This is a genomic window from Xanthomonas sp. 3793, from assembly GCF_024806835.1.
Classification (GTDB): domain Bacteria; phylum Pseudomonadota; class Gammaproteobacteria; order Xanthomonadales; family Xanthomonadaceae; genus Xanthomonas; species Xanthomonas arboricola_F.
In genome coordinates this window covers 215,095-272,765 of record NZ_JANTYU010000005.1, presented here as the reverse complement: position 1 = coordinate 272,765, position 57,671 = coordinate 215,095, and the positions used below count along the sequence as shown (strand labels likewise).

At 67.0% G+C, this 57,671-nt stretch carries 40 protein-coding genes and 2 pseudogenes (1 of these 42 running past the window's edge); 33 read left to right on the top strand and 9 right to left on the bottom strand.

Going from position 1 to position 57,671, the window contains the following annotated elements; genetic code table 11:
* The 3 genes from tssH to FHY18_RS17795 form a co-directional block, all read left to right on the top strand.
* Nucleotides 1-311: the final stretch of a type VI secretion system ATPase TssH gene (gene tssH / locus FHY18_RS17805; RefSeq protein ID WP_259157423.1), read on the top strand. It extends 2,440 nt beyond the left edge of the window; the window shows 311 of its 2,751 coding nt (coding positions 2,441-2,751); its start codon lies beyond the left edge, outside the window; its stop codon occupies nt 309-311.
* 20 nt (nt 312-331) lie between these two features.
* Nucleotides 332-1,270, top strand: a complete 939-nt coding sequence (locus FHY18_RS17800) for a T3SS effector HopA1 family protein (protein ID WP_259157422.1) — start codon at nt 332-334, stop codon at nt 1,268-1,270.
* Nucleotides 1,271-2,309: 1,039 nt separating this feature from the next.
* A complete protein-coding gene (locus FHY18_RS17795; protein WP_259157420.1) occupies nt 2,310-2,735 on the top strand; it encodes a hypothetical protein in 426 nt (141 codons plus the stop codon).
* Here FHY18_RS17795 and FHY18_RS17790 read toward each other — a convergent pair.
* Nucleotides 2,732-3,139: pseudogene (locus FHY18_RS17790) on the bottom strand (hypothetical protein); the annotation flags it as partial. The gene FHY18_RS17795 and the pseudogene FHY18_RS17790 sit on opposite strands and share 4 nt — an antisense overlap.
* 143 nt (nt 3,140-3,282) lie before the next feature.
* Between FHY18_RS17790 and FHY18_RS22080 the strand changes: the two are divergent.
* From FHY18_RS22080 to tssA, 22 genes and pseudogenes are all read left to right on the top strand, one after another.
* Nucleotides 3,283-3,786: a DUF4124 domain-containing protein gene (locus FHY18_RS22080; protein ID WP_326521222.1), complete on the top strand. Its 504-nt coding sequence runs from the start codon at nt 3,283-3,285 to the stop codon at nt 3,784-3,786.
* A gap of 195 nt (nt 3,787-3,981) precedes the next feature.
* Nucleotides 3,982-4,641: a CPBP family intramembrane glutamic endopeptidase gene (locus tag FHY18_RS17785; RefSeq protein WP_259157418.1), complete on the top strand. Its 660-nt coding sequence runs from the start codon at nt 3,982-3,984 to the stop codon at nt 4,639-4,641.
* Between the two features lie 70 nt (nt 4,642-4,711).
* Entirely contained in the window at nt 4,712-5,446 is a 735-nt protein-coding gene (locus tag FHY18_RS17780; RefSeq protein ID WP_259157417.1) for a hypothetical protein, read from the top strand.
* A 547-nt stretch (nt 5,447-5,993) separates the two neighbouring features.
* A complete protein-coding gene (locus tag FHY18_RS17775; RefSeq protein WP_259157416.1) occupies nt 5,994-6,716 on the top strand; it encodes a ThuA domain-containing protein in 723 nt (240 codons plus the stop codon).
* A gap of 309 nt (nt 6,717-7,025) precedes the next feature.
* Nucleotides 7,026-7,448 (top strand): DUF2147 domain-containing protein, encoded by a 423-nt coding sequence (locus FHY18_RS17770; protein WP_259157415.1) that lies wholly within the window; start codon nt 7,026-7,028, stop codon nt 7,446-7,448.
* Between the two features lie 228 nt (nt 7,449-7,676).
* Complete coding sequence (gene ecfK / locus FHY18_RS17765; protein ID WP_259157414.1) at nt 7,677-8,216, top strand: ECF-type sigma factor EcfK; 540 nt, start codon at nt 7,677-7,679, stop codon at nt 8,214-8,216.
* The gene (locus FHY18_RS17760; RefSeq protein WP_259157413.1) at nt 8,195-10,708 is read left to right on the top strand and encodes a serine/threonine-protein kinase; all 2,514 of its coding nucleotides are present in this window, start codon (nt 8,195-8,197) and stop codon (nt 10,706-10,708) included. The genes ecfK and FHY18_RS17760 overlap by 22 nt, the downstream gene beginning before the upstream one ends.
* 111 nt (nt 10,709-10,819) lie before the next feature.
* Nucleotides 10,820-11,065, top strand: coding sequence for a PAAR domain-containing protein (locus tag FHY18_RS17755; RefSeq protein ID WP_259158431.1), 246 nt, complete (start codon nt 10,820-10,822; stop codon nt 11,063-11,065).
* 382 nt (nt 11,066-11,447) lie between these two features.
* Nucleotides 11,448-12,734 carry a tetratricopeptide repeat protein gene (locus tag FHY18_RS17750; protein WP_259158430.1) on the top strand — a complete coding sequence of 429 codons (1,287 nt, stop codon included), beginning with the start codon at nt 11,448-11,450 and terminating at the stop codon, nt 12,732-12,734.
* Nucleotides 12,735-12,873: 139 nt separating this feature from the next.
* Nucleotides 12,874-14,838, top strand: coding sequence for a type VI secretion system tip protein VgrG (tssI, locus tag FHY18_RS17745; RefSeq protein ID WP_259157412.1), 1,965 nt, complete (start codon nt 12,874-12,876; stop codon nt 14,836-14,838).
* On the top strand, nt 14,835-15,383 hold the full coding sequence (locus FHY18_RS17740) for a hypothetical protein (RefSeq protein WP_259157411.1): 549 nt from the start codon (nt 14,835-14,837) through the stop codon (nt 15,381-15,383). Before tssI ends, FHY18_RS17740 begins: the two co-directional genes overlap by 4 nt.
* Nucleotides 15,384-15,705: 322 nt before the next feature.
* On the top strand, nt 15,706-17,007 hold the full coding sequence (tagH, locus tag FHY18_RS17735; protein ID WP_259157410.1) for a type VI secretion system-associated FHA domain protein TagH: 1,302 nt from the start codon (nt 15,706-15,708) through the stop codon (nt 17,005-17,007).
* 366 nt (nt 17,008-17,373) lie between these two features.
* Complete coding sequence (tssK, locus tag FHY18_RS17730; RefSeq protein WP_259157408.1) at nt 17,374-18,708, top strand: type VI secretion system baseplate subunit TssK; 1,335 nt, start codon at nt 17,374-17,376, stop codon at nt 18,706-18,708.
* A pseudogene (gene icmH, locus FHY18_RS17725) lies at nt 18,690-19,963 on the top strand (type IVB secretion system protein IcmH/DotU). The gene tssK and the pseudogene icmH overlap by 19 nt, the downstream one beginning before the upstream one ends.
* Nucleotides 19,960-23,490: a type VI secretion system membrane subunit TssM gene (gene tssM, locus FHY18_RS17720; RefSeq protein WP_259157406.1), complete on the top strand. Its 3,531-nt coding sequence runs from the start codon at nt 19,960-19,962 to the stop codon at nt 23,488-23,490. The pseudogene icmH and the gene tssM overlap by 4 nt, the downstream one beginning before the upstream one ends.
* Nucleotides 23,487-24,062 (top strand): type VI secretion system-associated protein TagF, encoded by a 576-nt coding sequence (gene tagF / locus FHY18_RS17715; RefSeq protein ID WP_259157405.1) that lies wholly within the window; start codon nt 23,487-23,489, stop codon nt 24,060-24,062. Before tssM ends, tagF begins: the two co-directional genes overlap by 4 nt.
* Nucleotides 24,059-24,775, top strand: coding sequence for a PP2C family serine/threonine-protein phosphatase (locus FHY18_RS17710; protein ID WP_259157402.1), 717 nt, complete (start codon nt 24,059-24,061; stop codon nt 24,773-24,775). The genes tagF and FHY18_RS17710 overlap by 4 nt, the downstream gene beginning before the upstream one ends.
* A gap of 4 nt (nt 24,776-24,779) precedes the next feature.
* Nucleotides 24,780-28,475 carry a bifunctional serine/threonine-protein kinase/formylglycine-generating enzyme family protein gene (locus FHY18_RS17705; protein WP_259157400.1) on the top strand — a complete coding sequence of 1,232 codons (3,696 nt, stop codon included), beginning with the start codon at nt 24,780-24,782 and terminating at the stop codon, nt 28,473-28,475.
* Nucleotides 28,472-28,909 carry a hypothetical protein gene (locus FHY18_RS17700; RefSeq protein ID WP_259157398.1) on the top strand — a complete coding sequence of 146 codons (438 nt, stop codon included), beginning with the start codon at nt 28,472-28,474 and terminating at the stop codon, nt 28,907-28,909. Before FHY18_RS17705 ends, FHY18_RS17700 begins: the two co-directional genes overlap by 4 nt.
* Complete coding sequence (locus FHY18_RS17695; protein WP_259157396.1) at nt 28,906-30,585, top strand: ShlB/FhaC/HecB family hemolysin secretion/activation protein; 1,680 nt, start codon at nt 28,906-28,908, stop codon at nt 30,583-30,585. Before FHY18_RS17700 ends, FHY18_RS17695 begins: the two co-directional genes overlap by 4 nt.
* 11 nt (nt 30,586-30,596) lie before the next feature.
* Nucleotides 30,597-38,192 carry a filamentous hemagglutinin N-terminal domain-containing protein gene (locus FHY18_RS17690; RefSeq protein ID WP_259157395.1) on the top strand — a complete coding sequence of 2,532 codons (7,596 nt, stop codon included), beginning with the start codon at nt 30,597-30,599 and terminating at the stop codon, nt 38,190-38,192.
* Nucleotides 38,193-38,239: 47 nt separating this feature from the next.
* The gene (gene tssA / locus FHY18_RS17685) at nt 38,240-39,283 is read left to right on the top strand and encodes a type VI secretion system protein TssA (RefSeq protein ID WP_259157391.1); all 1,044 of its coding nucleotides are present in this window, start codon (nt 38,240-38,242) and stop codon (nt 39,281-39,283) included.
* Between the two features lie 292 nt (nt 39,284-39,575).
* Here tssA and FHY18_RS17680 read toward each other — a convergent pair whose 3' ends face one another.
* Entirely contained in the window at nt 39,576-39,866 is a 291-nt protein-coding gene (locus tag FHY18_RS17680; RefSeq protein ID WP_046962397.1) for a DUF2782 domain-containing protein, read from the bottom strand.
* Nucleotides 39,867-39,942: 76 nt separating this feature from the next.
* Here FHY18_RS17680 and polA point away from each other — a divergent pair, with 76 nt between their 5' ends.
* Entirely contained in the window at nt 39,943-42,723 is a 2,781-nt protein-coding gene (gene polA, locus FHY18_RS17675; protein ID WP_259157388.1) for a DNA polymerase I, read from the top strand.
* 552 nt (nt 42,724-43,275) lie between these two features.
* Here the strand turns inward: polA and hemF are convergent.
* The 4 genes from hemF to FHY18_RS17655 all read right to left on the bottom strand — a co-directional run bounded on the left by hemF (nt 43,276) and on the right by FHY18_RS17655 (nt 48,863).
* Nucleotides 43,276-44,175: an oxygen-dependent coproporphyrinogen oxidase gene (gene hemF / locus FHY18_RS17670; RefSeq protein ID WP_259157385.1), complete on the bottom strand. Its 900-nt coding sequence runs from the start codon at nt 44,173-44,175 to the stop codon at nt 43,276-43,278.
* A gap of 642 nt (nt 44,176-44,817) precedes the next feature.
* Nucleotides 44,818-45,393, bottom strand: coding sequence for a hypothetical protein (locus FHY18_RS17665; RefSeq protein ID WP_259157384.1), 576 nt, complete (start codon nt 45,391-45,393; stop codon nt 44,818-44,820).
* Nucleotides 45,390-46,106 (bottom strand): hypothetical protein, encoded by a 717-nt coding sequence (locus FHY18_RS17660; protein WP_259157382.1) that lies wholly within the window; start codon nt 46,104-46,106, stop codon nt 45,390-45,392. The genes FHY18_RS17665 and FHY18_RS17660 overlap by 4 nt, the downstream gene beginning before the upstream one ends.
* A gap of 390 nt (nt 46,107-46,496) precedes the next feature.
* On the bottom strand, nt 46,497-48,863 hold the full coding sequence (locus tag FHY18_RS17655; RefSeq protein ID WP_259158423.1) for a prolyl oligopeptidase family serine peptidase: 2,367 nt from the start codon (nt 48,861-48,863) through the stop codon (nt 46,497-46,499).
* Between the two features lie 367 nt (nt 48,864-49,230).
* Between FHY18_RS17655 and FHY18_RS17650 the strand changes: the two genes are divergently transcribed.
* Nucleotides 49,231-50,574, top strand: coding sequence for an AMP-binding protein (locus FHY18_RS17650; RefSeq protein ID WP_259157381.1), 1,344 nt, complete (start codon nt 49,231-49,233; stop codon nt 50,572-50,574).
* A 57-nt stretch (nt 50,575-50,631) separates the two neighbouring features.
* On the opposite strand, the gene FHY18_RS17645 is transcribed toward FHY18_RS17650, so the two are convergent.
* The 3 genes from FHY18_RS17645 to FHY18_RS17635 form a co-directional block, all read right to left on the bottom strand.
* On the bottom strand, nt 50,632-50,982 hold the full coding sequence (locus FHY18_RS17645; protein ID WP_259157379.1) for a hypothetical protein: 351 nt from the start codon (nt 50,980-50,982) through the stop codon (nt 50,632-50,634).
* 212 nt (nt 50,983-51,194) lie between these two features.
* Nucleotides 51,195-52,202: a pteridine-dependent deoxygenase gene (locus FHY18_RS17640; protein WP_259157378.1), complete on the bottom strand. Its 1,008-nt coding sequence runs from the start codon at nt 52,200-52,202 to the stop codon at nt 51,195-51,197.
* The gene (locus FHY18_RS17635) at nt 52,199-53,581 is read right to left on the bottom strand and encodes an FAD-dependent oxidoreductase (protein ID WP_259157374.1); all 1,383 of its coding nucleotides are present in this window, start codon (nt 53,579-53,581) and stop codon (nt 52,199-52,201) included. The genes FHY18_RS17640 and FHY18_RS17635 overlap by 4 nt, the downstream gene beginning before the upstream one ends.
* 293 nt (nt 53,582-53,874) lie before the next feature.
* Here FHY18_RS17635 and xanC point away from each other — a divergent pair, with 293 nt between their 5' ends.
* From xanC to FHY18_RS17605, 6 genes are all read left to right on the top strand, one after another.
* Entirely contained in the window at nt 53,875-54,144 is a 270-nt protein-coding gene (xanC, locus tag FHY18_RS17630) for a xanthomonadin biosynthesis acyl carrier protein XanC (protein ID WP_011260626.1), read from the top strand.
* Between the two features lie 37 nt (nt 54,145-54,181).
* Nucleotides 54,182-54,865: a ketosynthase gene (locus FHY18_RS17625; RefSeq protein ID WP_259158327.1), complete on the top strand. Its 684-nt coding sequence runs from the start codon at nt 54,182-54,184 to the stop codon at nt 54,863-54,865.
* 52 nt (nt 54,866-54,917) lie between these two features.
* Entirely contained in the window at nt 54,918-55,667 is a 750-nt protein-coding gene (locus tag FHY18_RS17620; protein WP_046962408.1) for a lysophospholipid acyltransferase family protein, read from the top strand.
* Nucleotides 55,668-55,738: 71 nt separating this feature from the next.
* Nucleotides 55,739-55,966, top strand: coding sequence for a hypothetical protein (locus FHY18_RS17615; RefSeq protein WP_245879430.1), 228 nt, complete (start codon nt 55,739-55,741; stop codon nt 55,964-55,966).
* The gene (locus FHY18_RS17610; RefSeq protein WP_259157368.1) at nt 55,963-56,937 is read left to right on the top strand and encodes an acyltransferase; all 975 of its coding nucleotides are present in this window, start codon (nt 55,963-55,965) and stop codon (nt 56,935-56,937) included. Before FHY18_RS17615 ends, FHY18_RS17610 begins: the two co-directional genes overlap by 4 nt.
* A complete protein-coding gene (locus FHY18_RS17605; protein WP_326521221.1) occupies nt 56,861-57,508 on the top strand; it encodes a LolA-related protein in 648 nt (215 codons plus the stop codon). The genes FHY18_RS17610 and FHY18_RS17605 overlap by 77 nt, the downstream gene beginning before the upstream one ends.
* Nucleotides 57,509-57,671: the final 163 nt, after the last annotated feature.

The window sequence follows — 57,671 nt, the reverse complement described above, 5'->3', positions numbered from 1 at the left end:
TAGCGATTCCGTATTACCCGCTGAGCAACGCCATGCTCGGGCAGATCGTGCGACTGCAGTTGAACCGCATCAAGAAGCGCATCGAGGAGCGCTACAGGATTCCGTTCGAGTACGACGACTCGGTGGTGGAGCTGGTGGTGAGCCGGTGTACCGAGAGCGAGTCGGGGGGGCGGATGATTGATGCGATTTTGACGAATTCGATGTTGCCGAAGATTTCCCGCGAATTCCTCGGGCGCATATTGGCGGGTCGCGCTGTCACACAGGTGAACATGAGCGTCGACGCCGATAATTTTTACTACAGCTACGTCTAGTCTGGCCCAGGAGCCCTATCATGAATCGACCTCGATCGAATGCTCTTTCCGGGCCACGCGATCCTCGCTATCTGAACCCGGCGCAGCAATTGGGCATGGCGATGCGCGCGCCAATAACGGTCGCCGATGAGTTGGAGCAATTTCTAATCAAAATCTTTGCGCGTAAAGATTTGATGGAAACCGAAGCTATCCCCCACAATATTTCCATAGGGGTCTACAAAGCCTATGCCAATATTGTTGACGGTGTGGTTCCGGCCCCAGAAATGGACGTGCTGCGAACGGCCCGTGGCGTTTGGGAGCTGATTCGACACAAGGTGTCGCCCACACATCTGAGCCGTGCACTTTTCCAGAAGGCAGGTTGTCCATTTCTGGATGAAAAAGTGTTCGGCGACGATGACTACGCGCTAACCCTGTTGGGCGACTTTCTCTACTTTCAATTGCATCCCGGGGCGGCAACATGCCGGGTCTATCTAAATGTGATATTCGAGTCAATGCCCAATGTGGTGCAAACGGTATTGGATCTGCCCCCTGTCTTGTATGCCGAGATAACCGGCTTCAAGACCGATGGCCCCGGTGCCAGCCGGGCCGACTCGGTAGTGATTTACTGCAAAACACGCGCGACTGCGGAGCAGGTTGCCGCGATCATGCTAGCACGGATCGCGGAAGGTACCGTGCGTTCCAGTGACCAAACCGTACCGGCCATGACCACGCGGTTGGGCGCCGGTGTGGCCTTGGGCGCCGAACCCAGGCAACAAGAAACCGCCTTGATGGCGCCGGTCCCGGGCCGGCCCCGCACGGCGCAGAGCTTTGGCACCATCCGCAGTCAGGCGATTGCCGCCGCTATCCTCAGTTACCGCGCCAACCGCCATTTACTGGGCGGCGACTACGAGGTCTTCCGAAAATTTGCCGCGATCGCCTTCAAAGGCTTCGGGCTCGACCCAGACGCGCCCGGAAACTAGCAATTGGGCAAGAACAGGGTCAGGTTCACTGTAGAAGTCAGCCTGACTCTGTTTTCGCGGATGCGATCCTGACCAACTCTATGCTCCCCGAGATTTCCCGTTAGTTTATTACTCTAATGATTGAGGGTATCCCTTTAGAGGGACGTGGCTTGGGAAAAAAGCTGGGGGCTGTCGTACAAATATCTTAAGAATTACTGATAGATAAGGAATAAGGCATGCCAACAATCTCTGCAGATTTCAATCATGGCCACAACCACGGGCCGATCTATGCCCACGGAGAAAACGCTGTTGACAGACCGCGTAGAGATCGACGTCCCCCATCCAACAACGTGAGAGCCTATGCGCCAGCCCTTTATGCGCACATTAACGCAGTTAACGGACTCAGGCGTTCACCGTGGGCATGCGCAGAAGCTCAGGCCCTTTCAAAACTGCTTTGGTACATACGTAATGCTGGCTACGTTATCGACCTCAGTCGTATAACTTTTAGCCGTCCGACTGGCTACAACGGTAGGGAGCTATGGAATCCCTGTAAAAACTGCGAAGCCTGGCTAGAAAAATCCGGTGGCTGGGGGCCGGATGTTACCTACAAAATCCGGGGTGAGCTGCAGTGAAAATTTTTAATCAGTAGTAGATAGGTAAATCATTATTTAAGCAGCATTTGACTATAGCAACCTGTAGATGGCTTTGCGACGTCGCCTGACCGAAAACAGGATCAGGGTTATCTGGAAGTCAACCTGACTCCGTTTGCCCGACCCCGTTTGCCCGCTCCGAACAATCTCGATGGCGAGTTCGCGCTGAGCCAGTATCGGTTGCGGATGACGGGCTACACGGTTAGTGAGTTCGTCGAGGAGGCCGACTAACGCGTTGGTCGTCGCCGGTAACGGGGCGGTAACGGGGTTCGGTTCACTTCGTAAGTACACATTGACCCCGTCTCCTCGCCGTTTCCCCTGCTGAAGAACGAATATGCAGTGATTTCTGTGAAAAAAGCGATGTATGAAATATTTCTTTAGGCCAATTTGTGGCAACAAGCGAGATAAAAATGCCTGATCTTACCGATATAAACACTTATCGTGGTTCAATCTACGCAATATATGAATCGTCAGTAAGTTCAATTGTTTATGTCGGCCTTACCGACTACCAAAGAGATGGATCTAGATTTATTGAGCATGTAAATAATGACAAGGCTTATCCATGGCATAAGACCAAGTTTAATGATGCAGCCTATCAAAACAAAAACGATGAAAAATGGCCGTACTACCCGCGGAAATTATACGACTGTAAGGACTACACCTGGCTAGAGATTGTTGCGGCGGAGCAGTACTACTGGGAGCATTATGGTGGGCTTTCAAGTAAGTTGCTTAATAGCAATCAGCCATTAAAGAAGCAAACTTTTTTAAAATATAAGAGTTCTGGCACTTGGTCAAACACGAAAGGTTTTCCGCCTGGCTGGACGCCTAAAATTTAAGGAAAATTAAAAAAGGATCGAAAGGCAAGAGAAAAAAGGAGCCGAGCAAATGGTGAGCAAGTGGGGGGCAGGTTTTTAGGTATCCCACGGTTTTGAAGTACCGACGTCATTTGTTCGCGCACTGCGTCGGGAAGTGTGCGCAAGCGTTCTAGCCAGCGTGAGACCGGTTTCATCGGCCAGCGCTTGACCAGCGCCTCGCGGCCGACGCGCAGTGTCGAGTAGAGCTTGCGTGTGCTGTTGCGCTGCGATAGCCACTGGGCGATACCGGTGGCTTCGCAGCCCAGTCTCGCTAGCCAACTGGCGAAGGTGGCCAGCGTATTGAGCAACAACAGGATCCGCAGCCGCTCACCGTGACGGGTCAGGCTGTCTTCCATCGCTTGGCCGTAGCGATGCGACTTCAGATCGGTAACGGGGTTACGGTAACGGGGTCCGGTAACGGGGTCAGGTTAACTTATCGATCGACAGCAGCGACTTGCGGTGCCGACGAGCCGCTTAATGCCCGCAAAAAGATGCGTCGACGGCCGCTTTGCTTGCGCGCCGGCGGTCAATGCAGTTCGTCTGCGCTTCCATCGCCGGCTGGATTGGTCTCCGCCGAAAAAAAAAGTGCATGCGACATCGGTCAGCGAGCGCTGTGCGTCCGCTTGGCGCTGTCATCGGCAATGTGCCGGTTTTTCGACGATCCAAGCCGCTCGGTAACAAGCCGCCAGGCGCGCTTTACCCGTCTTCGCCACCGAAGAACAGAACGCGTGCTCCAAGAGACACCGCTTTGCTCCCTGCTATCGGTAAGCTATGCCGTTTAGGAGGGGGGATAATGAAAAGAAGTCTTGCGATAGCGATGTACATGCTGACATTGCCGGCAGCGGCGCAGTCGGCCTACAAGTGCAGCGATGCAAAGCTGGGGACCGTTTACCAGTCCACGCCGTGCGCCGACGGCGCCGAGCAGAAGCGTTGGACCAAGCAAGCCGTGCCGGCCCCGACGGCAACGGCGGCGCAGGCAGGCCCACAAACCGCGTCTACCACGGCCAGGAGTCAAACCTGGGCTTACGCCTGATCAGTTACGAGCGCCAGCCGAGCGCGGAGGCGTGTACGCGCGCCACCCATGTGCGCGACAGCGCCCGCGCCGATACTAAGATGCGTGGCGATCCGGATTTCATGCAGGCTGTCGAGCGAGCGGTCGTGCAGGCCTGCCGCTAGACAGCGCGTTTCAAGTTGCGTATCTGCAATCAAGGCATGCCAAGGAAGATCGATGCAACAACGTGAAGGAGCGTCTGCCAGATGGGGCGAGTTGTTGCTCGTGGTGACGATTGCGTTTGGGCTTTCGATCTGGTCCAGCGTTTCGGCAGTCGCGCGCGATGCCGTCGAGCCGGTCTTCTCCGACGCGAGCCTGTGGGGCATGGTGTTCTACGAACTGCTCGTTCTGGCGATCTTGTTGCCAATGCTGTGGTTCCGTGGATGGAGGCCGCAGTCGCTGGGGCTGCAGTGGCAGCGGCGCGACTTGGCGGCGGGGCTCGGCTTGCTGGCGGTGTGCCTGTTGGTCACCTATCCACTGACGCTGTTGAACTGGAGCTCGGGGAGCAACACGAATCCATTCGATGCGATGGTCGTCGGGCGGCTATCGATCACGGCTGTGCTGGCCATCTCGCTGATCAATCCGATCTTCGAAGAAGTATTCGTGTGCGGTTACGTGATCCGCGCCCTGGAGCCGCGGCATGGCCGGGCGTTCGCGGTGAATGTAAGCGTGGCGATCCGCACCTCGTATCACCTGTATCAGGGTCCGATCGGCGCCATCAGCATCCTGATGATCGGGTTGATCCTGGGTTGGTGGGTGGCCCGACGCGGGCGGTTATGGCCGGCGATCCTGGCGCATGGCGCGCTGGATCTGCTGGGCTTGATGGTCTATACCTGACTGGACTGGCCTGGCCTGGCGTCGCCGCCATGCCGCACACTTGCCGCTTGGTCGAACACAGGACGCGGCGATGGCACGGCGATATGGATGGAGTGGGATACTGCTGTGGTTGGCGGCATTCGGCGCGGTGGCGGCTGGTCCGACGCCCGGCCAATACGGCACCAAGCAAGGCTGGGGCAGCCTGCAGGTCGGCGACAAGGATGGGGCGCGCCACTTCGAGATTCTCGCCGTGGGTGCCAACGGCCACAGCTGTTCGCTGGAGGGCACGCTGCAGGGCGACAAGGCCGAGGTGAGCGATGCCAGCGACGCGCCTTGCAAGCTGTCGTTCAAGCCAGTGGCGGGTGGCTTCAGCATTGCCGCACTCACCCAGGATAGCTGCCGCGATTACTGCGGCATGCGCGCCAGCTTCGAAGGCGACTACCTGCAGTTGCCGGCCGGCTGCACGTCCGCTGCCAGCAGCCGACGACGTGAGGCGTATCTGCGGGACTATCGCGGCAAGCGCTATGCCGAAGCACTTACCGGCATGCAGGCATTTGCGGGCGAGTGCGGCGAGTTTTTCACCTGGCTCGATCGCGACCGTTTCTCCAACGACCGCGCCCTCACCCTGCTGCGCCTGAATCGCCCGCAGGAGTGCCTGGCGGCGCTGGACGGCACCATGGCTGGTCGCAGTCGCGACGAGGCCTCGTTCCAGGCGGAGCTGGATCAACACAGCACGATGCTTCCGCCCAGCGACTGGGACGCCTACCTGCCCATCGCCCGGTCCACCTGGTTCAATCGCAAGCTGTGCGAGGCGGCCAAGCGCTAAGCGTGAGATGGCCTGCCTTGCTGCGCGCAGGTTAGCGCGGGCAGACGGGGTCGCGCCGATGGGCGGTTTCAGTAGGTAGGCGCCGCCTCGACACCGCGTGGCAAATTGCGTAGGCCCCCTGTCTGTCATGTCATTCCCCGGGTGTTGGTGTCCATCGCGCCGGACAAACACGCGCAGCTAGCCAAGAGCGCTCACGAGCGACTTCGAACGCTTCGTGTGCCGGGTCGCGTCAGTAATCTGCGCACGGGACACAACGGCTGCAATGCAGGCGGTGCGCAGGTGACGGCAACTTCAACACAAAAGTCGCAGGCCTCGATGCCCGTCTCGGCTTGCGCCACGACAGTGAAGGCCTGTACGGATCCAGATTCGAGACCTCATCGCGGGGTTGCGCGCGGATGGCAACACACAGCGCGGCACCTGCGAAACCTCAAGCGGTGAGGATGAAAGGAGCGCGCGGTCGGTCACTTTGGTCATCAGCCTCGCATGCGATCAGCGCAGGCAACAGCGAAGACGCGCGTTGGAACCGATATCGCGCAACAATGCACGCATGCACAGACTCCTGCTCGCCCTGATCTGCATGCTTGCCTCCCTCACCGCCACTGCCGGGTCCGCTCCGGAGCGGGTGCTGATCTTCACCAAGACGGCCGGGTTCCGCCACGAGTCGATTCCAACGGCGGTGGAGACGCTGCGGCAACTCGCGCAAGCGCAGGGCATGGTGGCCGACCACAGCGAGGACGCGGACGTCTTCACTGCCGACAACCTCGCGCGTTACCGCGTGGTGGCGTTCGCCAGCACGACCGGCGAGATCCTCGCGCCGGCGCAGCAGCAGGCCTTCGAGGGGTTCATCCGCCAGGGCGGTGGATTCCTGGGTGTACATTCGGCCGCCGATACCGGCTACCAGTGGCCTTGGTATGGGCGATTGGTCGGGGCATGGTTCAAGAAACATCCGCCGGGGCTGCAGTCCACCCGCGTGCAGCGCGAGCGCGATGGCCATTCGGTGGGCGATGCCTGGCCGATCACCGACGAGATCTACAACTACCGGCACAATCCGCGCGGCCAGGTGCAGGTGGTGGCCACGGTAGACGAGCGCCTCTATGCCGGCGGTACGATGGGCGCGGACCATCCCATTGCCTGGTGCCACGCCTTCGACGGCGGCCGGGCTTGGTACACCGGCCTGGGCCATGATGCGGCGGTGTATGAAAATGCGGATTTTCTGGGCCAATTGCAGCAGGGGCTGCGCTATGCGGCCGGGCACGTGCCCGACTGCTGAGCGCGTCAGGCACGCCAGACGCGTGCGCTGCAACGCACCGGGGTGAGCTCTCTCAAACGAGCAGGCACTGCAGGTTTCCGACAAAGCCACGCAGGCGTCGTTAGATGGCTGGGCATCCAGGGCACCTCACGCCTTCCGGAAGTCCCACATCTTGAGAACCTTGCTGGGCTGCAAGCAGCCAATCATCTTCCAACAGTGCATCGATAGCATCCGCTTGCCATTGAATCCAGCGACGCGGCCGTGCGGCCTGGGTCGTTGCATCAATCGGCAATGCGCAAGTCACTCCCCTATCGATGGTTGGAAACTCCGATGAACCCGATCGCTGTCACAAGCTATCTCGCACTTGCACTCGTCGCTTCCAGCGCAACCGCATTCGCTGCCGAACCGATCACCGGAAAGTGGTTCACCGATAACCAGCAGGCACTGGTCGATATCCAGCCATGCGGTGCGTCGTTATGCGGCACCATCGTCAAGGTATTGCGGGCCAAGCCCGGTAGCCGGACAACCGATGCGCTCAATCCGGATCCGGCCAAGCGCCACACCCCCATGGAAGGAACAGTGATCCTCAGCGAGCTGGTGGACGCAGGGGATCTGTGGAAAGGCAAGATCTACAACCCCGAATCCGGCAAGACCTATGCCGCCAAGATCAAGCGCGAGGTGGACGGCTCCCTGAAGGTGGAAGGCTGCGTGGCCTTCATCTGTCAGGGTCCGACCTGGCAGCGCGCTCCTTGATGGTCGCCTGACCCCAAATGGCGACCGCGCAACCGCGAGGGCACATGGCCGGTGCCTAGCCGCTGCCGGCATCCACCGCAGCAATGTGCGCCACGTGCTGGCCGCTCCAAGCCGAGCGGGCCGGTTGCCCAGCCTTCGCCCCGGGCGAGCTAAACCGTTATGGATTGAACGATCCACCCAGCCGCCAATGCGGGATACTGCGCTCCCACGCAGGCGAGATGGGCCCCGATGTCCGAGCTGCCGATCACCGAGTTGTTGCAGGCCTGGCAGCAGGACGCGCCCGGGGCGGGCGATGCGTTGGCGCGGCAGGTCTACGAGGTGCTGCGCGCCACCGCAATGCGCGAGCTGCGTCGCGATGCGCGCGCCGGGCTGCAGGCGACCGAGCTGGTGCACGAGGCGTGGATGCGGCTGCAGCAAGGCCAGCAGGCGTTCCGTTCGCGGACGCACTTCTATGCGGTGGCGGCGTTGCAGATGCGCCACCTGCTGGTGGATCTGGCGCGGCAGCAGGCCAGCGCCAAGCGGCTCGGGCAGGCAGTGACCTTGACGATCAGCTTGTCCGACGGCGCGGCGCGGCCGGAGGCGCTGATGGTGGTGGCCGATGCCTTCGACAAGCTGGCGCGGGTGGATGAGCGCAAGGCCCGTGCCTTTGCGTTGACCGAGCTGGTGGGCTTCAGCGTGGCCGAGGCGGCCGAGCAGCTGGAGGTGTCGGTGCCCACGCTGGAACGCGATTTGCGTTTTGCGCGGGTGTGGCTGGCGGCGCAGCTGTGAGCGTGGCGGCCACTGCCTGGCAGCGGCTGGAAGCGCTGTTCCATCAGGCCTGCCAGCTGCCAGCGCACGAGCGCGAGGCCTTTGCGCGTGCGCAGGCCGGTGACGATGCGGTGTTGCGCGATGAATTGCTGGCGATGCTGGCGGTGGAATCGCAGGCCACGCTGCGCGTGCGTGCGCCGCTGAGACAGGCCGCCGCCGCATTGCGCGCGCCCTTGCCGGAACTGCCGGCCGGTACGCGTTTTGGTGCATGGGCGATCGACCGCCTGATCGGTGCCGGCGGCATGGGCCAGGTGTATCTGGGCCATCGCGCCGACGGTGCTTACGAGCGCGAAGTGGCGATCAAGCTGGTGGCCGCCGATGCGCTGGATGTGCAGGGCCGTGCGTTGTTCGAGTTCGAATGCCGGCTGCTCGCGCAGATGGTGCACCCGGCCATCGCGCAGATCCACGATGTGGGCACCGACGCCCAGGGCCGGCCCTACCTGGTGATGGAGTACCTGCGCGGCGAGCCGATCACTTGGTGGTGCGATGCGCAGCGGTTGTCGTTGCATGCGCGCGTGTTGCTGATGCTGCGGGTGAGCGAGGCGGTGCAGCACGCGCATCAGAAAGGCGTGATCCATCGCGACCTCAAGCCCAGCAACGTGCTGGTCAGCGAGATCGATGGGCGGCCGATGCCGGGGGTGATCGACTTCGGCATCGCCGTCGATGCCGCCAACCCCGGCGTGACCTCGGCGCATGGGCGCGGCACGCCCGGCTACATGAGCCCGGAGCAGGCGCGCGGCGTGCAGCAGGTGGACGCGCGCAGCGACATCTACGCACTGGGGGCGATGTTCTATGAACTGAGCTGCGGGCTGGTACCGGTGGCCGGACGCGACGGGCTGCCGCAGCCGCCATCGCAGCGCGTGGCATCGGTGCCGGCGCAGGCGCAGGCGCGCATCTGCGCGGCGCGCGCGACCACCCATGCGCGTCTGCAGCAGCAACTGCGCGATGGCCTGGATGCGATCGTGTTGCGCGCCCTGGCGCCGGAGCCGGTGGCGCGCTACGCCTCGGTGTCGGCGCTGCTGGACGACCTGCACCGCTGGCTCGATGGCTACCCGCCGCGGGCGCTGCGCGCTGGCCGGCTATTGCGGCTGCGCAAGTTCACCCAGCGCCATCGCAGTGGCGTGCTGGCCGGTGGGTTGGTGGCGATGGCCGTGGTCGCCGGCCTGGGCGCCACGCTGTGGTCGCTGCAGCAGGCCGCACGCGATGCGCAACGTGCGCGCGTCACCGGCGATTTCATGACCTCGGTGCTGTCCAGCGTGGACCCGGCGATCGCCAGGGATCTGGACAAGACCCTGATGCTGCGTGTGCTGGAGCAGGCCTCGCAGCGCGCCGCGCACGAACTGGCCAGCCAGCCCGATGCGCGCACCGATGTGGAAAAGACATTGGGCGGTACCTTGATCGCGCTGGCCGATTTTCCGCAGGCGGTGCAGCATCTGCGCACCGCCCATGCACTGGCACAGCAGAGCATGGGCGCGGGCAGCGAACCGGCGTTGAAGACGGCTTCCATGCTCGGCCAGGCACTGCGCGGTGCAGGCCAGCGCGACGAAGCGGCGCAGGTGCTGCGTCGGGGCATTGCGCAGGCCGAGCGCGGCGATCTGCAACATCAGGCCATCGGCAATGAAATGCGCGCCTGGCTGGGCTGGACGCTGCGCGAGCAGGGCCGCATGGGCGAGGCGATGACCGAGAGCCGGCGCGCCTATGTGGCGGCGCTGGCCAACCCTGCGACCAGCGCGGATCAGCGCATCAATGCGGGCACCGTCTATGCCGCCCTGCTGGCCGATGTCGGCCAGCTGCTCCCGGCCATCGCCTTGCAGCGCAGCCTGCTGCGCGAGCGCATCGCCCTGCACGGGGCCGAGCATCCGCTGGTGCTGTCAATGCGCAACAGCCTGTCGGTGTATCTGTTGATGCAACGCGATTTTGCCGGCGCCCAGGCCGAACTTGCGCCGCTGCTGCAGATCACCCGCAAGCTCTATGGCGACAACGCCATGGATACCCTGATGGTGGAAGGCAACCTGGCCGGCGCGCTGCGTCAGCAGGGCAAGCTGGCCGAGGCCGGCCCGCATTATCGTGCCGCGTTCGAGCGCGCGCGCGCCGCGCTCGGCGAGGACGCACCCACCACCATCACCATGCGCAGCAATCACGCGTTCTGGCTGCTGGATGCCGGGCAGGCTGCGGCATCGCTGGCCGAACAGCGTGCCGCATTGGCCACCAGCTTGCGCGTGCTGGGCCGCGCGCATCCGCAGACCGCCGAGATCCTGCGCGGCATGTCCGAGGCCGAGCGCACGCTCGGCCAGACCGCCGCCGCGCGCGCGCATGCGCAGCAGGCGGTGCAGGTGCTCACCGGCATCTTTGGCGATGCCCAAGAGCCGTTGCGCGCGGCACGGCAGACCCTGGCGCTGGCGGAGCCAGCCGCATCCAGCGTGGAGACGACAACGTCGGTGGCGCGGCGCTGAGACGAATTGCCGGGTCAGCGGCGTCACGCGGCGGGATAGTGCCCGTACTGCCAGCGCCGGAGCGCCCTCTTGCAACCTGCCGCACGCCTGACCGATCTGCATGTCTGCCCGATGGTCACCGGGGTGGTGCCGCATGTGGGCGGGCCGATCATCGGGCCTGGCGCACCGACGGTGTTGATCGGTGGCCTGCCGGCCGCGCGCATCGGCGATTCGGCGGTGTGCGTGGGCCCGCCGGACAGCATCGTGGTGGGCGCGCCGACCGTGATCATCAGCGGCCAACCGGCGGCCCGTCTGGGCGACAGCACCGCGCATGGCGGGGTGATCAGCCTGGGCTGCTTTACGGTGTTGATCGGCTGATGGCCTGGCCGGGGTGCGCACTGCGCTGGGCTTGCATGGTTGACACATGGCGCCGCGGCGCGCGAGACGTCGGCGATCGTCGCTGCATCCGCAGCGGCGCCATCGCAGCGACCGGTTGCGTGCGCATGCAACCGAGCGGTCGTCATGGTCGGCCTCTGCGCGTCTTCAGAAGAGTTCAAAACGCTGCGAAAAACAGCTGAGCGTTGCGACCGCAGTGTCCACGCGCAGATGCATCGCCAGCAACGGCATGCCAGCGTTGCCTGATCCGCCGTCATTCGACGCATCGCCTGCGTCCTAGCCACCAAGGAGATGCCGCATGCAGCCTGCCCGCCACGCGATCGCCCACACACACACCGACCTGGACGCCGTGCTGCACAGCGCGATGCAGGCCCATCGCGCCGGCAGGCTCGACCAGGCCGCGCAGGCGTATGCCCAACTGCTGAACGTGCAGCCCGGCCATGCGCAGGCGTTGCATTACCAGGGCGTGTTGCTGCATCAGCAAGGCAAGAGCGCAGCGGCGGTGGAGGCCATCAGCCAGGCCTTGCGGCTGGCGCCTGCGCAGCCGGATGCCTGCAACAACCTGGGCAACGTGCATCGCGAATGCGGCCGGCTGGGCGATGCCGAACAGTGCTATCGCCGTGCGCTTGCGCTGGAACCGGCGCATGCCGATGCGCTGGCCAATCTGGCCGCCGTGCTCGAAGCGCAGCGCCGCCCGGAGGAAGCCTTCCTGACCTACGCTGCGTTGCTGCACACCTATCCCCAATCGGCGCACGGGCACTACCTGCTCGGCTTGTTCCTGCGCAACAACGCGCAAGCCGCCGAGCACCTGCAGCAATCGGTGGAATGCCTGCAGCAGGCCTGCAGCCTGGCGCCGGAGCACCTGCATGCGCGCGAGGCCCTGGGCACCGGTCTGTACTTGCTGGGCGAACACATCCAGGCGCAGGCGGTCTACCGTGCATGGCTGGCGCATGACCCGGGCAATGCCGTGGCCACGCACATGCTGGCAGCCTGCGGTGGCGCCGCACCGCCGCCGCGTGCAGGCGACACCTATGTGCGCGAGCTGTTCGACGGCTTCGCCGACAGCTTCGACGAGCAATTGCTGCACAACCTGGACTACCGCGCGCCGCAGCGGCTGGGCGAGGCGCTGGCCGCGTGTCTGCCCGCGCCGCAGGCTGCGCTCGGCATCCTGGATGCAGGCTGCGGTACCGGGCTGTGCGCAGCGTTGCTGCGCCCGTATGCGCAGCAGTTGGTCGGGGTGGACCTGTCGCCGGGCATGGTGGCCAAGGCACGGCAGCGCGGCGGCTACGACATGCTGGAAGTTGCCGAACTCACCGCCTACCTGCAAGGCCGGCCGACGCACTGGGACGTCATCGCCTCGGCAGACACGCTGGTGTACTTCGGTGCGCTGCACCCGGTGCTTGCCGCCGCAGCCGCAGCGCTGCGGCCGGGCGGCGTGCTGGGCTTTACCGTCGAAGCCCTGGAGACCGCCGCCGATGCGGTGGAACTGGATGCCAGCGGCCGCTACCGGCATAGCCATGCGCATGTGCTGGCCGCGCTGCACAGCGCCGGCCTGCAGCCGATTGCCATCGCGCTGGATGTGCTGCGCAGCGAGCGCGGCCAGCCGGTGCATGGCTGGGTCGTGACCGCACGCACAGCTGCAAAGCCCTGAGACGAAATGTCGGCTTTGCCGGCCGCACGCGTGTGAGCATGACCCCGGCAGCAATGGCATGCGGTGGTCCTTGCAGGCCGTCACTCCGGGGCTGCCGGTCAGCGCGTCGTGCGTTGCTCACTCACCTGTGGATGCTTCGATGCCGCGCACCATCACGCTGCACTCCGACCTTGGCGAGCGTCTGCTGCTGCACCGCATGCAGGCCAGCGAAGCGCTGGGGCAGCTGTTCGAGTTCCGCATCGACGCCTTGTGCACGGACGCACAGCCCGACCTGCGCGCGCTGCTGGCCACACCGGTCGCCGTGGAGCTGGCCGACGACAACGGCACGCAGCGCTGGTACCACGGCATCGTGGCAACTTGCGCACAGGCCGGCTTCACCGTGATCGACGCGCTTTCCTACACCGTGCTCGAGCTGCATGTGGTCCCGCGGCCATGGTTGCTGACCCAGCGCCGCGATTGCCGCATCTATCAGGACCTGAGCGTTCCGGAGATCGTCACCAGCGTGCTGGGCGAGAGCGGCTACAGCGACATCCAGCAGCAGCTGAGCGCGCAATACCCCAAGCGGGTGTATTGCGTGCAATACCGCGAAGACGACTTCAGCTTCATCAGCCGGCTGCTGGAGCAGGAAGGCATCTATTACTACTTCACGCATGCGCGCAACGCGCACACGCTGGTGCTCTGCGACGCGCTTGGCGCGCATGCGGTACGCAACGGAGTGGACACCCTGCCGTACGTGCCGCCTGAAATGCAGCAACGGCGCATCCTGCGCTCGGTGGTGAGCCAGTGGCGTAGCGCCCGCGCGCTGCATTCCACGCGTCACGCGCTCGCCGACTACGACCCGCAGCAGCCGCGTGCCTCACTGGCAGCAGAGGCCGACGCCAGCGGGGACGAGCTGCATCAGGTGGACGCGCTGAACGCATTCGATTATCCGGGTCCGCATGCACTGCAAGCCGACGGCAGCCGCTACGCGCAAGTGCGTACCGAGGCGCTCAACGTGCAGCGTGCCAGCCACCACGCAACCACCAATGCCTGCGGCCTGATGGTCGGTGCGCTGTTCACCCTGCGCGGGCATCCATGCGCTCCGATCAACCAGCAATATCTGGTGTTGTCGGCACAGACCACGCTGGCCGCGCCGGAGCATGGCGACGAAGCGCCGTTTTCCAGCACCGTGCAGGTGATGGAAAGCCGGCTGCCCTTCCGTAGCCTGCGGCGCACGCCAACCCCCAGCATTGCCGGCCTGCAGACGGCGGTGGTGACCGGCGATACCGACGAAGACATCGTGGTGGATGCGCATGGCCGTGTGCAGGTGACCTTTCACTGGGCCACATCCGCGCGCCCACACGGTGCACCGTCCTGCTGGGTGCGCGTGGCCTCGATGTGGGCGGGCAAGGGCTGGGGCGCGATGAGCCTGCCGCGGGTCGGGCAGGAAGTGGTGGTGAGCTTCCTGGAAGGCGATCCGGACCGCCCGTTGATCGTAGGCAGCGTCTACAACGCCGATCATGCAGTGCCGTTCGCCTTGCCGGACAACAAGACCCAGAGCGGTATGCGTAGCCGCAGCCTGCTCGGCGGCAGCGCGGACTTCAACGAGCTGCGCTTCGACGACAAGGCCGGCCACGAAGAAGTCTATCTGCGCGCGCAACGCGATCTGCGCGAAGAGGTGCTGAACGACCACACCGCTACCGTGACCAACGACCAGGTCCTCACGGTCAGGCACGATCGCAGTGCCCGCATCGAGAACAACGACAGCGTGGATGTGGGCAAGAAGCTGTTGCTCAAGGCCGGCGAAGAGATCGAGCTGGTCACCGGCAGTTCGCGTCTGCTGATGAAGCGCAACGGCGACATCGTGCTCAGCGGCATCAAGATCCTGGTCGATGCGACCTCCGAAGCCAAGACCACCTCGCTGGCGATCAAGTTGATTGCCGATGCGCAGCTGCAGGCCACCTCGCCAGCGACCGAAGTGGTGGGCGACGGTACGCTCAAGCTGTCTTCGGGCGGCATGCTCAGCGCCGAAGCCGGCGCGTCTGCCACGGTCAAGGGCCCGCTGGTGAACATCAAGGCCGATGCGCTGGTGCAGGTTGGCGGCGGCCTGATCATGATCGGATGAGCGCGCCCGATCTCTCGCTGGCGCAGGCGTGTGCGGACATGCAGGTGTCCGCGGCTGCACGTGCGCAGCTGGGCGCGACGATGGCGCCGCAGGCAGCGGTGCGTGCGTTGCTGGCGCATGGGCATGGCGAGGATGCGATCAAGCTGCTCGCGCGCCTGCTGCCCAAGCGCTATGCGGTGGCCTGGCTGTGCCAATGCGTGCGCGGCGAAACGCTGGACGAGGAAGACCGCGTCGGCGCCGCGCTGGCCGAAAAGTGGGTGCGCGATCCCAGCGAAGCGCACCGCCGTGCCGCGCAGGCGTTTGCGCATGCAGGCGGTTACGTCTCGTTGGGCGCCTGGTTGGCGGCGGCAGTGGCCTGGTCCGGCGGCAGCCTGGCGCCACCGCAGCAGGCCACGCCGGTACCACCGCCCGAGCACCTGACCGCACGCGCGGTGGCCGCCGCAATCACCTTGCTTGCCGCGCGTGAGCCGGCGCAGCTGCAGACGCGCCGCACGGGGTATGCCGCACACGCGCTGGAGTTGCTGGCCAATGCGCAGGTGCAGTGATGACCAGGCATGGGAAGCAGGCTCAAACCTACCTAGCGGACAGGTTGGCATGCCTGGCGTGGAGTCGGGATGTGCCGCTCGCATCCAGGGCCTGGCCCCGTGCGCCGTGCGTCGGCCTGACATCAACGGTCTGCAGGGTGTCTTGCCGTGTTCGCCATCGAAGCGGCGCTGCAGTCGCCGCGGCGCAGACGTCCTCAGCCAGCCGTCGGGTTGTCGCCGGGCCGTGCTGGGTGCGCGGTGCGGTGTGTGGCGTCCAGCAAGGGATCTTGAATTGCAGCGCATCGCTGTCTGACGCCCACCATCGTTTGCAGGAGTCCGTGTCGTGTCCAGTTCGCAGTTGATTCTCACCGTCGGCGGCGTGCACGCCGCGCAATTCGGGGCCAGCGCGCAAAAGCGCTTTGCCGGCAGCGGTGGAAGCATTGGCCGTTCCGATGAAAGCGATTGGGTGCTGGCGGCGCCAGGCGTCTCGCGCACGCATGCGGTGGTGCGCTTCCTCAATGGCATGTACTTCATCGAAGACCGCAGCACCAATGGCATGTCGCTCAACGGCGTGGCGCTCACGCGTGCCGATCCTTGCGCGTTGAGCGATGGCGATCGCCTGCAACTGGACAGTTTTGAAATCCAGGTGCAGGTGCACTCCCCGGGCGCCGCGCCGGACCTCGCAGCTGCGTTGGATCCGCTGCCGGACGCCATGGACGACCGCACCCAGGTCGCGCCACCGCCATCGCCGATGCGCACCGCCACGCCTGCGCACGCGTGCGACCTGCTGGACTTCGGTGCGCCGCTTGCTGCGCATCCTGTCACCGACGACCCGCTGGAAGGCCTGCTGCTCGGCAGCACGCCACGCGAGCTCGATCCATTGCGGCTGCTCGACCCGTTACCGGCTCCAGCACCGAGCGTGGGGTCCAGCGCATGGAATCACAGCAACGCCAGTCACGATCACTTCCGTCCGCCTGGCAACGGTGAGGCGCGCGCCACGCTACCGGAGAACTGGGACCTGACGATGGGCGACTTTGCGCCGCCCGCGTCGACGGTCCCTGCGCCACCCGTGGCAGCGTTGGCCTTGCAGAGATCAGGCAGCGCGCCGGCATCGACGCTGGCCGTGCCACCGGAGCTGGAGCGCATCTTCACCATCGTGGTGGATGGCGTCATGGACGTGCTGCGCGCACGCGCCGAGATCAAGAACACCTTTCGCTTGCCGGTGACGGTGATACAGCGCTCGGAGAACAACCCGCTCAAGTTCGCGGCCACCGCCGAAGACGCGCTGCAGAAACTGCTGGCCCCGCCAAGCGCTTCGTTCCTGTCCGGTGTGCCTGCCTTCGAGGACGCCTTCGACGACATCCGCTGCCACCAGATGGCGATGCTGGCGGGCATGCGCGCCGCCTTCGACGCGATGCTGTTCCACTTCAGCCCCGACCGTCTGGAACAGGAGGCCGACGCCGGCGGCAAGCGCCTGAGCTTCGGCGGCAAGGGCCGTTACTGGGAGCGCTACCGCGACAACTTCGAACAACTGCGCGGCGATCCGGACGACTGCTTCCGCCGCCTGTTCGGCGACGAGTTCGCCCGCGCCTACGAAGCCCAGCTGGCGCGCCTGAAGTCGGCACGGCGGCAGCCGCAGCGCTGACGACAACCCGATCCCGCTTTTGTAGGAGCGCGCTTGCGCGCGATGGGGCTGTCGCGACAAGGCCTCATCGCGCGCAAGCGCGCTCCTACGAAATCACCCGTGGCGCTGGTTTTTTGTGGCAGGACGTGCATGCCAATCCGCTGAGACGTTTTGACGGGTGAGTGCGCCGGGCACGCCGCAGAATCGATCCACCGACACGCATCGGCGGTGCGTGGACTGCCCCAGCAGATGCCGTCGGAAACGCATTGCACAACGCGCGCCAACGTAGCTAACGACGCATCGCCAATACCCGCGCCGTCAGGTCGCACGCGATGTAGTGGCCGCGTGCGCTCCAGCTGCGACCGGCTTCTCTCCAGCGAGTGGATCATGCACAACAACAAGGTCGTGTGGAGCGAAGGGCTGTTTCTGCGCCCGCAGCATCTGCAGCAGCAGGAACGCTACCTGGAGCGCTATGTGGATCTGCGTGCGGCGCGGCTGCGGCCGTACGCCTGGGGCCTGAGCGAGCTGGAATGGGAGACCGATCTGCTGGCGGTGGGCAAGCTGGGGTTGCGGCGTGCGCGTGGCGTGTTTGCCGACGGCACGCCGTTCGCGATGCCGGGTGACGATCCGCTACCGGTGGCGCTGGAGGTGGACCCCAACTGCCGCGATCAGATCGTGTATCTCACGCTGCCCTTGCGGGTACCGGCGCAGCCGGAACTGGGGCGTCCGGAATCGCCGGTCGATCAGTTGTTCCGCTACCGCGTGCGTGAGACCGAAAGCGGCGATGCGTCGGGCAGCACCAGCGAGGCGGTGCTGATGGAAGTCGGTGGGCTGAGCACGCGGCTGCTGCCGCAATCGCAGCCACTGGACGGCTTGGACTGTATCGCGGTGGCGCGCATCATCGAATCGCGCTCGGACCGTCAGGTGATCCTCGACCCGCACTTCATTCCCAGTGCGATGGTCTGCCAAGCCGCCTCACGGTTGACCACGTTCCTGACCGAACTGCTTGGCTTGTTGCATCAGCGCGGCGAGGCGCTGGCGGCGCGGGTGACGCTGACCGACCGCGGCGGCGCTGCCGACATCGCCGATTTCCTGCTGTTGCAGGTGATCAACCGCTGGCAACCGCAGATTGCGCACTGGGCCGCCGCACCGTTGGCGCATCCTGAAGAGCTGTTCCGTGCCCTGGTGGGGCTGGCCGGCGAGCTCAGCACCTTTACCGCGCCAGGCAAGCGCCCGCCGGCATGGCCGGCCTATCGGCACGAGGCGCAGCAGGACAGCTTCGAACCGGTGATCGGCGCCTTGCGCTCCAGCCTGAGCGCGGTGCTCGAACAGACCGCCACCCCGTTGCCGATGCAGGCACGCAAGTTCGGCGTGTGGGTGGCGATGGTGCCCGACCCGAGCTTGCTGGACAGCGCCGCGTTCGTCCTCGCCGCAAAGGCCGACATGCCCAGCGAGGAATTGCGCCGGCAGCTGCCCGCGCACGCCAAGATCGGGCCGGTGGAGCAGATCCGCGATCTGGTCAATCTGCAGTTGCCCGGCATCGTGGCAACGCCGATGGCGGTGGCGCCGCGGCAGATTCCGTACCACGCCGGTTACCTGTACTTCGAGTTCGACAAGAGCGCCGCGTTGTGGCGAACCTTGAAGACCTCCGGCGGCATCGCATTCCACTTCGGCAGCGAATTCGCCGGGCTGGACCTGCAGCTGTGGGCGATCCGGAGTTGAGCGCATGAGCCGTTCCATGACCGACATCGATGCCGGCCTGGTTGCGCCGCTTGCGGCCAGCGTGGTGGCTGCCGAAGACACCGACATCAGCGAGTTGCTGGGCCGCAGCGTCAACCCGTTGGTGCAGGCGGCCACGCCGTTGTTGCTGCTGGCGGTGCAATTGCGTCACAGCGCGCAGCTTCCCGACGTGGTCCGTCTGCGCGAGCAGGTGATGGCGCAGATCCGCCGCTTCGAGCAACGCGCCCGCGATGGCGGCGCGCCGGTGGAAGCGGTCACCGCCGCGCGTTACGTGTTGTGCGCCTTGCTCGACGAGGCGGTGCTCAATGCGCCGTGGGGCGAGCGCAGTGGCTGGTCGCAAAAGACCTTGCTGGTGGTCTTTCATGGCGAATCGTACGGCGGCGCCAAGTTCTTCCAGATCCTGGAGCGTCTGTGCGCGGATGTGTCGCGGCATCTGGAATTGATCGAGCTGATGTATCTGTGCCTGGCGCTGGGATTCGTGGGCCGGTATCAGATCGAAGCGGGCGGGCTGGCCAAGCTCGGCGAGATTCAGGACGACCTGTTCCGCCGTATCCGTGCGGCGCGCGGCGCCGCACCCGACAGCCTGGCGCCGCATTGGCGCGGGGTGGAAGACCGCCGCCGGCTGGGCCGCTTCCTGCCGCTGTGGGCCGCTGCGCTGTTGGGGCTGAGCGTGTTGGTGGTGGCCTTCGCGTGGATGCAGACGCGCCTGAACGCATTGTCGGCGCCGATCAGCGCGCAGGTTGCGCAGTGGGGGCTGGCGCCGGCCACACCACCGCAGGCAACGCCGTTGCCGCCGCCGCAGGTGCGTCTGAAACAGTTGCTTGCCACGCAGGAGCGCGCCAGCCTGTTGCGCGTGGATGAGCAGTCCGATGGACAGACGCGCGTGCGCCTGAGCAGCGCGGCGATGTTCGCCTCCGGCGGCGTCGAGGTGGAGCCGGAGCAACGTGGCCTGATCGCACAGATCGCGGCGGCAATCGATCAATTGCCGGGACGGGTGATCGTGGTCGGGCATACCGACGACGTGCCGGTGCGCTCGCTGCGTTTTCAGGACAACTACGCCTTGTCGGGGGCGCGTGCCGAGGCGGTTGCGCAGCTGTTGCGCACGCATCTTGCCACGCCGGGGCGGGTGGAAGCGCTGGGCGCCGGCGACTCGCAACCGGTGGCGCAGCCGGCGCAGCTGCCTGCCAATCGCGCGCGCAATCGCCGCGTCGAGATTCTGTTCCAGCCTGGGGAATGACGATGAAGACGCGGTTGTCCAAGCTGAGTGCCACGTTGGTGGTGAGCGTATTGGCGCTGTGCCTGCTGTCGCTGCTGCTGTGGGTGGGCGGGCCGTATGTCGCCATCGATGGCTGGAGCCCGCTGACCGGCATGGCGGCGCGGCTGTTGGCAATCGTGCTGTTGATCGGGGTGTGGCTGGGGGTGCTGGGATGGCGACGTTGGCGGGCGCAGCGGCGCGCGGCCGGGCTATCCAGCGCATTGGCCGCACCCGGTCGCGACGATGACCGCGAACTGCGCAGCGGGCAGGAGCGCGCGCAATTGCAGGCGCGCTTCCAGCAGGCCATTCAACTGCTGCGCAAGCGCCGCGGTGGCGGCGATCTGTACACGCTGCCGTGGTACGCGTTGATCGGCCCGCCCGGCTCGGGCAAGAGCACCTTGCTGCAGCATTCGGGCCTGCAGTTTCCGCTGGCAGCGCGCATGGGCGATGCGGCGTTGCGCGGGGTGGGCGGCACCCGCGATTGCGAATGGTGGTTTACCGACGAAGCGGTGTTTCTGGATACCGCCGGGCGCTACACCACGCAGGACTCCGACCAGGCCGTCGATGCCGGCGCCTGGCGCGACTTCCTGCGCCTGCTGCGGCGCCATCGCCCGCGCCGGCCGCTCAACGGGGTGCTGGTGACCATGAGCATGTCCGACCTGTTGCTGCTCGACGATGGCGAACGCGACACGCACATGCAGGCGATCCGTCGCCGCCTGGACGAGCTGGCCGAGCAGTTGCAGGCCAGCGTGCCGGTGTACCTGATCTTTACCAAGTGCGATCTGATCGGTGGCTTTGGCGAATTCTTCGACGATCTCACGCCCGGCCAGCGCAGCCAGGTCTGGGGCATGACATTTGCGCTCGCGCACACCCTCGACGGCCGCGCCGCGCGCGGTTTTGCAGAGGAATTCAATCTGCTGCAGCAGCAGTTGAGCGCACGCCTGTTCGAGCGGCTGAATCTGGAGCGCGACCGTTTGCGGCGTGCGACGATCCTGTCGTTTCCGCAGCAGGTGGCCGCGCTTGGCGAACGTGCGCGGCAGTTTGTCGAAGGCACCTTTGCCGGCACCGCCTACGGGCCGGCGCCGCTGCTGCGCGGGGTGTACTTCACTTCCGGCACCCAGGAAGGTACGCCGATCGACCGCATGATGGGCGCGGTGGCACGCACCTTCGGTGTGGACGATGCGCGCGTGCACGCCCCCGGCGCGCAACGCCGCACGTTCTTTGTCGAGCGCTTGCTGCGCGAGGTGGTGCTGCGCGAATCCGGGCTGGCCAACACGCCGCCCACGCAGCAACGCCGCATGGCATGGCTGCAGGCGGCCGCCTATGCCGGCGTTGCGTTGCTGAGCGGCGCGCTGCTGGCCGGGTTGAGCGTCAGTTACCTGGGCAATCGCGCCTATCTCCAACACGTGCGTCAGGCACTGCAGGCACGCCCGGCAGTGCCCGATCCCAACGCCGCCACCAGCATGCCCGAGTACATGGCACGCACGCTGCAGCAGGCTGCGGCCACGCAGGCCGTGGTGCAGGTGGCACGCCAGTATCGCCAGCGCACGCCGTGGTCGCTGCGGATGGGGTTGTTCCAGGGAGCCACGCTGGGCGACGAACTGCAGGCCGGGTATCTGCGCCAGCTCAACGCCACGTTGCTGCCGGCGCTGGCGGTGCGCTTTCGCGATGGTCTGGTCGACAACGCGCAGGCACCGCAGGCCCTTTACTACACGCTCAAGGGGTACCTGATGCTCGGCCAGCCGCAGCATCTGGATCCTGCGCAACTCAGCGCGCTGGCGGCCATCGAGGCCGGCAAACTGTTTCCGCGCGATGTGGCGCAGCAGCAGGCAGTGAGCGCGCACCTGCAGGCCTTGCTGGAGGCTCCCGGGCGCGTGCGTGCGCTGTCGCTGGATGGCGAACGCATCGCACAGGCGCGTGCGAGCCTGCGTGCGGCCGATCTGTCCACGTTGATCTACGGCAACCTGCTGCTGACACCGCCGGCCGGCACGCCGCTGCGCTTGGACAAGGCGCTGGGCTTGCTGGCCGATACCTTCGTGCGGCGCAGCGGCACTGCGCTGTCCACACCGGTGGCGGCGCTGTACACCCAGCCGGTCTTCGCCGGCCTGCAGCGCGATGGCATCGGCCAGGCGGTGGAACGCTTCGGGTGCGACGATTGGGTGTTCGGCGGTGCGCCGCTGGACGCGGCCGCCAAGGCCGCGTTGGTGCGCGAGGTCGGCCAGCGTTACGAGGCCGACTACATCCGCTACTGGGACGCGCTGCTGGCCGATCTGCAATTGCGCCCGGCGGCCGATCTGGCCGGCGCCAGCGCCAGCGCCGCCAGACTGGCCGGCCCCGGCTCGCCGCTACGGTTGTTGCTGGGCGTGGTGGCCGAGCACACCCAGGCGATGGACCGCGCACCGCCGGCAGACCCGGCGCAGCGCGCCGTGGCTGCGGCGGCCGGCAAGGCGGCGGCCAAGGCCAATGCGGCAGCGGCAACGCTGCCTGGCGGCGCTGCGATGAGCGCCGCGCTGGCCACCGCTGCCGATCCTGCCGCCGCCAACGCAGCGCTGCCGGGCGCGGCGATCAGCGAGCACTTCCTGGCGCTCAATGCATTGACTGCCGGTGCACCCGGCAGCACACCGCTGGATCATCTGCTGGGCGTGCTCGATCAACTCGGCAAGCAGTTGCTGGTGGTCTCGCAAGGCGGTGGCGATGCGGCAGCCGCCAACGCGCAACTGGCCCTGGCCCGGCAGGAAATGGCGCAGCTGCCGCCGCCGTTGACCGACTGGCTGCAGACTCTGGCCGGCAGCAGCGCGACCTTGATGACCCAGGGCGCACGCGCCGCGCTGGATGCGCAGGTGCGCCAATCGGTGGGCGAGGTGTGCAGCGATTTCGTACGCGGGCGCTACCCGTTCGATCCGGATGCGCAGGTAGACCTTCCGCTGCAGAATTTTGGCGAATTGTTCGGCACCGGCGGGCGCCTGGATACGCTCTACACCGGCACCGTGCAGCCGCTGCTGGACACGCAGGCGCCGCAATGGCGCTGGAAACAAGGCCCGGATGCGGTGGTTGGCGCGCCCGGACTGCCTGCACAGCTGCAACTGGCGCAGCGCATCCGGCAGAAATACTTTCGCGGCGGCCCGGTGCCGCAGGTGGGCTTTACCGTGCTGGCGCCCACGCTGGGCGAGGGCGTCACCCGGCTGACCCTGGACATCGAAGGCCAGCGGTACGACTACCAGCCCGGTGCGGCGCAAAGCATGCCGATGATCTGGCCCGGCCCGGTGCCGGGGCATGTGTCGATTGCCGCCTTCGGTGCCGATGGCGTGGCGCTGGGCACGCTCGACTATCAAGGCGACTGGGCGCTGTTTCGCGCGTTGCAGGCCGGGCATCTGCAGAACCCGTCCGACCTGCGCTTCGTCGCCAGCTTCGCGCTCGGTGGCCACGACGTGCAGGTGCCGCTGCGCGCGGGCAACCTGCGTCACCCGTTTCTGGACAGCGACGTCCAGCAGTTTGCGTGCGGCGGATGACCATGCCGGCGAGCGATCAGATCGGCTTCCACGGCAAGTTGCCGGGCGTGGGCGACTTCGTGCAGCGGCGCTTGCCGGCCAGCTTCGTGCAACCGTGGGACGCGCACTTTGCCAGCTGCCTGGACAGCGTGCGGCAGCAGCTCGGCGAACGCTGGCCGGGCGCCTATCGCGGCAGCGGTATGCGCGCCTTCGCCTTGGGGCCGGGCGTGTGCGGTCCGCAGGCCTGGGCCGGTGTGCTGGGCCCGGGCGAAGACCGTGTGGGGCGCTGCTTCCCGTTGATCGTGGCGATGCCGGTGCCGCCTGCCTGCCTGCCCGCAGTGGCCTGGTTTGACGCATCGGCGGCGTGCCTGGGCCGTGCGCTGCGCGCGCGCACCGATGCGGTGAGCTTCGACACCGCCGTGCGCGCGCTCGCAGTGCCGGCCACGCCGTCCACCGCGCATGCACCAGCGCATGGCCAGTCGCTGTGGTGGCCGCCGGGCGGCGCTGCGCAGGCGCTCGCAGGCCTGCCCACGGCAGAGCGCTATCTGGACTGGCTGCTCGCCGACGAGGACATCACCGAGGTCACCCGATGAGCGCGCTGTATCAATCTGCGGGGCATACCGAAACCGGCAAGGTGCGCCGGCTCAACGAAGACGCACTGCTGCTGCGCGACGATGCCGGGCTGTGGGTGGTGGCCGACGGCCTGGGCGGCCACAGCGCCGGCGATTACGCCAGCCAGTTGCTGGTGCAGCGGCTGGGCGCATTGGTGCGCCCGCCGGACCTGTGCGACTTCATCGATGCCATCGACGACACCCTGGCGCAGATCAACGCCGAGCTGCTGCAGGTTGCGCGGCAACGCCGCGTGGACATGATCGCCACCACCGTGGTGGTGCTGGTGCACGACCCGGATTTCATGCTGTGCGGCTGGGTCGGCGACAGCCGTATCTATGCGCAACACGGCGGCCTGCTGCGCCAGCTCACCCGCGATCACGTGCACGGCGTGCGCGAGGACATCACCCAGTTCGGTACGGCCCAGGCCGCCGCTGCGGCGGCCGGCGTGCTTACCCGCGCGGTGGGCGCGCAGGAGCCGTTGTTCGTCGACTGGGTGCTGCTGCCGAGTCTGCCGGGTACGCAATTCTTGCTGTGCAGCGATGGCATCAACAAGGAAATCCCCGACCCGGAGCTGGATGCCGAATGCCATCGCTTCGGCGATCCACGCGCGCTGCTGGCGCGGTTGTTCGAACTGGCGATGGGCAGGGCGGCGCGCGACAACGTCACCGCCGTCGTCGTCCGCCTGCAGGAGTGAGCGCATGCACCAAGACACCGCCACCGTGACCGAACTGGTCACCGCCATGCGCACCGGCGCATTGAACCTGGACGCCGTGCTGGCCGCGCTGGGCAAGCGCGCGGCCGTGCCGGATGCCGAATACCGCGACGGCGTGGAAACGCTGTCGCAGTTGCAACGCCAGCAATTGCTGGACGATGTCACCGTCACCACCTTGATGCACCGGCTGGATGCATTGCGCGAGGGCGCAGCGGCAGCGCCGCCAGTAACCTCGCCAGCCGCTGCGCCGTCCGCGCCACCGGTCGACGACGATGCCACCGTGGTGATGCCGCGCCGCGCCGCTGCTGCGCCGGTCGAAGACGACATCACCCGCGTGCAACCGGCGCAGCCGCTGCCCGGCGATCTGCCCAGCCTCACCAGCCTGGGCCTGGGCACCCAGACCGGCGTGGGCACGCAAACCGGCACCGGTACCGGCACTGCAGGTACCGCCAGCCTGTCCAGTTGGCAGCATCTGGCCGAAGCGGCCGGCGGCGACCATGCCAGCGTCGGCAGCCTGCTCAAGGGGCGCTTCCTGCTGGAGCGCGAACTCGGGCGCGGCGGCATGGGCGTGGTGTATCTGGCGCGCGACGAACGCAAGGTGGAAGCGCGCGATCGCGACCCGTGGCTGGCCGTCAAGGTGCTCAGCGACGAGTTCCGCCGTCATCCCGATTCGCTGGTCGCGTTGCAACGCGAAGCACGCCGCTCGCAGAAGCTGGCGCACGACAACATCGTGCGGGTGTACGACTTCGACAAGGATCGCACCCTGGTCTTCATGACCATGGAGTACATCGACGGCAGCGACCTGAAAACGCTGATCCGCGAACAGGCCTACAACGGCATGCCGCTGAAACAGGCCTGGCCATTGATCGACGGCATGGGCCGCGCGCTGATCCGCGCACATGCCGCCGGCGTGGTGCACTCGGACTTCAAGCCCGGCAACGTCATGGTCACCCGCGAAGGCGTGGCCAAGGTGTTCGACTTCGGCATCGCGCGCGCCGGCAAACACGCCGCCGACGTGTCCGGCGAACAGACCGTGTTCGATGCCGCCACGCTCGGCGCGTTGACGCCGGCCTACGCCAGCCTGGAAATGATCCGCGGGCAGGCGCCCACACCGGCCGACGATCTGTACGCGCTGGGCTGCGTGTGTTTCGAACTGCTCACCGGCAGGCACCCGTTCGACAAACTCAGCGCCGAAGTGGCGCTGCGCGATGGCCGTCGCCCGCCGCCGGTGCCCGGCCTGACCCGGCGCCAGTACGCCACGCTGTGCGCCGCGGTGGCGTTCCCGGCGGCGCAACGGTTGAAGCGCGTGGACCAGCTGCTCGACGGCCTGCGCCAGGTGCCGCTGCGCGAACGCGCGCTGCCTTTGCTCGGCTACGGCGCCGCCGCGCTGGCGGTGCTGGGCACGGGCGGGTGGGGTGTGCAGCGCTACCTGCATCAGCAGCATCTGGCCGAGGTCATCGCACGCTTCGGCGCGCAGGACCCGCAGCACTATCGCGACGAAACCCAGGCCATGCATGCGCTGTCCAGCCTGGAGCCGGACGACCGTCGCCGCCTGCTTACCGACCGCAGCGATCTGATCGAAGATTTCCTGCTGCGTCGTCTGGACACGTTGTGGAATCCGGCCAACGGCCGCGACGATTACCGCGGCGCGCTGCAGGTCTTTGCCCTGCGTGATCGCTTGCGGCTGTATTCGCCGGCGCTGGATGCGCGCCGGCAGACCATCGAGCGCGAGAAGAACCAGCGCCTCAATGCGCTGGACACCACGCTCAATCGTCAACTCGACGCCGGACTGTTGTTCCGCAACCAGGCCGACAACGCCCTGGCCACGCTCGACCAGGTGCGCCGCATCGACCCGGGCAGCAGCTTGTTGCATCACGCCGCGCTGGAAGTACGGCTGGATGACGCCGTTGCGCAGGCGGTTGCGGCGGGGCAGCTCACCAGCGCGCGGGCCGAGATCGATCAGGCGCGCGCCGCCTTCCCCGAGTCGTTGCGCCTGCAATTGCGCAGCGCCGAGGTCGCGGTGGCCGAGCAGCAAGCCAAACGCAGCGCGGTGGCTGCATTGCCGCGCGATGCCAGCAGCGCACGTCAGACGCTGGCAGCGGATCTGGCACGCCCGGGCACCGATCCGGCCTGGCGCGGTCGCATCGCGGCTGCACTGGCCGCCTTGCCGGCCACCGAGCGCAGCAGACAGGCCAGCGCAGTGGCCGCGGCCATCAGCGGCGTGGTCGCCCCGCAAAGCGACCCGGCGCAGCTGGCCGGCGCGCAGGCCCTGGTCGACTTCGGGCTGGAGCTGGCTCCGCAATCCAGCACCTTGCTCGCCCAGCGCACACGTTTGCAGACACTGGATCAACAGCTGCAACAGGCACTGGCACGCGAAAGCGCCGAGGCCGAAGTGGAAGGGCGGGTGGAATCGCTGCGCCGCGCTGCCGCCGCCAACGATCTGGGCAAAACCCGCGATGCCTTGGCGCGTATCCGCACGCTGCAACCGAGCCATCCATTGCTGGGCAGCGAAGGCCCGCAACTGCTCTCGCAGGTGTATCGCAACAACGCCGGCGATGCGTTCGCGCAGGGCCGTTATGCACAGGCCGCCGACCTGCTTGCGCAAGCAGTGCAGATGCTCGGCCAACGTGCCGAACTGCGTAGTGCGCAGGCACGCTACGCGGCGATCGCGGCGGTGATGAGCGCCGCCAATCTGCCGGCCAACCAACGCCAGCAACTGGGGCAGCGCCTGCAGGCCCTGTATCGCAGCGATGCCACTGCGATGGCGCAACTGGAAGCGCAGATGAAAGCCGCCGGGCAACTGCCCGAAGGCACGCTGTCCGCACGCCTGCAACGTGCGCCTGCCGTCGATGCGCCCGCATCCGACAGCGTGCCCGCCGGCAGCGCCACCGATGCAACGGCGCCCACCTCGACAACAAAACCAGCGCGCGGCAAATCCACGGCCAAGCCCACCAATGCCACCACCGGTGCAGCGCGCGGCACCACGGCTACTGCCACCTTGCCCGTAAGCGTGGACGACGACACCAGCCTGCCGCCGGTGCCTACCGGCCCTGACCCCTGCGGCGGTGCCGGCCTGCCCGGCCGTGGCGCGGCCTGTTTCGATACGCTGGGCGACACCCGCGGCCCGATGCTGGTGGTGGTGCCCGGCATCGGCGGCGGCAAGCCGTATGCGCTGTCGCGCGGCGAGGTGGCGGTGGCCGATTTCAACCTGTTCTGCCAGGCCACCGGCCGCTGCACCGCGCAGGCCGCCAGCACGCCCGAACTGGCGCGTGCACCGGTGCGCAACATCAGCCTGACCCAGGCCCGTGCCTATCTGCGCTGGTTGACCATCGGCAGCGGCGGCTGGCGCTATCGCCTGCCCAGCGATGCCGAATGGCTGCATGCCGCGCAGGCCGCGGCCAACTGGCGCCAGGCCGAGGACAGCAACTGCGTGCCGCCCACCGCCAGCGCCGCCGATACGGTACGCGCGCCGGTGTCGGCGCGCGGCCGCGATGCCAATCCCTGGGGGCTGATCAACCTCACCGGCAATGTCTGGGAGTGGGTCTCCAGCGGCGCGGGCGTGCAGGCGCGCGGCGGCAGCTTCGCCAGTTACTGGTCCGATTGCACCGTGCAGGCCAGCCGCGCCGACAACGGCTCGGCGCAACCGGACGTGGGCTTTCGCGTGCTGCGGGAGCTGCCATGAGCGGCAGCACGCAGCACCCGGCCAACGCCCAGCTGCATGCGCTGGCCCAGGCGCACCAGCTGGGCCAGATCGATCGCGCGCAGTACCGCGCCCGTCGGCGCAGCGTGCTGGACGCCGCGCGCCAGGCGCAGGGGACGACCTTGCGCAACCCGCAGCCGCGGCTGCTTGACGACCGCTCCAGCCCGCCGCGGCAGCGTGATCGCGTCAGCCAATTGCGCAGTCGTGCCACGGCAATTGTCGTAACAGTGACCGTCGTCGCACTAATGTTGCTAACATTCCATAAATGTACGCCAGGGTTCGACCGGCGTTCAGTCAGAGGCGAGCACAACCACGCCGATCTCCATGCAGGCATGCCGACCGCCGCATGCGCAGCACGGGACGTGGGGTCTGCGCGACAACGGATGTTTTCAGGGGTAAGTGACGTATGCGTATGACGTGTCTGGCCGCGGCGCTGTCCGCGTGCCTGTTGCTGGCCGCACCTGCGCGGGCGCAGGACCACAGCGCCTCCGATGTCGCGCCCGCAGGCGCCGCCACGCTGCCGGCGGTGAAGGATCGCGGCGATGCCGCAGCCACCTTGCCCGTGCGCGGCTTTCGCGTGCGCGATGTGGGCAACTACCCCGAGGCGGGCATCGATCCGGCGCGCGTGCAGGCGGTGGCCGATGCCGCGTTCGCCGCGCTGGCGCAGGGCCAGCCGGTGGTGGCGCTGCGCTTCGACCAGCTGCAGGCGGTGGCCGACACCGTCACCCAGGCCTATCGCAGCGCCGGCTTCATCGTCAGCACCGCCTACCTGCCGGCGCAGACCCCCGGCCCGGACCAGGTGATCGAGATCCGCGTGCTCGAAGGCCGGATCGGCCAGGTCACCGTGCAAGGTGCTGCGCGCTATCGCGGCAACACCTTGTCGGCGCCGCTGCGCCAGCTGCAGGGCCGCCCGCTGCGCAAGCAGGACGTGGACACCGCGCTGCTGTACGCACGCGATCTGCCCGGTGTGTCGCTATCGTCGGTACTGCAACCGGGCCAGAACGCCGGCGAGACCGACGTGGTCCTGGTCGCCAGCGAAGCCGCGCGCCCGTACGTGATCAGCCTGGGCGGCAACAACTACGGCACCGAACTCACCGGCCGCTATCGCGCCCAGGCCGGCATCACCTGGAACAGCCCGCTCGGGCTGGGCGATGTGTTCGCCGCCAACTACGCCTATTCGTTGGCGCCGCGGCAGAGCCAGATCGGTGCGTTGTCGTATGCGCTGCCGGTAGGGCAGGTGTCGGGCCTGAGCGCGGTGGTCGGCGCCAGCCGCAGCGAGCTGGAGGTGCGCAACGGCGTGTTCGCCCGGCTCGGCCTCAAGGGCCCCACGTCGGTGGTGTATGCCGGCGCCGACTGGAAATTCATCAACCACGATCTGCTGCAGCTGCAAGGCTCGGCGCGCTACCTGCGCGAGAAATCGCGGCTGGATGCGGCCGGCGTCACGCTGTCGGACCAATCCTTCGACGTGGCCGAACTCGGCGCCTCGCTGCGCCGCACCGATCTGCGCTGGCGCGGCGTGGACCTGCTGCAGCTCAGCGTGCGCCAGGCCTTGCGCGATGGCTCGGCCGATCCGGATCTGGTCAGCCCCGACCGCGACAGCCACTTCACCCTGACGCGGTTGTCCTACACGCGCCTGCAATACCTCAGCCGCACCCAGCGCCTGTATTTCAAGTTCAGCGGCCAATACAGCGACGACACGCTGGCGCCGCTGGAGCAGTTCGCCGTGGGCGGGCCGGACAGCGTGCGCGCCTATCCGGTGTCCGATGCATTGGGCGATCGCGGCTATTACGCCGCGCTGGAATATCACGTCGATGCGCCCGGCTTTGCCGATGCCGCCTCGCCGTTCAACGGCCGCCCGTGGCGCGAACTGCTGGAGCTGGACGTGTTCGCCGACCACGCGCGCGTCTACGCGGCCAACGGTGCGGTCGCGCCATCCACGTTCGATGCCGCCGGCGTCGGTTTCACCTTCCGCCTGCCGCAGTACGCCAATTTCGAATGGCGCCTCACCGCCGCACTGCCGACCGGAAGCCGCGATGCGTCCGATGGACGCGACGACGCCCGCATCTACACGCGTTTCGGCTTCACCTTCTGAGGGATCTGCGCATGCACGCCAACCACATCGCTTCCATCGTTGCAGCCCGCAGCTCCGAACGCCTGCTGCGTCGATCGCCACTGGCGCTGGCGCTGGCCGCCGCGTTCACGCTCAGCGCGCCTGCCGTCGCGCAGGTGGCCAGCACGCAACTACCCACCGGCGGCAGCATCGCCGGCGGCACCGGCACCATCAACGCGCCCAGCGGGGCCAGCCAGGTCATCACCCAGACCTCCAACCGCATGGCGCTGAACTGGTCCACGTTCGACATCGGCTCGGCGGCCACGGTGACCTTCAACCAGCCATCCTCCAGCGCGGCCGTGCTCAACCTGGTCCAGGGCGGCAATCCCACGCAGATCTTCGGCAATCTCAATGCCAACGGTCAGGTGTTCTTGATCAACACCAACGGCATGATTTTCGGCAGCACCGCGCAGATCAATGTCGGCGGGCTGGTGGCCAGCACCCTGGGAGCCACCGCTTCGGACTTCATGAGCGGCAACGATGTGCTCGATGCCGGCGGCAACACGGTCGCGCTGATGTCCAATGCCGGCACCATCACCGCCGCCGCCGGCGCCGTCGACCTGATCGGCGGCAAGGTGGCCAACAGCGGCACCATCACCGCCAGCGCCGGCAACATCAACCTGGTCGGCGCCGACAAGGTCACCCTCAGTTTCGAGAGCGGCGGGTTTGCGGTGGTCATCGACAAAGCGCTGCAATTGCAGTTGGACCAGTTCGCGGTGGACAACTCCGGCAGCCTGATCGCGCCGGGCGGCACCATCTCGCTGAGCGCGCGCGCGGCACGGGGCGTGTTCGACTCGCTGGTCAACAACAGCGGCGTTGTCCGCGCTGCGGGCCTGTCCGGCGGTAGCGACGGCAGCGTCTCGCTGGTGGCCAATGGCGGCGGCAGCAACGGCATCGTCGGCAATGGCACCATCGATGCCGGCAGCGGTGCCATCAGCTATGTCAGCGACGTTGGCGTGCAGCAGGGCGGCGTGCTGACCGCTGGCACCTTCTTCGGCAGCATCGGCGGCAATGCCAGCTTCAGCGGCGCCAACCGGATCGCCAACCTGGGATTCCTGGATGTGTCCGGCAATCTGGGCCTGACCAATAGCATCGATCTGGCCCAACAGGGCGCGTTGACGGTGGGCGGTACCAGCAACTTCTCGCTGGGCAGCCAGGCGCTCACGCTGACCGATGGCGGCAACGATTTCGCTGGCGCCGTCAGCCTGACCAGTGGCGCCACCCGGATCACCGATAGCGGCGCACTGAGCCTGGGCACGCTGGCCACCGGCAACCTCACCGCCACCAGTACCGGTACGCTCAATCTCGGCAGCGGCAGGGTCACCGGCGCCCTCGGCGCGACCAGCAACAATGGCGCGATCCAGCAGGCTGGCAATGCCGGCCTCACCGTCACCGGTAGCAGCGATCTGCGGGCCGGCACGGGAGCCATCACGCTGACCATTGCAGGTAACGATTTCCAGCAGGCGGTCAGCCTGCGTGGCGGCGCCACCCAGATCACCGACAGCGGCGCACTGACCCTGGGCACGCTGGCCACCGGAAACCTCACCGCCACCAGCAGCGGTGCGCTGAATCTTGGCAGTGGCGCGGTGACCGGCGCGCTCGTTGCCACCAGCAATGGTGGGCAGATCAGCCAGGCCGGCGCATTGACGGTGGGCGGCACCAGCACGCTCGATTCCGGCAGCGCGAGCACCGCGCTGACCGCGGTCGGCAACGACTTCGTGGGCGCGCTCACGCTGACCGGTACCGGCATTGCAGTACGCGATGCCAACGATCTCACCATCGCCGGGCTCACCAACGGCAGCAACGGCGCCGTCGCGCTCACCGCCGGCGGCGCGCTCAGCCTGCCCGCGCAGGCCATTGCCACCGGCACCGGCGCCCTGTCGCTGAGTGCGCTCGGCGGCGGGCTCAGCACCGCGGGTGCACTGTCCGGCAATCAGGTCAACCTGCGTGCGCGCGATGCGCTGAACCTTGGCCACAGCATCCAGGCCAGCGGCAACCTGCTGCTGACCAGCGACACCGGGGCGATCACCCAGACCGCCGGCCTGCTCGCTGTCACCGGCACCACCGACGCCACAGCGGCAGCGGGCACCGGCGCCATCAGCCTGAACGGTGCCGGCAACGATTTCGGCGGCGCGGTCTCGCTCACCGGCCGCACGGCGCTGGTCAACGACAGCAACGCGCTCACCCTGGGCGCCATCACCACCACCGCGCTCACCGCCACCAGCCACGGCGACTTGAACCTGGGCCAGGGCAGCATCGGCGGCAGCGTCACTGCCAACAGCAATGGCGGCGCCATCATCCAGGGCGGCGCACTGACCCTCACCGGACCTGCAACGCTCAATGCAGGCAGCGGCGCGATCGCACTGGACAACGGCGGCAACGATTTTCAGGGCGGGCTGACCCTGGTCGGCACCGGCATCGCGGTCAGCGACCGCGACACGCTCACCGTGACCTCGCTCACCGCCGGTAGCGGCGGGGACGTCACTCTCACCGCCGGCGTCGACCTGGTGCTGCCAACGCAGGCCATCGATCTCGGCGCAGGCAATCTGCGGCTGAGCGCGCAGGGCGGCGCGCTGGCGACCAAGGGCGCGCTCAGTGCCAACCAGATCAGCCTGAACGCACGCGACGGGCTGACCCTGGACCACGACATCGATGCCGACAGCACCCTGGCGCTGACCGCCACCAATGCGGCCATCACCCAGGGCGGTGGTGCGATCAGCGCTGGCGCGCTCGGCACCGTCAACGCCGGCACCGGTGCGATCTCGCTGCTCGGTCCGGGCAACGATTTCAAGGCCGGACTGGACCTGACCGGTGGCGCCATCGGTATCTACGACCGCAACGACCTGTCCATCGTCTCGCTGACCAGCGCCGCCAACAGCGCGGTCGCGCTCACCGCCGGCGGCACCCTGAGCCTGCCGGCGCAATCGATCGACACCGGCAGCGCCACGCTGCAGCTGCGTTCGGACAACGGCAGCGTATCCACCGCCGGTGCGCTGCGCGGTCGCAATGTCAGCCTCAACGGGCGCAACGGCATCACGCTGTCGCATGACATCACCACCAGCGGCAACCTGCAGCTGGGCACCACCGGCGCTGCGCTTACCCAGCTCTCCGGCACGCTCGCCATCGGTGGCACCACCTCGGTCGATGCCGGCAGCGGCGCGGTGGTGTTGAACGGCGCATCCAACGCGTTCACCGGTGCGCTGTCGGTGACCGGTGGCGCGGTACAGATCAACGCGCTCGGCGCCTTGACCCTGGGCAGCTTCAACGCCAACGCGCTGACGCTGCGCAGCGGCGGTGCGCTGAGCTTTGGCCAGGGCAGCGCAACCACCACGCTGACCGCCACCAGCGCCAGCGGCGGCATCACCCAGACCGGCGGGCTTGCAGTGGGCGGTGCAGCGCAGTTCAACGCCGGCACCGACAACATCACCCTGAATGCGAGCGACAACGACTTCGGCGGTGCAGTGGGTCTGAGCGGCAACGCCGTGCAGGTGGTCGATCGCGATCGGCTTACCCTGGGCAACAGCAGCGTCGGCAGCCTGCTGGTCAACAGCAACAACACCGCCATCGACCAGCAAGGCGCGCTGACCGTCAGCGGCAGCAGCCGCTTCGATGCCGGCAGCGGCAGCATCACGCTGACCGATGGCGCCAACAATTTCACCGGCACGGTGAATCTGAGCGGCGGCGCCGTGCAGGTGGTCGATGCCAACACACTCAGGCTTGGCAACCTCAACACCGGCGTGCTCACCGTCACCAGCACCGGCGCGTTGAACCTGGGCACCGGCAGCACCGGCGCCTTGACCGCCACCAGCAACAATGGCGCCATCACCCAGGCCGGCGCGCTCACCGTCAATGGGCTTGGCAGCATCGACGCCGGCAGCGCCACGGTTGCACTGACCGACATCGGCAATCATTTCGCCGGCACGCTCAATCTCACCGGCGGCGCAACGCAGATCGTCGATACCAGCACGCTTACTCTGGGCAGCCTCAACACCGGCGCGCTCAGCGTCAGCAGCAACGGTGCGTTGAATCTGGGCACCGGCAGCATCGGCAGCCTGACCGCGAGCAGCAACAACGGCGCCATCACCCAGACCGGTGCGCTCACCGTCACTGGCGCAAGCAATGTCAACGCCGGCAGCGGCACGATTGCGTTGACCGATGCCAACAACGAGTTTCAGGGCGCGCTCGGCCTGACCGGCAACGGCATCGCCGTGACCGACCGCAGCCTGCTGCAGGTCTCTTCGATCAATGGCAACACCAGCGGCGACATTGCGCTCACTGCGCAGACACTCGACCTGCCTGCATCGGCGATCTCCGCCGGCACCGGCAGCCTGACGCTCACCTCCACCGGCAGCGCGTTCAGTACCGGCGGCGCTCTGAGCGGCGCCAACGTCGTGCTCACTGCGCGCGACGGCCTGACCCTGGCGCACACCGTCAATGCCGGCAACGCGCTGACCCTGCGCACCACCAATGCCGCAATCAACCAGACCGGCGGCCAATTGCTGGTCGGCGGCGCCACCACCGTCAACGCAGGCTCTGGCGCCATCGCACTGGCCAATGCCAACGACTTCACCGGCGCCGTGGCGCTCACCGGCGGCGCAACGCAGATCGTCGATACCAACACGCTTACCCTGGGCAACCTCAACACCGGCGCGCTCACCGTCAGCAGCACCGGTGCGTTGAATCTGGGCACCGGCATCACCGGCGCCTTGACCGCCACCAGCAACAACGGCGCCATCACCCAGACCGGTGCGCTTACCGTCACTGGCGCAAGCAATGTCAATGCCGGCAGCGGCACGATTGCGCTGACCGATGCCAACAACGAGTTTCAGGGCGCGCTCGGCCTGACCGGCAACGGCATCGCCGTGACCGACCGCAGCCTGCTGCAGGTCTCTTCGATCAATGGCAACACCAGCGGCGACATTGTGCTCACTGCGCAGACGCTCGACCTGCCTGCATCGGCAATCTCCGCCGGCACCGGCAGCCTGACGCTCACCTCCACCGGCAGCGCGTTCAGTACCGGCGGCGCTCTGAGCGGTGCCAACGTCGTGCTCACTGCGCGCGACGGCCTGACCCTGGCGCACACCGTCAATGCCGGCAACGCGCTGACCCTGGGCACCACCAATGCCGCAATCAACCAGACCGGCGGCCAGTTGCTGGTCGGCGGCGCCACCACCGTCAACGCAGGTTCCGGCGCCATCGCACTGGCCAATGCCAACGACTTCACCGGCGCCGTGGCGCTCACCGGCGGCGCGACGCAGATCGTCGATACCAACACGCTCACCCTGGGCACGCTCAACACCAGTGCACTCAGCGTCACCAGCAACGCTGCGTTGAACCTCGGCCAGGGCACCGTCAACGGCGCACTCGCCGCCACCAGCAACGGCAGTGTCATCAATCAAACCGGCGCGCTCACCATCAACGGCGCAAGCAACCTCAACGCCGGTAGCGGCGCGATCGCGTTGACCGATGCCAACAACGATTTCGTCGGTGCCGTCGCCGCCACCGGCGATGGCATTGCCTTGGTCGACCGTAACGACCTGCAACTCGCCGCCGTGCAAGGCACCGGCGATGGCGCGGTATCGCTGGATGCCGGCGGTGCGCTGCTGTTGACCTCCACAGTCGACACCGGCAGCGGTGCGCTCGATGCGATCGCGCGCGGCGGCACGCTCACCACCACCGGTGCGCTGCGTGGTGGCGACGTGCAGCTCAGCGGTGCAAACGGCATCGTGCTTGGCAATCGCATCGCTGCGTCCGGCGGCCTGGCGTTGCGCAGCAACAACGCGGCGATCACCCAGAGCGCGGGCACGCTGCAGGTGGCAGGCAACAGCAGCGTCGATGCCGGCAGCGGCGCGATCGTGCTGGATGCCGCCGGCAACGACTTCCAGGGCCTGCTTGCGCTCAGCGGTGGTGCCACGCGGGTGCGCGATGCCAATGCGCTGACGCTGGGTGCGCTGACCACCGGTGCGCTCGATGTCGCCAGCAACGGTGCGCTCAACCTGGGCTTTGGCCTGGTCAATGGCGATCTGGATGCCGCCAGCAACGGCGGTGCGGTGTCGCAGACCGCTGCGCTGACCGTGACCGGCGCTGCCCGTATCAACAGTGCCGGCGCTTCCATTGCGCTTGCCGATGCCGGCAACGATTTCCAGTCGGCAGTGAACCTCAGCGGTGGCGACACCCGCGTGGGCGATCGCAATGGGCTGACGTTGGGCAACCTGGACGTGGGCACGCTGGATGTCGCCGGCGGTGCCGGTCTTGACCTGGGCCAGGGCCGTATCGGCGGCACCCTGGTGGCACGTAGCGGCAGCAATGGAGCCGGCGGCACCGGCAGGCTGACCGCGCAAGCGGTGTCGCGTCCTGCGGCAACCGACACCGGCATCACCCAGCAAGGCGCGTTGACGGTCGTGGGCACCAGCGTGCTCGACGCCGGCACCGGTGCCATCGTGCTCACCGACGCCGGCAACGATTTCCAGGGCAGCGTGCAGGCCAATGGCGGCAGCATCGCCCTGGTCGATCGCAACGACCTGGCCGTGGCGGCGCAGGCGAGCGGTGCGGTCGCGCTGCAGGCTGGCGGCCAGCTCTCCACCAGCGGTGCGATCGCCGGCAACGCGGTTGCGTTGAGCAGCGGCGGCGCCCTGCAGCTGGGTCACGACGTCAGCAGTGCCGGCAACCTCGGCATGCGCAGCGGCGGTGCCATCACCCAGAGCGGCGGCAGCCTGCGCGCAGCGCACCTCAGCGGCAGCGCCACCGGCGCGGCCACGCTGACCGGCGCCGGCAATGCCATCGGCACGCTCGGCGCTTTCAGTGCGCAAGGCCTGGACGTGGTCAGTGCCGGCGCATTGCAGGTCAGCGGGCGCGTGGACGGCGGCAACCTGTTGCGGCTGCGCAGCGGCGATGCGTTGCTGCTGGATGGTCAGCTCAGTGCCGCGACCACCTGGCTGCAGGCGGCTGCCGGCATCCGCCAGCGCGCCGGCAGCACGATCGGCACCAACCTGCTCAGCGGCAGCGCCGGTGGCCCGGTGCTGCTGGGCGATGCCACCACCTTCATCGACAACCGCGTGGTGCGGCTCGGCGATTTCACCGCCAGCAATGGCTTCAGCCTCACCAACGCGGGCGACCTCACGCTGGTGCTGGCCAATGGCAGTTCCTACAGCGTGGACGCCGGCAACAGCGCGTTGTTGCTGTCGGTGCGGGGCGACCTGCTGCAGGAAGGCCGCGCGCCCCTGCGCGATGGCACCGGCAACTTCTCCGCCACCGGCCGCATCGGCACCCAGCAGGACCCGATCTACCTGATCGGCACCGGCGCCCAGGTGATCGGCGCGGTGGGCGCGCCACCGGCGTACTTCAACGCCACCACCGCCGAGGGCGGGCTGCTCGACCTGAGCGGCGGCTCCAGCTTCAACGTCCCGGCCTCGGCGTTTGCCGGTCGCGCGCAGAGCTCGGCCAGCCGCACCATCGCCTTCGTCGACCTGTCCGCCAGCGGGACGCCGTATCGCGCCTTCGGCCTGGTCCGTCCCGGCCTGCGTCTGCCCGACGACCAGCAACCGGCCTGCGACGCCGGCGACCCGGACGCGGTCTGCACCCCGCAATAAGCCCAGCGCCGCCGCCCACCGCGGCGGCTCCCCCGACGGAGCCTGCCATGCACGACGACACTTCCCTGCAGACCCTGCTGGCGCCGATCAGCGACGACGCCCCGGCCGGCCCGGACCTGGAATACGACCCGGACTTTCTGCGTCTTGAGCGCGACGCGGCCGTCCGCCCCGAGCGCACCCTGGGCGAGAGCGTCATCGCCGCCGAAGAACCCGACTGGGACAAGGTGCAGGCGCTCGCACTGGAACTGAGCCGGCGCAGCCGCGACCTGCGCATCGCCGGCAAGCTGGGCGCGGCCTGGCTGCGCCTGCGCGGCCTGCCCGGCTGGGCCGATACCCTGGCGCTGATCCGCGGCCTGCTGGAACAGCACTGGGACAGCGTGCACCCGCAGCTGGATGCCGATGACGACAACGACCCGACCTCGCGCATCAACGCCCTGGTCGGGCTGGGCGACCCGATGGGCCTGCTCGGCGCGCTGCGCACCACGCCGTTCGTGCAATCGCCGCGATTGGGCCGCTTCAGCCTGCGCGACCTGCGCGTGGCCAACGGCACCCTCAAGCTGCCCGAGGGCCAGACCGGCCCCAGCCTGGCCGAGATCGAAGCCTGCTGCCTGGACTGCACGCTGGAAACGCTGGCCGCCTCTGCCCAGGCCATCGGCGACGCGTCGGCACACGCGCGCGCCATCGATGCCTTGCTCACCGAACACGTCGGCACCGCCGCACCGGATCTACGCCCGCTGCTGACCGACCTGCGCGAGCTGGAACGTTTCGTGCTGCCGCATTGGCAGGCGCGCGATGGCAGCGCCACCCCCGCATCGGCAGACATCGACGCTGCGCCGGCAGGCGAGGGCGATGACGGCGCACGCAGCAGCGCCCGCCCGCCCGGTGCCATTGCCGGCCCGGACGATGTGCTGCGGCGTCTGGACGAGATCTGTGCCTATTACGCGCGCTGCGAACCGTCCAGCCCGGTCCCGATGCTGCTGCGGCGTGCGCAGCGCCTGGTGGGCTGCGACTTCCTGGCGCTGATGAAGGAACTGGCCCCGGCCGGTATCGACGACCTGCAACGCGTCACCGGTCCGCTGGAAAACGGCTGAGGGCGAAGACGACACCGGGCAAACCAGCGTCAGGCGGGTACGAATGAAACGCACTGAACTGAAGCGTACGCGTGATGCATGCCGGCTCAGAGCAGCGGCCGCTCTCGCTTACCGCAAGCGCGATCAGCGACCCCATCCAACCACCCAGTCAAACAGGCAGCGCACAAGCGTGCCCGCACCACCATCGACTGCCCTACGGCGGCGGCCCAATCAGCCCACCGCCAACCTCCGAACAAAAACGCAGTCACACCGCGCTTTTGCGAATCCCCAATCCCGAATCCCGAATCCCGAATCACCAACGATACAGCTGCCAATACACCTTGTTGACCTTGTCCTTCTCCGCGTCGGTATGCCCGTCGTGGTCGCGGTCGTACAGGAAGTAGGGCGCACCGCGTGCGGGCGTGACGCGTACCATTTCCAGCTGACCGTTGACGCGGTATTCGTCGACCTTGTCGCCGTTGCCCATGGTCTTGCTGGTGACATCTGCACCGGCAGGGATACCGTCGCCGGCAGTACCGCCGGAGGTGGTGGCACAGCCGCCGAGCAGCAGCAATGGCAGCAGCAAAAGACATGCTCTCTTCATCGTTGTCATCCGTTCTAGGTCGTCGGTGAGTATGCGCTGGGCGGTGTGGCGCGGGTGTGCAGCGTAGAATTGAAGCATGAGCAGATTAGTCCTGATCGACGGGTCCAGTTACCTGTACCGCGCGTTCCACGCGCTTCCGCCGCTGACCAATGCCCAGGGCGAGCCCACCGGCGCCTTGTTCGGCGTGGTCAACATGCTGCGTGCCACCTTGAAGGAACGCCCGGCCTATGTCGCGTTCGTGGTGGATGCGCCCGGCAAGACCTTCCGCGATGACCTGTATGCCGACTACAAGGCCAACCGCCCGTCGATGCCCGACGACCTGCGCGCGCAGGTGCAGCCGATGTGCGACATCGTGCATGCGCTGGGGATCGACATCCTGCGCATCGATGGCGTGGAAGCGGACGATGTGATCGGCACGCTGGCATTGCAAGGCGCCAGTGATGGGTTGAGCGTCACCATCTCCACCGGCGACAAGGACTTCGCCCAGCTGGTGCGCCCGGGTATCGAACTGGTCAACACCATGAGCGGCAGCCGCATGGATTCGGACGAGGCGGTGATCGCCAAGTTCGGCGTGCGCCCCGACCAGATCGTCGACCTGCTGGCGCTGATGGGCGATGCCATCGACAACGTGCCCGGCGTGGAAAAGTGCGGCCCCAAGACCGCCGCCAAATGGCTGGCCGAATACGACTCGCTCGACGGCGTGATCGCCAACGCCGACAAGATCAAGGGCAAGATCGGCGACAACCTGCGCGCCGCATTGCCGCGGCTGCCGCTCAACCGCGAACTGGTCACCATCAAGACCGACGTGGCGCTGGCCAGCGGCCCGCGCGCGCTGGACCTGCGCGAGCCCAACGCCGAAACGCTGGCCGTGCTGTACGCCCGCTACGGCTTCAGCCAGGCCTTGCGCGAGCTGGGCGGTGCAGCGGCCGCCGGCGCGCAGACCGAAGCCATGGCCGTGGCCCGCACCGAGCCCGGCCGCGCGCGCGGCACCGGCTTCGTGTCCGGCCCGGTCAGCGCCCCGGTGGAAGTGGACCCGGCGCTGTCGGCACCGGGCCAGTACGAGACCATCCTGACCCAGCAACAGCTCGACAGCTGGATCGCGCGCCTGCGCGCCGCCGGCCAGTTCGCCTTCGATACCGAAACCGACAGCCTGGACCCGCTGCAGGCCGACCTGATCGGCTTGAGCGTGGCCGCCGAGCCCGGCCAGGCGGCGTATCTGCCGTTCGGCCACAACTTCCCCGGCGCCCCGGCCCAGCTCGACCGTGCCCAGGCGCTGGCGCAGCTGGCGCCGTTGCTCATCGACCCTGCGGTGCGCAAGCTCGGCCAGCACGGCAAGTACGACCTGCACGTGATGCGCCGCCATGGCGTGGAGCTGGCCGGTTATGCCGATGACACCCTGCTGGAAAGCTTCGTGCTCAACTCCGGCAGCGCCCGCCACGACATGGACAGCCTGGCCAAGCGCTACCTGGGCTACGACACGGTCAAGTACGAGGACGTCTGCGGCAAGGGCGCCAAGCAGATCCCGTTCGCCCAGATCAGCCTGGACGACGCCACCCGCTACGCCGCCGAAGACGCCGACATCACCCTGCGCCTGCATCACGTGCTCGGCCCCAAGCTGGCCGCAGAGCCCGGCCTGGAGCGGGTCTACCGCGACATCGAGATGCCGCTGGTGGAAGTGCTGGCCCGCATCGAAGCCAATGGCGTATGCGTGGACGCGGCCGAACTGCGCCGCCAGAGCGCGGACCTGTCCAAGCGCATGCTCGCCGCCCAGCAAAAAGCCACCGAGCTGGCCGGGCGCACGTTCAACCTGGATTCGCCCAAGCAGCTGCAGGCGCTGCTGTTCGACGAGCTCAAGCTGCCCGCGGTGGTCAAGACGCCCAAGGGCCAGCCCTCGACCAACGAAGAGGCGCTGGAAGCCATCGCCGACCAGCACGAGCTGCCGCGGGTGATCCTGGAGTACCGGGGCCTGACCAAGCTGCGCAGCACCTACACCGACAAGCTGCCGGAGATGATCCACCCGCAGTCCGGGCGCGTGCACACCAGCTACCACCAGGCCGGCGCCGCCACCGGGCGGCTGTCCTCGTCCGATCCCAACCTGCAGAACATTCCGATCCGCACCGACGACGGCCGCCGCATCCGCCGCGCCTTCGTCGCCCCGGCCGGGCGCAAGCTGATCGCCTGCGACTACTCGCAGATCGAGCTGCGCATCATGGCCCACCTGTCCGGCGACCCCGGCCTGGTCGGCGCGTTCGAATCCGGTGCCGACGTGCACCGCGCCACCGCAGCGGAAGTCTTCGGCCGCACCATCGACACCGTCAGCAATGACGAGCGCCGCGCCGCCAAGGCGATCAACTTCGGCCTGATGTACGGCATGAGCGCGTTCGGCCTGGCCCGCCAGCTCGGCATCGGCCGTGGCGAGGCGCAGGACTACATCGCGCTGTACTTCAGCCGTTACCCGGGCGTGCGCGACTTCATGGAAACCACCCGCCAGCAGGCGCGCGACAAGGGCTACGTGGAGACGGTGTTCGGCCGCCGGCTGTATCTGGACTTCATCAACGCCGGCAGCCAGGGCCAGCGCGCCGGCGCCGAGCGTGCCGCCATCAACGCGCCGATGCAGGGCACTGCGGCGGACATCATCAAGCGCGCGATGGTCAGCGTGGACGGCTGGATCGCCGACCACGCGCAGCGCGCGCTGATGATCCTGCAGGTGCACGACGAACTGGTGTTCGAAGCCGACACCGATTTCGTCGACACGCTGCTGAGCGAAGTCACCGCGCGCATGGCCTCGGCGGCGCAACTACGCGTGCCGCTGGTAGTGGATTCGGGCGTGGGCGATAACTGGGACGAGGCGCACTGACGCAGGAATTTACGCTGATATGCTGAATGCGCAGACCAGACATAATTGCTTAAAACATAATGCGACTGCCGCAGATTTGGAGGAATGAATAACCGTTAAATTCTACATTTTTTTAACAGTTATCTTCACGATCCATCAATGTGGAAAATGGTGTTATATCCCTCGACGGGCGCAACGCCTGTCGGCAGATCTCTCCCATCCCCTGGAGCAGATCTCGGAGCGGAAACTCCTCCCCAAGTTTCCGTTCCCTGGCCCCGCCGACCTCCCCCTGGTCTGCGGGGCTTTTTTATTTCCGGAACTCAGACGAACACTATCGGAATTACGCTGCAGCACAGCATCGGCAGATTGCGGTGATTTTGTGGAAAATCACAAATCTAAATGGCGACGATTAATTCGTTCAATCAACACAGCGTTTCATTTCCCCAATTCAGTTTTAGTCGTCGGGAAATCTGAACGCGTGAATATGGGCGAATGAGCCCACCGATCAAGGCGCTGAGCCCAGTCCCCGCACTGGAGAAAACGTTCAGCGCCTTCGGGCGTAAAGGGTGGCGGTCAGCCTAGCCAGTCGCGCGGCACCAGGTAGTCCAGCAACCGCGCCTCGGCGCTGCCGGGCTCGGCGGTGTAGCCATATTCCCAACGCACGCGCGGCGGCAGGCTCATCAGGATGCTCTCGGCGCGCCCGCCGCTCTGCAGCCCGAACAGGGTGCCACGGTCGTAGACCAGGTTGAACTCCACGTAGCGCCCGCGGCGGTACAGCTGGAACTCGCGCTCGCGTTCGCCAAAGGGTTCGTCCTTGCGGCGCTGTACGAGCGGCATGTAGGCATCCAGGAAGCCGTTGCCCACCGCCTGCTGGTACGCAAAGTCGCGCTCGAAGTCCTGGCCCAGGTCATCGAAGAACAGCCCGCCGACGCCGCGGGTTTCGTTGCGGTGGCGCAGGAAGAAGTAGTCGTCGCACCAGCGCTTGTGCGCGGCATAGCGCTCCTCGCCGAAGGGCGCGCACAGCGCCTGTGCGGTGCGGTGCCAGTGCTGCACGTCTTCGTCCACCGGGTAGAACGGGGTCAGATCGAAGCCGCCGCCAAACCACGCGGCAACCACCTCGCCATCGCGTTCGGCACGGAAGTAACGCACGTTCATATGCGTGGTCGGCACGTGCGGATTGTTCGGATGAAACACCAGCGAGACCCCGCAGGCGCGCCAGGTGGCGCCCGCCAGCTCGGGCCGGTGGGCGCTGGCCGAGGGCGGCAGGCGCGTACCGGACACATCCGAAAAGCCGATGCCGGCCTGCTCGAACACCGCGCCATCGCGCAGGATGCGGGTGCGCCCACCGCCGCCTTCCTCGCGCTGCCAGAGATCCTCGGAGAACCGCGCTCGCCCATCGGCGGCTTCCACAGCCGCGCAGATGCGGTCCTGCAGGTCGGTCAGATAATCGCGTACACGCTCGAATTCGTTCATGGCCCAATTCTAAGCCGTGCATCGCAGCCGGTGCGCCTGCCCGACCGTGCCCGTTTGTCGCAGGGCGATGCGATGCGCGCCGGTCGGTTGCCGCGTTGTGCTGCGTCGATGCCCCGGGTGTGTTGGAGCGCCGTTGCAGGCCAGCGACTCCATCGCTAGATCGCAAGGCCCTGCCGGCCCTCCATCGCGGGTACGCCACAAGAACATTGGCAAACGGATCTTGCGAGATCGGCGCGACATGGCGACGACCGTTCTTCCAATCCGGCCAAGCAACGTAACGGTGCGGTGTCCTTCTCGCTTGCGGACCTTGTGGCGGCATGGATGCCGCCACCGTGCGTCCAAGGATGGATGTACAGCGTGAGCCGCAAGCCGCAAGCCGCAAGCGCATCGCGCTCGTGACGCAAGCGTGCTTCGGCCCCCCAACACGCCAAGCCTCTTGATCACCGGACGCAAGGAATGTTCGGCAAATGCGATGTGACTCGTGGTGGCATCCATGCCACAGAAGATCTTGCGCCGCCGGGCAGAAAGAGTCTGCCGGCCAGCTCGGCTGCAGACGCTGGATGCCGCACGCCGCTTGCTTGCAGCGGCGTTGCGATCAGCTCTGCGTTCGCTGTGATGGGACGCGCTCGCCTGGTCTGTCGCTCACCGCGTGCGCGGTGGTTCGAATTCGCTACGGACGGCAGGCGTACACAGTCGCCAGGCCAGTGCGGCATGCACGCAGCCGATGGCCAGTGCGCCCAGGCCGGTGAGTACAAGCGCCATCTGTTGCGTGGCCTGCAGGCGTGCCTGCAGTTGCGGCCACTCCGGGCTGTGCAGCACATCTGCCGGCAGCATCGCCTGCACGCCGTCGAACAGCGGCCCGATCAGCGCCAGTCCGGCAAAATTGAGCAGCCCGGTCGCGATCAGCACCAGCACAAACCCGATACGTGCCCACGTGCGTCGTTGCAGCAGCGCCCAGCTCAGCCATGCGAACGCCACCGACAGCACCACGCCGATCACCGACAAGGCCATGCCGTGGTCGATCACCCGCTGCCATGACGGCGGCAAGCTCATGCCCGCTGGCAAGGCGAACGTAGTGGCATCGGGCATCGCCAGCAGCACCACGATCTGAAACAGGTTGGCCAGTGCGCTGACCACGCCCAGCAACAACGAGACCCATGCCAGCGGCGAGACGAAGCCGCCGCGAGACGGGTGCGATGTGCGCAGCGCCGCGTTCATTGCAGCGACGCGATATGCGCGGCGACTGCCGCCTGCCCCGGTGGGTCCAGCGCGGGCTGCAGCTGCGCATACCAGTCTGGCAGGGCCTCGGCCGGCAGACACTCGCGCAGCAATGGGGTGCTGCGCTCCAGGAATGCGTCCAGGAACGGCAGGCCGCGGACGTACAAGAAATGGCTGTCGGTGATCGACATGCCGGCATAGGCTTCGCGCAGCCACTCCAGATGCGGCAGCGCATGCGCGCCGTGACCGGCGCGGGTCAGTGCGGTCAGGAAGCTGGTACGCGCCGTGGCTGGCGAGGTAGAGCGTTCCTGGGCGTTGAGATCGTCGAAGGTCAGCAGCCACTGCTCGCCGCGCTCGATGTCGTTGCACATCACCGAGGTGGTGGCCAGCTGCAGCGCGTTGTGTGCGGTGGGCTCCAGCGCGTACAGCGCCAGCCAATACGGATAGGCCTCGTGGTAGCGGTCCAGCGCGCTCAACGCCAGCGCGCACAGTCGCTGCGCATCCGCACCGGCCTGCAGCTGCGCTTGCGCCGCGTTGTAGGCGCCGACGTGGTCGCCGCGCTGAAACGCCGTCAGTGCCGGCTGCAGTGCGGGGTCGATCTCGGCAGCTGCCTGGTCGGCATCGTCGGCAGGCGCCGCCGCGACGGTGGGTTCTGCACGCGGCGGCTTCGTCACCTCGGTCTTGCGTCCAAACAAACGGTCCCACAGGCCCATCGCGTCTACCTTGTGTGCGCCAGCAATGAGTGGAAGGTCGCCGCGACGCCGGCGGCGCACCGGTCCTGCGGCAGACCGGTGCAGAGGCCAAACGCGCCAACCTTCTGCCGATCCTGGGCCAAGCTTAGAGCCCCTTGCGTAGGGAGAGGTGAGCGCAACGCAACCAGCTCGGCTGCGCGACGCATTGCCGTGTGTCCAATCTGCGTCGGTGGCTGGACCGTGCGGCGATCGCTTGCGGGCGAGGCGGCGGAATGCTCCATCCCGATGACCGTCAAACGCGCGCCTGTCGCCTCATCGGCAAAAGGGCGCGTGGGGCGCTGCGCCGACACTGCGATCATGCGTGAGTGCCGGTGTCGGCAACGCCGGCTTGCAACGGGCGCAGTGCGTCGATCAGCGCTGCGGCTTCACCTGCGCATTGAACAGCTTGAGGATGCGCTTGTACTCGTCCAGCCACGCATCGGCCCGGGTAAAGCCGTGGCGCTCCAGCGGATACGGCGCCACCTGCCAGTTGTCCTTGTGCAACTCGATCAGCTTCTGCGTCATGTCCACCGAGTCCTTGAAGAACACGTTGTCGTCGATCATGCCGTGCGCGATCAGCAGATGGTCCTGCAGCCCGTCGGCGTAGTTGATCGGCGAGGAGGTCTTGTAGGCCTGCGGGTCGAGCTCGGGCGTGTTGAGGATGTTGGAGGTGTACTCGTGGTTGTACTGCATCCAGTCGCCCACCGGCCGCAGCGCCGCGCCGGCCTTGAAGGTGCCGGGGCTGCGGAACAGCGCCATGTAGGTCATGAAGCCGCCGTACGATCCGCCGTAGATGCCGGCGCGTGCACGGTCGCCCTGCTTGGTAGCGACGAGCCAGTCCAGGCCGTCCAGATAATCCTCCAGCTCCGGATGCCCCATGTTGCGGTAGATCGCGGTGCGCCAGTCGCGGCCATAGCCTTCGGACGCGCGGTAGTCCAGATCCAGCACGATGTAGCCCTGCTGTACCAGCAGGTTATGGAACATCTGCTCGCGGAAATACGGCGTGTAGCGCTGCGACACGTTCTGCAGGTAGCCGGCCCCATGCACGAACATCACGATCGGATACTGCTTGCCCGGCTCGGGAGTCTGTGGGCCGTAATACTTGCCCCAGACCGTGCCGGCGCCGTGTTTGGACGGCACCTGCACGTACTGCGGTGCGATCCACGTCTGCGCCTTGAAGGCCGGTGTGCGCGTGTCGGTGAGCACCGTGGCCTGGCCGCCCGCCGCCGGTACGACCGCCAGCTGCGGCGGCAGATAGGCGCCGGAGTAACGCACCAGCAACTGCTGCCCGTTCGGCGACAGGCTGAAGCCTTCCACGCCGTTCAAGGCGGTCACTTCGGTGAGCTGGTCGGTGCGCAGGTCCAGCTTGCAGACCTCGTAATCGCCAGGCCACTGCTGGTTGCAGAGGAAATACATGCCGCTGCCGTCGGCGCTGGGCACCGGCATCGACACTTCCCACTTGCCGCGGGTGCGTTGGCGCGGCTTGCCGTTGCCTTCCACCGTGTACAGCTGCGAATAGCCGGATTCTTCCGAGAGCAGCCACAGCGTGCGGTTGTCGGGCAACCAGCCGAAATCATTGAAGTCCCAGTTGATCCAGGCGCCATCGCTCAGCCGATGACGCGGCTGCAGCTTGGCATTTTCCAGATCCACGCTGGCGATCCAGCGGTCCTTGTTGTCCACCGCACGGATTTCCACCGCCACGTTGCGGCCATCGTCGCTCCAGTGCACCGCCGGGCCGCTGCCGTCGCCATCGCTTTCCACGCGCACGGCGCGGTTGCCCTTGAGTGCATCGCGTTTGGCGGCCTTGCGCAATGCGGCCAACGGGTCGGTGGCGATGCCGGGCAGCGCGTCGAAGGCCAGCTGGCGCGCGCTGCCTGCGGTCACATCGATCAGCCACAGCGTATGCGCGACCGGCATGTTGCGGCCGACGCGGGTACGGGTTTCCTGGAACTCCTCGTAACCGGATTCGGTCACGTACTTGGGCATCTTGCCGGCCTGGCCTTCGTCGGCAGCCTTGGCCTGGGTCACCACCAGCAGGTGGCGGCCGTCCGGCGACAACGCGCTGTCGACGATCTCCACCTCATCGCCCAGATACACCGGTGCTGTCGCGCGCGTGACGTCGGCGCGGCGCCAGGCGTCTTCCTGCGTGCGCAGCGCATCGCGCTGTTCGCGATCGCGGCGTAGCGTGGCCAATGTGGCCAGTTGCTGCTCGCGCAACACATCGGCCTTGGGCGCGGCGTTGGGATCGCGCTCGGCCTTGACCACGGCCACCTGCGCGGTGCCGCCATCGGCCCGCCAGTGGTACCAGTTGTTGCCTGCGCGCCAGATCGCACCGCCATCGCTGGCGAATTGCGGACGCGACTCGACCTCGTTGCTGCGGGTCAGCTGGGTCAGCGCGCCCGAGCGCAGATCGCGCAGGAAAATGTCGCCATTGCGTGCGAACAGCATGCGCCGGCGCGTGGCGTCGTAGCTGGGATTGGCCGCATCCAGGCCGGCGCGTGCCGTGTCGGCCACGCGCTCTGCCGCCGCGCCGTCAATGCCCTGGCGATAGGTGTCGCGCACCGGGCTGCCATCGCGCTTGAGCAGGTACTGCACCTGCTTGCCATCCCATTGCCACCACGCCTGATCGACCGACGGCCCGATCCAGTCCGGATCGGCCATCACCTGTTCGATGGTGAGCGGTGTGGCGGATTGCGCATGCGCGGTGACAGCCAGCAACAACAAGGACAGCGGCAACAATCTGGGCATCGGTAACAACTGGACGCAACGAGGAGCGGACAAGCCTAGCAGCTCGCTTCCGTCGTGGGCTCGGGCCACAGGTCATGCGCGCGGCGGGGCCAGTGCGTCGTCGAACAGGCAAGGCTTGGGCGACTGGCGGGCGCGACCATAAGCGGTTGTGCGCACGTTGCTCTGCGGGGTACGCATGCGCTTTACGATCGATGCAATCCAGCTGCGATGCGCTATTGCAATGCGGTGGAATGTGCTTCGCGCACGGGCCTCGCCGAGGTTCCCGACCGCCGTTCCCCTGGCGCGGCAGGAAACCTCCCGACTTGCAAGCGGGGCAGGTGGCGGCCAAGCTAGCGCGCTTTTGCGATTGTCGATGCACATGTCCAGCCTGCCTGCCTCCGTTGTGTCCCATCCCATGGCTGTCGGCGCGCCTGGCCGGCCGTTGGCGTGGCGCGCGGGGCGGTCGGTCGATCTGGCGACCTTCATCGCGCATGTGCATGGCCTGGCGCAGCAGCTGCCGGAGGGCCGCCATGCGGTCAATCTGTGCGAAGACCGCTATCGGTTCATGGTGGCGTTCTATGCCTGCGCGCTGCGCGGGCAGGTGTCGCTGCTGCCGTCCTCGCGTGCGCCGGCGGTGGTGGGCGAGGTGCAGGCCCGTCACGCCGATGCGTATTGCCTGGGCGATCTGGCGCTGGAGCTGGCGCCGCCGCGCTACTGGCAACTGCCGGACGAGCTGCCGCAAGCGGACGGCCCGATTCCGCAGCTGGCCGACGATGCGCTGGTGGCGATCGGTTTCACCTCCGGCAGTACCGGCAGCCCGCAACCCAATCCCAAGACCTGGGGCAGTTTTCTGACCAGCACGCGGCAGGATCTGGTTGCGCTGCAAAGCCTGTGGGCGCACACCGACGCGGTGCCGCACGTGGTGGCCACGGTGCCGCCGCAGCACATGTACGGCATGGAATTGTCGGTGCTGCTGCCGATGGTGACCGAGCTGGCGGTGCATGCGGGCCGCCCGTTCTTCCCGGACGATGTGGCGCGCGCGCTGGCCGATCTTCCTGCCCCGCGCGTGCTGGTGACCACGCCGGTGCATCTGCGTGCGCTGGTCGAATCCGGGGTGGTGTTGCCGCCGTTGGCCGGTATCGTCTCGGCCACTGCGCCGTTGGCGCAGGAGATTGCCGCCGCAGCCGAAGCGCGTTTTGGCGGCGAAGTCCGCGAGATGTTCGGCTCCACCGAAACCTGCGTGTTCGCCGTGCGCCGCACCGCGCTGGACGCCGCATGGACCCCGCTGCCCGGCGTGCGTCTGCAGACCCAGGCCACAGGCACCCTGGTGCATGCGCCGCATCTGGCCACGCCGGTGTTGTTGGCCGACATGATGGACGTGGCCGACGATGGCAGCTTCCAGGTACGCGGGCGCCAGGCCGATTCGCTGGAAATCGCCGGCAAACGCGCATCGCTGGCCGACCTCACCCGTCGCCTGCTCGCCATCCCCGGCGTGATCGACGGCATCATCGTGCAGCTGGCACCGGATGCCGGTCAGTCGGTGGGCCGCATTGCCGCACTGGTGGTCGCCCCGACCCTGGACGAGGCGCAGATCCTGGCCGCATTGCGCGTCGGCGTAGACCCGGTGTTTCTGCCGCGCCGCCTGCGCAAGCTCGCCGTCCTGCCACGCAACGAGACCGGCAAACTGCCACGCGACGTGGTGCTGGAGTTGCTCAAGGGCTGAGCGAGTTTGGGTAACGCCGGCTTCCTGTCGATGACAGCGGCTGCGTGAGTGGATTGCTCAATGGCCCGGCGCCGGATGCGCACACAGGTAGGCAGAGAAGCGCGTCAGCAGGTGCGTTTCATGCATCGCTTGCAGGGTCGCATTCGCTTGGCAGGCCAATCCATTCTGATCCGCACAACGCGCATCGGCTGTGTTGGCCGCATTCAAGCGCTTGCGATCGAGCTGCGTCAGCTGCGCCTGAAACTCCTCCTGCGCAAAGTCCAGATCACCTGGCGTGATCGATCTGATCCGTCGGGCTGGGCAGCGCCGATCGGCCTGATCTGCCAGCGCTTCGAACGCCGCTTTGCCTTCGTATTCCTGCGTTGTGGCAGGGGCTGCAGCCGCCAGGAGGATTGCAAGAACAAGCATGCTGTCTCCGTGGGAATGTCGTCTGCTCGACTGAGCGCACGATCTCACCGAAGTCGACGCGCTGCCAGCGCCTGCGCACTGCACGCTCAGTAACCAGATGGGTACCGCCCTGGCCGCGATGACGGCGGTACCGGCGTGCTGCATCCTGCACGCGGTCTTCAGCGCGTAGCCGGTGGCCACGGTCTGCGGCACACCGGCATGCACGGCATCACTTAGCCATGCACCCCATCGATCTCCACCGCCAGCTCGTCGCGGCAGATCACCGCGTGCAGCAGCAGACGCGGCACTGCATCGCCGAAGCGGGCGTCCAGCGCCTGCGCGACCTTGGGCAGGTCGTCCTGCTCGCGGACATAAACCTTCAGGCGGGTGCCGGCGCCGAACTGCGCTGGCAGCGCCGGTGTGTGCGTGCGTGCGGCACCGAGCAGGGCATCGAAGTTGGCGAAGGTCTCTTCCAGCTGCGCCAGCAACTGGCCGGTGTGCATCGAGGCATGCCCGACCACGGCGGCCGTGCCTGATAGCAGCAGTGGCATGTCGCTGCCGGCCGGCGGCAACATGGCGCGCGCAAAACTCGGCGGCTGCGGGCCGTATTGGCGCGGGTAGTTGTAGGCGCTGACCTGGCGGGGGTTTTCCAGCGGAGTGCCGGCGTCGCTGGCGGCCAGCCAGTAGATCTGGATGATGCGCTCGGCATCGCAGCGGCCCACCGCAGTGGCGGCCGGCAATTGCGCGACGTCGAAGGCGCCCAGGCCGCGCGCACGGCCCACGCAGAACTGCCGGTAGCGCTCACGGTCGCCGCTGCCCAGGGTGATGGCGTCCAGATAGTTCCAGATACGCAACAGGCGCGGCGTCTGGCTGCGGGTGACGAAGGCGGTGATTTCCGCATAGGCCTTGGCGGCGGCGGCCTCGATATCGACATCCTGCTCGTCGATTTCGATCACGCCGAACTGCAGGCGGCCGTCGCTGGACCAGGCGATGTTGCCGTCGCGGCCGCTGCGCACCGGCGCATCGGTCCGCCACACTTCCAGCACCTTGGCCTGATACGGCTGCAGCGGCACGCGCAGGTAGCGCGGGTCGTCCAGGCGCGGCGCCGCAGTGCCGAAGCCGAATACGGCCAGCACCTGCGGGTCGGCCAGCAATGCGGACGGTTCGGTCTGGTCGACATAGTCGACCTGCAGGCGGGGATGGCGCACGCTGTGCGTGGTCTGGGCCTGGGAAGCGGTCATTGCGTATCTCGTTGTTGCGTATCGCGTTGCAGGGTGTCGCCGTCGAAGCCGAGCGTGGCCTGACGTCGGCGTTGGCGCCAGGACTGCCAGGCGCGCGGCATCATCGACAAGGTGGTCAGTGCATAGATGGCGCGGAATGCGCGCAGGCGCAGGCGCACCCTGGGGCTGTCGAACACATCGCCGGCCAGCATCGCCACCACGGCCTCTTCGATCTGCCAGGTGTTCTGCGGCTGCGCGAACAAGGCACGCATGGTCGGCGAGGTGAAGCGGTAGATGAACCACTTGAACTCGTCCACGCCGCGCTTGAGTTCGCGCTGCAAGGCGCGCTGCAGTTTCGCCTCGTGCTGCGGCATGCGCAGGGCCTGGTCCACCATTGCCGCGCCGCGCTCGGCGCTGTGCATGGCCAGGAACACGCCCGATGAAAACATCGGGTCGACGAAGGTGTAGGCATCGCCCAGCATCAACCAGCGCGGGCCGGACATGCGCGTGCATTCGTAGGCGTAATTGCCGGTGGCATGCACCGGTGCCACGCGTTCGGCGCCGAGCATGCGTGCGCTGAGCTCGGTGTTGAGCGCAAGCGTGCGCATGAAGAAGCCCTCGCTTTCGCCTTTGCGGGTCTTCATGTATTCCGGGTAGCAGACCGCGCCCACGCTCATGATGTCGTCCGGCAACGGAATCAGCCACATCCAGCCATGCGCGTGGCGGTAGATGCTGATGTTGCCGGCATCCTCGCCCGGTCGCCGCGTCACGCCGCGGAAGTGGCTGAACAGCGCGGCCGATTGATGTTTGGCATTGGCGCGCTTGAGCTTGAAGCGGTTGCCCAGAAAGGTGTCGCGGCCGCTGGCATCGAGCAGATAGCGCGGGCGGAACTGCTGCACCCCCGCCACGCCACGCGCCTGCAGCACCGGCTGCTGCCCGTCGAACTCCACGGTTTCGACCTTGACCTGATCGCGCGCATCCACGCCCACCGCCCGCGCGCGCTCGAACAGCACCTGGTCGAACTGCGCACGCGGCACCTGGAAGGCGAAATCGGCCTTGGCATCCAGCGCATGCGAGAAGCGGAAGGTGTTGTAGCCGCCGCTGTCGTTGGGGAAGTCCGCGCCGCGCTTGAGTACGCCGATGCCGCGCACCTCTTCCAGCACGCCCAGGCGTTGGAGAATCGGCATGTTCATCGGCAGCAGCGACTCGCCGATATGGAAGCGCGGATGCTGTGCCTTCTCCAGCAAGGTCACCTGCCAGCCCTGCTGGGCCAGGACGATGGCCGCCGCGCAGCCGGCCGGCCCGCCACCGATGATCAGCACATCCGGGCACTCGGGTCCGGGAGCCGGCCCGGCTGCCGGCTTGGCGGTCGGGGTAGGGCCAACAGCGGTGGAAGTCATCCTGGAACGAACCTGCAGCGGGCGAGCGTCATGCAGTCATGATAGCCTGACCGGCGGCCCGGACAGGTATGCCGTCCGCCGAATTGCTGTTGCAGAACGATCGCCATTCTCGACAATGCGGCCGCAAGGCCGGCGTGGCGGGTGTTCGGAATCGGCCGGCACGGCAACGTACACTGTCCGTGCCCCGCAGCATCGCCCAAGCCGACCCGACGGTTGTCTGCGCCGCTGTGGTGGTTGTCCTGAAATCCCTCGCTCTGACTCTGTCGCCCGACCCTCACCTGGAAGCTCTCTGGATGTCCTCGCAAACCGCTGCCGAACGTGAACTGGCCGAACTCCTGGTCGAAAGTCTGAACCTGGAAGACGTCCAGCCCGCCGACATCGACCCGGAGGCGCCCCTGTTCAATACCGGGTTGGGACTGGATTCGATCGACGCGCTGGAACTGGCGCTGGCGATCAGCAAGCGCTATGGCTTCCAGCTGCGCTCGGACAACGACGAGAACCGTCGCATCTTCGCGTCGCTGCGCGCATTGTCGGCGCATGTCGAAGCCAACAAGACCGTCTGAGGTTCCGACCGCCGCGCCAGGCGATGCGCCCCCGTGGGTGCTGGGGCTGGCCGTCTTGCTGGCGGTGGCGTATTCGCCGCTGGCGCATTGGGCCAACGCCAGCCATCGCCCGGAGCTTGCCGTCATCGCCGGTGCCTTGCTGGTGCTGACGGTGCTGATCGAACCGATGGCCGCGCGCCGGGCCTGGGCCTGGGCGCTTGCTGCGCTGACCCTGCTGGGCCTGGGCGCGTTGTGGCACTCGCCGTACGCGATGCTGGTACTGGCCGCGCCGCCGGTGGTATTTACCGGCTGGGTCGCCTGGTTCTTCGGCCGCAGCCTGCGCCGTGGGCGCACGCCGCTGATCACGCGCATTGTCGAGGGGCTGTATCGCCAGGCCGGCATGCCGATCACGACCGAGCAATACCGCTACACGCGCCGCCTCACCCTGGCCTGGGCGCTGCTGTTGTGCGCGCTGACCCTGCTCAACCTGGTGCTTGGCCTGTGCGCCGAGCCCAGCGGGGTGCTGGCGCAACTGGGCTACGCCTCGCCGCTGCCGATCAGCGATGAACGCGCCTCGCTGTTCGCCAATTTGCTGGTGTACGGCGTGGTTGGCGGGTTCTTTGTTGGGGAATACCTATTGCGCGGGCGCTGGTTTCCGCAGCGTCCCTATCGTAATCTGCCAGACTTCTTGCGCCAGATGGCGCGGCTCGGGCCGGACTTCTGGCGCGATCTGCTGCGCTGAGTGCGTGGCCAGGGCAGCGACGTACGTGCACAGTTTCGGGGACAAGACAAAAATGCCGTTGGCAAGGATGCCGTCGCGCCTGGCGTGGGGTGTGTTCAATCTGCTGCAATTGGCGTTCACGCTGACGTTCACCGCCGGCGGGATCGTCTATGCGTTGGCGTTGCTGGCGATCACCCGCGATGCCGATCGCCTGTTGCGCATGGGCAGCTGGATGTGGGCGCCGGTGCTGTTTCGCGGCGCGGGCGCCAGGGTGATCGTGGAAGGGCGTGAGCGTGTCGACTGGTCCAGGAACTATCTGTTCGTCAGCAACCACCAGTCCATCATCGATATCTGCGCCCTGTTCCACGCCCTGCCGGTGCCGCTGCGCTTCCTGCTCAAGGAAGAAATGCTCAAGGTGCCGTTCGTGAACTGGTATGCGCGCGCCACCGGCATGCTGTTCCTGGACCGCGACAGCCGTCGCGCCGGTGCACTGGTGCGCCGCCAGGCGGCCGCGCTGTTGCGTGAAGGCAAACAGTTGTGTCTGTTTCCCGAAGGCACCCGTAGCCGCAGCGGCGCATTATTGCCATTCAAGGCCGGGCTACTGCAGGCCGCTATCGATGCTGGCGTCCAGGTTGTCCCGGTGGCGCTGGACGGCTGCGGCAAGGTGCTGCCCGTGGATGGCGTGTTCAGGGTGCGTCCCGGCATCATCCGCGTACGCATCGGCGAGCCGATCGCGGTCACCGGGCCGGATGCGCCGGATCGCCAACAATTGACCGAGCAGGCACACAAGGCCGTGGCTGCAATGCTTCAACCCAGGATCTGAGTTCCGCGCTTATGGATTTCGTCGTGCCGCATGATCATCCCTGCCTGCCCGGGCACTTTCCGGGTCGCCCCGTGGTGCCTGGCGTGGTCGTGCTCGACCATGTGCTGCAGGCTGTGGAAGCGCTGCATGGCCCGCGCGCTGCGGCACGGCTGCCGCAGGTGAAGTTCGTGCAGCCGTTGCTGCCCGGCCAGACCGCGTCGGTCGTGCTGGAAGGCGAGGGCCCGCGCTGGCGCTTTCGCGTGCAGCGTGCCGGCCAGATGCTGGTCAGCGGCGAACTGGTGGCGGAGGCGGCGCAATGAGCAGTCAGTGGAAGCAACGCCCGGAAGGCGGCGGACGTTTCGCGCTGTGGCTGATCCGTGGCATCGCCCAGCACGCCGGACGCGCGGTGGGGCGCGCGCTGTTGTACCCGATCACGCTGTATTTCCTGTTGGTGCGTGCGCCCGAACGTAGCGCCTCGCGTGCCTATCTGACCCGCGTGCTGGATCGCCCGGCCACGCTGCGCGATGTGGCGCGGCATATCCATACGTTTGCGTCGACCATCCTGGACCGCGTGTACATGCTGTGCGGGCAGATGCAGCGCTTCCGCGTCGACATCACCGGGCTGGATCAGCTGCACACGCAGATGGACCGCCGCCGCGGCGTGCTGATCTTCGGCTCGCACCTGGGCAGCTTCGATGCGCTGCGCGTGCTGGCCACCGAGCGGCCGGACGTGCAGGTCAAGGTGGTGCTGGACAAGGCCCACAATCGCGCAATGACCGACCTGCTGGGCGCACTGAACCCGCAGCTGGCCGCCAACATCATCGATGCCGGCATGGATGCGACCTCGATCGTCATGGCGATCAAGGACGCCACCGATGCCGGCGCGCTGGTGGCGCTGCTGATCGATCGCCCGCGCGAAGGCGACCCGGCGTTGCCGGCGATGTTCCTTGGCCGCAACGCGATGTTCCCGACCTCGCCATGGCTGATCGCCGCCGCGCTCAAGGTGCCGGTGGTGCTGGCGTTCGGCCTGTATCGCGGCGGCAACCATTACGAGCTGGCGTTCGAGACCTTCAGCGAAGGCCTGGACGTGCCGCGCAGGCAACGTGCGCCGGTGCTTGCCGTGCTCATGCGCGATTACGCCGCCAGGCTGGAACATTACACACGCTACGCGCCGTACAACTGGTTCAACTTCTACGATTTCTGGAACACTCACCATGCCGATGCGCCGCACCCTGCCGTGGATGCTGATACTGCTGTTCAGCGCCGCACCGCTATGCGCCGCACCGCCTGAGACGCTGGACGTCGGCCAGGTGCTGCAGCGCCTGGCCCGCCCGGCCCCGGTCAGTACCGAGTTCGTCGAACTGCGCGGTTCTGCGCTACTGAAGACGCCGTTGCGCGTGCAGGGCCATTACCGACGCCCGGATGCGCAGACGCTGGTGCGCGAGGTCAGTGCGCCGTATCGCGAAACCACCACCTTGCGGGGCGACGAAGGCGTGCTCGAACGCGAGGGCAAACCGCCGCGCAAGTTCGCGTTGAGCCGCGTGCCCGAACTGGCCGGTTTGAAGTCCGGCTTCGGTGCGCTGTTGTCGGGAGATCGCGCGTTGCTGGAGCAGCAGTATCGCCTCGGTGGGCAAGGCACGGCGCAGGTCTGGCAGCTGACCCTGCAGCCCAAGGACGCCGCAGTGGCCAAGCAGGTGCGCGAACTGCGTCTCTACGGCAGCAACGATGAGCTGCGCTGCATCGAAAGCGTGCCAGCCAAGGGCGACGTGCAACGCACGCTGCTGGCCAGCGCGGCACGTGCGGCGGCCGGCGTCAGCGATACCGCAGCGCTGACCGCGCTCTGTCACGGTTCGGGCGCGTGACCACGCGCGGGCAGGTCTCGCTAGCCGTCGTCAAAATCGCCAGATCGTGTGCTTGCTGCCAAGGTGTCGCAGCACTGCTGGCCGGTACTGTTCGCAGCGCCGACGTCGCCCATTGCAGCGAGGCGGTTGCATGCCGTTTGAATTGAACGCAAACCGCCGCATT

Bases quoted from the DNA above. Each gene is read 5' to 3' on its own strand.
- FHY18_RS17800 (WP_259157422.1), top strand. From the start codon at position 332: ATGAATCGACCTCGATCGAATGCTCTTTCCGGGCCACGCGATCCTCGC.
- FHY18_RS17795 (WP_259157420.1), top strand. From the start codon at position 2,310: ATGCCTGATCTTACCGATATAAACACTTATCGTGGTTCAATCTACGCA.
- FHY18_RS22080 (WP_326521222.1), top strand. From the start codon at position 3,283: ATGCAGTTCGTCTGCGCTTCCATCGCCGGCTGGATTGGTCTCCGCCGA.
- FHY18_RS17785 (WP_259157418.1), top strand. From the start codon at position 3,982: ATGCAACAACGTGAAGGAGCGTCTGCCAGATGGGGCGAGTTGTTGCTC.
- FHY18_RS17780 (WP_259157417.1), top strand. From the start codon at position 4,712: ATGGCACGGCGATATGGATGGAGTGGGATACTGCTGTGGTTGGCGGCA.
- FHY18_RS17775 (WP_259157416.1), top strand. From the start codon at position 5,994: ATGCACAGACTCCTGCTCGCCCTGATCTGCATGCTTGCCTCCCTCACC.
- FHY18_RS17770 (WP_259157415.1), top strand. From the start codon at position 7,026: ATGAACCCGATCGCTGTCACAAGCTATCTCGCACTTGCACTCGTCGCT.
- ecfK (WP_259157414.1), top strand. From the start codon at position 7,677: ATGTCCGAGCTGCCGATCACCGAGTTGTTGCAGGCCTGGCAGCAGGAC.
- FHY18_RS17755 (WP_259158431.1), top strand. From the start codon at position 10,820: ATGGTCACCGGGGTGGTGCCGCATGTGGGCGGGCCGATCATCGGGCCT.
- FHY18_RS17750 (WP_259158430.1), top strand. From the start codon at position 11,448: ATGCAGGCCCATCGCGCCGGCAGGCTCGACCAGGCCGCGCAGGCGTAT.
- tssI (WP_259157412.1), top strand. From the start codon at position 12,874: ATGCCGCGCACCATCACGCTGCACTCCGACCTTGGCGAGCGTCTGCTG.
- FHY18_RS17740 (WP_259157411.1), top strand. From the start codon at position 14,835: ATGAGCGCGCCCGATCTCTCGCTGGCGCAGGCGTGTGCGGACATGCAG.
- tssK (WP_259157408.1), top strand. From the start codon at position 17,374: ATGCACAACAACAAGGTCGTGTGGAGCGAAGGGCTGTTTCTGCGCCCG.
- tssM (WP_259157406.1), top strand. From the start codon at position 19,960: ATGACGATGAAGACGCGGTTGTCCAAGCTGAGTGCCACGTTGGTGGTG.
- tagF (WP_259157405.1), top strand. From the start codon at position 23,487: ATGACCATGCCGGCGAGCGATCAGATCGGCTTCCACGGCAAGTTGCCG.
- FHY18_RS17710 (WP_259157402.1), top strand. From the start codon at position 24,059: ATGAGCGCGCTGTATCAATCTGCGGGGCATACCGAAACCGGCAAGGTG.
- FHY18_RS17705 (WP_259157400.1), top strand. From the start codon at position 24,780: ATGCACCAAGACACCGCCACCGTGACCGAACTGGTCACCGCCATGCGC.
- FHY18_RS17700 (WP_259157398.1), top strand. From the start codon at position 28,472: ATGAGCGGCAGCACGCAGCACCCGGCCAACGCCCAGCTGCATGCGCTG.
- FHY18_RS17695 (WP_259157396.1), top strand. From the start codon at position 28,906: ATGACGTGTCTGGCCGCGGCGCTGTCCGCGTGCCTGTTGCTGGCCGCA.
- FHY18_RS17690 (WP_259157395.1), top strand. From the start codon at position 30,597: ATGCACGCCAACCACATCGCTTCCATCGTTGCAGCCCGCAGCTCCGAA.
- tssA (WP_259157391.1), top strand. From the start codon at position 38,240: ATGCACGACGACACTTCCCTGCAGACCCTGCTGGCGCCGATCAGCGAC.
- FHY18_RS17680 (WP_046962397.1), bottom strand. From the start codon at position 39,866: ATGAAGAGAGCATGTCTTTTGCTGCTGCCATTGCTGCTGCTCGGCGGC.
- polA (WP_259157388.1), top strand. From the start codon at position 39,943: ATGAGCAGATTAGTCCTGATCGACGGGTCCAGTTACCTGTACCGCGCG.
- hemF (WP_259157385.1), bottom strand. From the start codon at position 44,175: ATGAACGAATTCGAGCGTGTACGCGATTATCTGACCGACCTGCAGGAC.
- FHY18_RS17665 (WP_259157384.1), bottom strand. From the start codon at position 45,393: ATGAACGCGGCGCTGCGCACATCGCACCCGTCTCGCGGCGGCTTCGTC.
- FHY18_RS17660 (WP_259157382.1), bottom strand. From the start codon at position 46,106: ATGGGCCTGTGGGACCGTTTGTTTGGACGCAAGACCGAGGTGACGAAG.
- FHY18_RS17650 (WP_259157381.1), top strand. From the start codon at position 49,231: ATGTCCAGCCTGCCTGCCTCCGTTGTGTCCCATCCCATGGCTGTCGGC.
- FHY18_RS17645 (WP_259157379.1), bottom strand. From the start codon at position 50,982: ATGCTTGTTCTTGCAATCCTCCTGGCGGCTGCAGCCCCTGCCACAACG.
- FHY18_RS17640 (WP_259157378.1), bottom strand. From the start codon at position 52,202: ATGACCGCTTCCCAGGCCCAGACCACGCACAGCGTGCGCCATCCCCGC.
- FHY18_RS17635 (WP_259157374.1), bottom strand. From the start codon at position 53,581: ATGACTTCCACCGCTGTTGGCCCTACCCCGACCGCCAAGCCGGCAGCC.
- xanC (WP_011260626.1), top strand. From the start codon at position 53,875: ATGTCCTCGCAAACCGCTGCCGAACGTGAACTGGCCGAACTCCTGGTC.
- FHY18_RS17620 (WP_046962408.1), top strand. From the start codon at position 54,918: ATGCCGTTGGCAAGGATGCCGTCGCGCCTGGCGTGGGGTGTGTTCAAT.
- FHY18_RS17610 (WP_259157368.1), top strand. From the start codon at position 55,963: ATGAGCAGTCAGTGGAAGCAACGCCCGGAAGGCGGCGGACGTTTCGCG.
- FHY18_RS17605 (WP_326521221.1), top strand. From the start codon at position 56,861: ATGCCGATGCGCCGCACCCTGCCGTGGATGCTGATACTGCTGTTCAGC.